This is a genomic window from Nostoc sp., from assembly GCF_036919575.1.
In the GTDB taxonomy this organism is placed as follows: Bacteria; Cyanobacteriota; Cyanobacteriia; order Cyanobacteriales; family Nostocaceae; genus Nostoc.
Window position 1 is genome coordinate 1 of record NZ_JBALBY010000129.1, and the last position, 46747, is coordinate 46747.

Here is a 46747-nt window from a genome sequence, read left to right on the forward strand (position 1 = left end):
TGTGCTTGTGCGTAAAGCTTGCTCTCATTTCTCTTTAACCCACGTTCGCCCTTGGCGTTCCGCAGGAAAGGTGGGTTTCGTCTGTGTAGCCGCGATTTCCAATCGCCGGGAATTAAACTTGTGCTTGTGCGTAAAGCTTGCTCTCATTTCTCTTTAACCCACGTTCGCCCTTGGCGTTCCGCAGGAAAGGTGGGTTTCGTCTGTGTAGCCGCGAATTCTATTCGCCCGGTATTCGCCCGGTATTCTATTATTTCTATTCTTCTGAATTTCTCTTTGAAAATTTCATACTTGCCCAAGTTACCTCTTCATCACTTTCACCTTCATCTACCTCATTGATTGCTGCAACATCGCCCAAAGTCATCTGCTTGACTTTTGCAACATCACCTTGACTAACCGCTTCGCTTAATTCGCGTTTTAAACGAGCATTTTTAATCGCATCTTCTGGGGAACGGGAACTCGTATTAAAACATTTTTCTAGGGTTTCGTATATCCCCACGCGACGAGTCTTTTTGCGATACTGGCGTTCTGTGTCTAACAATTTCGCCATGAGTTCCAAGTGCATCGCGTCACCTTCACAGATTTCTTCTAATACTATCCATTCATCACGACCTAGTAGGCTATAGTCAGCACCAGGACGCGGGTCTTGAAATTCTTCGCCAGTCACTTCTTGATAAATCCGGGGTAAGCTATCATCAAATTCGTGTTTGTCTTCTAGCCAAATGCGGCGAATTTCGCTCATTTCTTCGAGAGTAATTAGGGTGATATCGCGCATATTTTCTGGCGCTGTCCGACGGGTTTTTGTTTGCGCTTCTAATAATCGTCTGAGCCAATGTTCCCGCCAATATTTAGTATAAGGGCCATGAATTGGTTCAATAGAGGCTTCACCATCTACATGACGCTCAAAAAGTTGGACTTCTCCCCAGATGCGACGGAAGTCTCTTTTATCGCGGTCATCTCTATTATCTAATTCATTGCGGATATCTAATAGAGGCTGCATCCATTCTTTCTCTTCATCATTTTGAATCATTGCCTCCATCGATTTATCCTTACTAACGATTGTGCAAACCCAGCAGCCAAATCGGGAATCACCACAGCTAGGAGTAGAAGTATCAACAACTAATGGACATTCATTATCGGCTGTTGCACCTCGATACATAGTGAACAAGTCTTTGTTGCTATATTTCCAAGGGTTTTGCCACTGATTTAGGTAAATCCAAACTTCATCAGTACGCCAATCTTCGATGGGGCTATAAATTAAAGAATTAGGCAAGCTTGCACTATGGTAAAGCAGAGACGTAGGTGAACTTGAATCAGAAATGAGACGATCTTTTAGGCTACCTGCTTGATGTTTTTCCATTGAGATAGCACGTTTGATACTTTCAGCCTTGCGCGTACCTAAAATAAGAATAACTTCCCCATTTACTCTAACCACATCACGGATAAAGCGGTTAGAAGGATGGATTTTCAGACGGTCTGTACACCAACGAAATTTTCCTCGCGGCGTTGGATAACCTTTACCAATCAAGCTTACCCAGAATGTCTCTTTAATTTCTGGTTGTAATAAATGGGGTTCAATGGGCATTTTCTGTTCTTTAGCAGTAACCCTCATCCTTTCTAAGGATTTGCGTACCCAAACAGCGACGACAGGATTTTCTACCAGTGTGTCAGTTGTAATAACATGAATAGTCTTTTTTCGCTTTTCAAGTGGTAGTGCTGCGATCGCATTCCAGATAAGCTGTAAAGTAGCTGTACTATCTTTTCCGCCCGAATAGCCCACTACCCAAGGAATCTCATCTAAACAATACAATTCTTGAATTTCAGTGGTGAGAACTTGGATATAGTCCACTAACTCTGCTACAGTACGTGTTTGCTGAACTGTCTTTTCTGGTTGTTGTGCTGTAGTCATTTCTCCTTCTCTCTGGAAACATTGGCGTAATATTGGGGCGAATAGGGCGAATAGAATAGAGCCTCCGGCACGCTGACGCGTAGCTTGCTTCTCCGTAGGAGTACGCGGCTATACAGGCAAAACCCACGGAGGTGGGTTGAATAAAAGTTTTTAAAAACTTTACTAGTAATATCCAATTTTTTGGATAATTAAACGACATAATCCTATTCTGTTTTTAAAATTTAACATGAAAGATAGTACATCTGACCCAACTGCTGACATCGCTAGAGAGTACCTGGAACGGGAAAACAAGGAAAAACAGGTACTAGCTTTACTCCTAGAGAACTTTTTAGGGAGAAAAGATCAGATTCTCGTTCAAAAAACCGAAATGGGTGGTACTGAGGCTTATGTTAGCTCTGTTACCTTGGAATGGTTTGCAGGTCGGGTTCACTTCGCATCTGGCTTACCTCTGTTTCAGAAAAAGTATAATCATGAGACTGATAATGTCGAGATTGACGCGGATAGCATTGATGAAATTCAGCAGCGCCCCCTTGATTGGTCACGTCAAGCACCGCTAGTCCAGTATTTAGCGGCTCGACAAAATCACAAATTTCCGCCAGTGCTGGTAGTAATTAATCAACCGTGGGTGGATAATCCCAAAGCTGCTGAGTGGGATAGTGAAGGACGCGCCACAAAATCTACTACTGATTTCATCCCCCTAGATAAAGACGCTAAAGTAGGTCTGTTAAATATTTCTGAGGATGATGTAACTATTTATGCACTAGATGGTCAACACCGATTAATGGGTGTACAGGGGTTGATGGAGTTAATTAAAACTCGCAAACTCCAGCGCTATAAAAAAGATAAAGGTGCTGATGACAGTTTTATTACAGTCAATGATTTGATAGAAAAGTATCAAGTAGACCTTGCTTATTTGCAAAATTTACCCAAGGAAAAAATTGGTATTGAGTTCATCTGTGCGGTAGCGGCTGGGGAAACTCGCACCGAAGCAAGGCGGAGGGTGAGATCGATTTTTGTTCATGTCAATCTGATGGCTGCGCCCTTGACTAAAGGGCAGTTAACACAGTTGAATGAAGATGATGGTTTTGCGATCGTTGCGAGAAAAATTGCAGTTACACATCCACTATTAGAACAACGACAAGATCGCAATCCTCGTGTTAATTGGAATAGTGCAACAGTGGCTTCCAATTCTACAGTTTTGACCACTTTGCAAGCTCTACAAGATATGTCTGAGCGATATTTGGGTCAAAAGTTCCCCCACTGGAAACCCTTGGAGAAAGGTCTAATTCCCATGCGTCCAGAGGATGAAGAACTTGAGCAGGGAATTGAGGAATTTAGAAACCTATTTGATTCTTTGGCTAGTCTTTCCAGTTATAAGATTTTAGAACATGAGGATACACCAGCTTTACGGCGCTTCAGCTTTGAGAAAGATGGAGGTGAAGGAAATATGCTTTTCCGTCCGGTTGCTCAAGTTGCATTAGCGCAAGCTATCGGAATTTTGGTTTTTAAAAAAGGTTTTTCCCTGGCAGATATTTTTAAGAAACTGCGGAAGTTTGACCAGCAAGGCGGCTTTAGTGGTATGGAATATCCCCAATCTCTCTGGTATGGGGTTTTGTATGACCCAAATAAAAAGCGAGTGCAGGTTGCTGGACGAGATTTAGCGGCGAAGTTATTGGTTTATATTCTGGGTGGAATTCAGGAACAGATGGAACGTGCTGAACTTCGTAAGTCTTTGGCAGATGCTAGGACTGTGGAAGATAAAACTATAAGTTTTGATGGCAAGTTTGTTGAACCGAAAGCGGTAGGACTTCCACCTGTCCTGTAATTATGCTTGAAATATATTTTGACGATGCCATTGCAGCGCTTCCAGTTCTGGAAAGTGTTGCTCTATATTTGGTAGAAGTATTGTTTCACCATGAAAATCTTTCATAGGTTTAGCATGGGGAGATGCTTCTTCCAAATCATTGCTAACTATAATTTTGTATTGCTCATCTACAGCAAACCAACCCCTATCAAATGCCCAATGATGATTTTTGCACAGTGCTATTCCATTATGAATTCTACTGTCATAGAATTGTGAAAATGGCTTGATGTGTGCGCCATCCACAATATTTTGATTTACTTTTTTAGTTACTTTTAGTCCACAAAATGCACATCTGTAAGCATAAATATGTATAATTGCTGTCCTAAAGAAAGCATTTCTAATAACTGCTCGTTTCAAGCTCCACCTTGGATTATTATCTAAATTTCCCGTTTCAATTAATTTTTCTATTTCTCCTGAGCCATCTTGAAAAGTTTGATTTATTTGTAAAATAGCTTCTATCTCATTTTCATTATCAGAAAAGAAAGCTGCCACGAGCGCGTCAATTAGTTCTTTTCTATAAAATTCATCTTGCAAAAAGTTAAATAATTCACTGTCTAGATATGCGTATTCAACAGCCTCCTTTAGTTTGTTAATTGTTTTTGGTTGTAACCCATTAAATTCAGGCTTAAATTTTAAGTACCAAAAACCCTCATTTTGCAGATGGAAGAAAGGATAGTGTAAACCACCTTTGTAAGACGGAGAACCGATTACATTCCAATACCTCTCAAATGTTTGAATTAATTCGTCTGAAACTGGAATCTCATTCGTAGTAATGACACCTCGTGCAATCAAATCAATTACAGATAAAAGTAATATTGGTTTATATTGAGCATTACCACGCTTCCGGCTACTACTCACATTTAATTCAGCAAACCGTTGACAATAATATGTTATATTTTTCATATTTAATAACTTAATTAAGTAAGCCAAAAAATCAATTTAAGAATTTACTGAGGTCAAATTCTTCTTCTAGCTGTTCTTTTGTTCCTCTTTCAGAAATCAGAACTAATAGAAGTCGCTCTGAGTAGTCAACAGAACCCCGTAACTCATTTTGTAAAATTTCTAGTCCTCCATTAGCATATTCTTCAAATATTTGAGTACGTTTATCTTCATCTTGTTCTTCTCTAGATGAGAGTATATTGATATCTTTAGTTTCATTGATTCCTAATAATTTAATGATGAGGTCATATCCCAATGAAGCAAAATTTTCTTGTGGAATTGGAGATGGTTCTCTTTTTGTGGTTTCCCCTAAAGTAACGCGCTTTTTATATTTAACGCCCAATGCTGCTGCAAACACCATAACTTCTACATAAGTCTGAAAAGGCCCAGTTGTGTCTTTTGATGCTACTAGAGATTTCACCAACTCAGCCTTATCTTTAGCAACCCTGATTCTATTTGCAGCCATTGTTTTAATATTTAACCCAAGTTGCTATTTTAACCGAAAGCCAAAAGAGAACGCACTTGCTAGCGCATTATTTTATACTAGTATAGATGCGATCGCTTAAACAAACAAATTATCCACTAACATAGTCCATCCTGGCACTGCGGGTTCAGCATAAGCATAACTATTTTACCAAAATTAGCGTAGCTTGCCGCCGTAGGCATCGCACCGATATTCCCCACTCCGCTAACTTTCATCTATATAAATCTCACTACGATGTCCTACTTTAATTACAGTTACTATCAAAACATCATCATCTACTTCATAAACAACTCGATAATCTCCTACTCGAACACGATATGAATTATCATCATCTTGTAATTTTTTTACCCCGTTTGGACGCGGTTCTATTGCCAAGTCGTTGATTTTAGTTTGTATGCGCTGTTGTACGTCTATAGGTAGTTTCCTAAACTGCTTTTTCGCACCCCTTGAAAATTTAACTTCGTAACTCACGCAACATCCTTGTTTATTTCGTTTCTTATTTCGTTTTGAATTTCATCCCAAGACACAGTGCCATTAATGCGTATATCTTCCCTAGCTTCTTTAATGGCTTTTAAGTCTTCTTCATCGTCTACATCATCGATTCTTTTTAAGAGTGCGTAAATTTCATCTAAAGTACTGTCATAAGCTTGATGTAGGAGTACGTTGATATCTTTAATTAACTGTTCTCTTTCGTGTGCTGTCATTTTTAATCATCCGAATGTGGTTTTACTTTTTCTGTCACCATCTGTAGTTTCCCCTAAACTCAAGTTGGAAACTGAACATCCTCATACACCAAAGAAATAGGAAATTGAAAATCAACGCTAGTTAAATGAACTTCATCCCCTTCTTCATAAGGATGTAACTCCCAGAGTCCTCTATCATTTAACCGGAAGCAATCTAAACCAATTTTTTCAGCATCGATGAGGACATATTCTTGCAAAGTCTGAATGCGACGATACCGCGTAAATTTTGTACCTCTATCGTAAGCTTCCGTACTTGGGGACAGAACTTCAACAATTAAACAAGGATATTGGAGAAATTGAATAGCTTGTTTATCTCGTTCATCGCAACTCACCACAACATCGGGATAATGAAAAGGCCCCTTTTCAGATATACCTACTTTCCCATCCGCCATATTCACACGACACCCACTTCCTCGCAGGTGACTTTTTAATGCTGGAGCTAAGTTTAAAGCAATATCATTATGGGGAAGAGTACCCCCAGTCATGGCGAAAACTTCACCATCAATATATTCATATTTAATTTCTTGGTGTTCTTCCCATTCCAGGTATTCTTGGGGAGACATATAATTTCCATCTGGACTCGCAATCATATACTTTCTCCTTTAGAGGATATTTTAAAAGTGGTATGTTGTGATTTTAATCGAATTATTACCCCCCTTAATCCCCCCGATATATTGGGGGTAAACAAGAAAATCCGGTTCCCTCCCCTTTATAAGGGGAGGGTTAGGGTGGGGTAAAAAAATATTTGATACATCAATCATGATTTTTAAAACATCCTCTTAAACATTACGTTCAACCGCGATAATTTCAGTATATTCATACTCATTCGGGCTTTGTTTCACCAAAGGATATCTTTCACCAGCTAACTCAATATAATCTTGTTCGCAATCCGGCTTAGATGAATAATAGGTAAGCACATATTCTCTACCAATTCTGTCTGTCATTTCTGCTTCTACTTCACCCCGCCACTGAGTCTTAGTAACTAAAACTATCAACTGATTCGCTAATTGGGGAATTGTCTTAGCAATGTGTCGCCGCGAACTTTCATCCAAACTACCAAACGGCGAATCCATCACAATTGGGAAAGTGCTACTATCAGGAATCATCATCATTTTTCGCTTCTCACTCCATTCCCTTACTTTGTCAATAATGCTGGCAATAAAAGATAAACTGAGAATTTGATTTTCCCCGGTGGACGCTGCAACTGGTGCTTCTATACCCGTGGTATTTTCTACTAATGTCAGTTCATATTTATCGCTAATTTTAGGAATGTATGGAGTTACAGAAATCTCCATGAATATCTCTTGCACTCGCTTTTCTAGTTGCAGGCGAAATTGTTGTTCTTGACGATTTTTAACTTCCGTTAACCGTTCGATTGCATCTTGAGTAGCGTTAATTCGTCGCTGTGCTAAAGTTTGCTTATCTTCATTCAGCTTTTGTTTGGCGATTTGTTTATTTAATCCTTCAATTTCAGTTGTCAGTTGAGTAATTTGCTGCTGATTTGCACCTTGCTCTCGATTCAATTCATCAATTTTACTTTCAATTTCATCTAAGCGTTTTTGCAAACTGCTAATTTCTTCATTAGCATCTTTTCGCAACCGTTCTTGAATATTGTCTAAATCGCCTTCAATTTGAGATATGCTTTGCCTTAACTGATTAATCCTAGTTTGTTCTCTATCAACTTCTTCCCAAAATCCTATGGCTTGCTTATCAATTTCATCTACTTGAGCTATCATCCTAATTGCAGTTTCTTCTACCGCCGAGGAACCTGCTTTATTTAACCAGGTACTTACATGAGTATGAGAATGATTACCCTCGTGTAATTCTGCACCACAAATACAGCGTTGAGAATTGAGTAAATCATTCACAAATTCCCGCGAAATTCCTGATGTTAACTCGCCGCGCTGCTTCAAATCATTGATAATTCCGCGAAACTGTACTGTAGTTTCTGACAATAAAACGGTATAACCTCGCGCGGAAATAACTTTTTTCAGCGCTTCCTTGGTTTTTTTATATTCTTCTTGATTCGCCGCTTTCTGCGATTCTAAATCCTGCCATCTTTCTTGCAATTCCTTAGCAGCACTCAGTTCTCGCAACCGATTACTTGTCTCTTTTTTAAAAGTTTTTTGATATTCTAACTCTTCTTTAATTTCCGTTTGCCGTTTGGTAATGCGTTCACGTTCTTTTTCTATCTTCTCTTGCTGTCGTAACAGTTGTTTAGTTTCCGAATCACCAATAGCTTTTAACTCATTTTCTAGAGTTTTTTTAGCATCTCCCAAATGTCTGATAGAACGGTTGATTACTTCCACACCCAAGAAGATTTTTGTAGCTTCGGCAATTTCAGCTTTTTTGTCAGAACGGACTATTTCTTCAATTCGTTCGCCGTCAAAGAAAAAATATTGATGTAAAGTAGCGGGTAAAATTTGATTAATTATATCCTCTGGTTGCTGAATTGGTATATTCCATTTACCATCGTCCGCACCAACCCACATGGTTAATTGAGTTTTGCCAGCGTCAAAATCACTTTCGTTTTTATAACCCCGACAGGCGCGTTTAACTCGATAGCGTTTACCTTCATGTTCCCAGCCAATCTCTACCCAACATTCTACAGCTTGACCTTTTTGAGTTTCTGCGATCGCACGCTTATTAACTAACTGCTCTATCGATGCAAATGCTGCACTAAATTTATCATACAATACCCACGTAAAGGCATTTAGTAAACTGGTTTTTCCAGAGCCATTATTGCCATGAATAATCGTCGTGTTGTGAACATCTCCACCAGCCAGGAGCATCTCTGGTGTCGTACCATAAAAGGAGCGAAAGTTGCAGAGCTTGATTGAAGTTAGCTTCATCGCACCTCTTCCTTAATAATGTCCAAAATATTATCATTTATATGGCTGTTAATCTTCTTATCTAGCCTGCCTTTTTCCAGCTTCCATACCCGCTCAATAATTTGCCGTACTTCCGGCGGTGCGCTGCTTATTGGCTCTTGGACATCATCGATATTCGCCTCTTGTGACATATTGAGTTTTCAAATCTACTTTTTCTACATTTTAACTTTCTCTAGTGGTGCGATCGCCTCAGTAAAGCCACTGTTTGCGTTATCTTTAAATTTGCGAAAACTATTTTTGCAAATTTGTAATTTTCTTTGAGAAAACACTTTATTATTTAATCGTTTTCTGTTATTATTAATAAAGCATATTGATAATAATGGGATGTAAGTGAAATTTTTAACGCAGCTTACATCCCATTATCATCAAACTCATAATCTTATTATTTCATACTTAATGCTTCTTTTTTCAAAACTGGAAAAATTTTACAAAAAAATACAACTATAGGAGAATACGCTTGCATTAAGGCTAAAACTGTTTGTGAAAATTAATTTTTTTAACGAACCGCAGAGGCGCAGAAAACACAGAGAGAAGGAAGAAATGCTTAACTGAACTGTATTGAACTATAGGACTCGTATTTGATTTAAAAAAAAATCAGTACACCCCAAAAAGGCTTCTTCCCCACTCCCCACTCCCTATCTACGCAAATAATTTCAGAAATCAAAGCAGACTGCTATATTCTCTGGTTTATCATCAAATATCTAATAACCCATATCGCTTTTGTAAATCCAGTAATTTCATTCTGGCAACGCCTGCATTATCAGCCAAATCAGCAAACTCCACAAAACGGCGCAATTCCTTTTTCAACAAATTACGCTCAACTTCTATAGTTTCTCTATCTAAATCTGGTGGTAAAACAATCATGTCAAATATTGTTGCGCGTTCCTTAGCTGGATGAGGACGCAAAACTCGCCCTCGTCGCTGAATAAACTGGCGGGGATTACCAGAACTTGATAAAATTACCGCAGTTTGAATTGCCGGAATATCAACACCTTCATCTAAACAACGAATTGCCACCAAACCTTGCAACTCACCACTTTCAAATTGACGGCGTAATATTTCCCGTTCTTGTAAAGATGTTTGGGCTGTATAGGTACTTACCTTATACCCTAAATCCACCCCCAAAATTTTAGCAACAGCTTTAAGTTGGCGTAGAGATGAACGTTGTCCGGCATCTTGGGAACCATCGCTGCAATAAAAAAGAGTGTGAGTAGTTTCGCGGCGAGTTGCCATTAAATCCCGTAAAGCATTTAATTTATTTTCTGCCGCACCAATTAACCTTGCTCTTTGCATCAACAACGGCTTTAAATCTTCATTGTCTTCAAAGTTTCCCGCTTGTCCATTTTCTCGATCTCTATATAGTAGCGATCGCCCAATTCTTTTTGTTAACTTTAAATAAGCAATACTTTCAGCTTCAGTTAACTCAACCAACACCGGATAATACAGATAATGTACCAAAGCACCTTGAGCGATCGCATCCCTCAAAGTAAACTCTGGCTGAAGAACTGGCCCAAAATAATCAAATAGAGATTGCGTACCAAAATCATCAAAATACCTCTCCGGTGTGGCAGATAAAGCCAGTCTCAACCCAACGCTACGCGGTAAACTTTCTTCTAACTTAGGTGCGCCTAAATTATGCGCCTCATCCCCAATAATTAAAGTTTTGGCGGGAAAATATTTGAGTTGAGATCCAAACCCATCTCCAATTAAAGTGGAGTTCGTAGTAATCACCGTCACAAACCGTTGAGAACCAGAACGCAGATTATAAATTTGCGTAGAAAGTTGACTTTGCCAAGTGCGTAAATTCTCAAAAGCTAAAATGGGTTGCAAATTAAATTTTTCACATTCTCGCGCCCATTGGGTGACAAGATGACGGTAGGGACACACCACCAACAGAACTTGTAAATTAATCTGCTGATATAATTCACAAGCGATCGCTAGTGCAGTAATCGTTTTACCACTACCAGTAGCCATTTTCAGCGTCCCTCTGCCATTGTTGGTAAACCAGCTAGCGATCGCTTCTCGCTGATATTGCCGCAATTGCAGAGACGGAGGCATTCTTGGGCATCCTGGTAATGGTTGCAGAGTGTAATAACTGCCCTGACTTTCCCTTGCAATTGGTAATTTCAACCGGAAAGTGGGCAGTTGCTGCACTGAATTTTGCGTCAGGTACATATTTATTAGTCATTAGTCATTGGTCATTAGTCATTAGTCATTAGTCATTAGTCATTGGACGTTGGGCATTAATTTTATTTCTCCCTCATCTCCCTCATCTCCCTCATCTCCCCCATCTCCCCCACTCCCCACTCCCCACTCCCCACTCCCCATTACTCAGTTGTAACCCCGCCAAACACCAATGAGTGAACCCTGCACCTGCACTTGCATAGCACTGACTTCAATGGGATTGTACTTAGGATTTGCTGGTTTAAGGGTAACGCGATCGCCTTGACGATAAAAACGTTTTAATGTGGTACCAAATCCATCTACTCTAGCGGCGACGATAGTGCCATTTTTTAAATGATTTGGTTCTGCTACTGGACGCAGGAATACTACATCGCCATCAGCAATTAAATCTTCAATCATGCTATCGCCAGCTACCCGCAAAGCATAGGTTTGGGGAGGTAACTCAAAATTAGAAAAGTCTAAATGATCTACAGCATCAGTAAACGGTTCTATTAAACCACCAGCAGCGATCGTCCCCAAAATTGGCACACCTTGCTTCACACCACGCAAAATCCGAATCGTTCGCGCTTGGCCTTCAGTCCATTCTATATATCCTTTAGTCCGTAAATGTTCCAAGCGACTTTGAATTGGGGCTGGTGACTTCAAATTCATCGCTTGCATCATTTGCCGAATTGAAGGCGAATGCTGGTGCGATCGAATGTATTCTGTCACCCATTCGTAAAGTTCTTGTTGAGCTTCCGTTAGACGTTCCATAAATTTGCGGGAAGTAATTATTAATGTCTCTAGAACATTAGTACTACAAAAAACTCCCCATAACAAGAGAAAAGTAAAAATATAAAAGGCAAAAGCAAAAATATTCTCTTTTCTTTTACCTATTTATTCTTGATTTTTTACAAATTAAGTAGTCAAGAGCCAGCCGCACACTCGCTATTCTGACTCCTGTACAGACGCGATTAATCGCGTCTCTCCTAACTCCTGTACAGACGCGATTAATCGCGTCTCTTTCATTTTGCCCCTAAGATACTTGCAAGCAAAGCCTTTTGAGCGTGTAATCGATTTTCTGCCTGTTCCCAAACTCGTGATTGAGAACCTTCAATAACTGCCTCGGTAATTTCTTCACCACGATGGGCTGGTAAACAGTGTAAAACAATTGCCTTTGGATCAGCAAGGCTCAATAGCTGTTCTGAAATTTGGTAAGGCTGGAAAATTGGCATCCGGTTATCTACTTCTGCTTCTTGCCCCATACTCGCCCAAACATCAGTATAAAGTACAACCGCTCCCTTGGCGGCTAATTCTGGATCATGAGTGAGGAGGACTTCAGTTTTGTTGTTAGCGATCGCTCTTGCTTGTTCTACAATCCTAGAATCTGGCTGATATCCGCTAGGGGTGGCAATTCTCACATTCATTCCCACCAAAGCACAGCCCAACATCAGAGAATTAGCCACATTATTCCCATCACCCACGTAGGTTAAAGTTAACCCAGCAAGAGTACCAAAGCCTTCTTGAATCGTCAATAAATCAGCTAAAACCTGACAGGGATGTTCTGCATCAGTCAGCGCATTAATTACCGGAATCTTGGCATAATGAGCAAAAGTTTCCAACTCCTGCTGTGCAAAAGTGCGAATTGCCAAAACATCCAGATATCGATCTAACACCCGCGCCGTATCCTGCAAAGGTTCCCCGCGACTAACTTGAGTGACATTGGGGTTGAGATCGATTACCTGTCCACCCAGTTGGTACATCGCCACAGTAAAACTTACCCGCGTGCGAGTTGAAGCTTTGGAGAACAACAACCCCAAAACTTTATTACACTGCAACTTCAACTGTTGTGATTTAAGTTGAGTTGCCAATTGCAGGAGTTCTTGAAGTTCTGTTGGACTGATGTCCGCCAAACTTAATAAATCTCGTCCGATCAACACTGCCATGCTTGTGATGTGTAAACAACAATTATATATTTCTGTTGCTTTACCAGCCGTGTCAAAAAGATATAGTTTGAGAACTGTACCCGATATTTTTGCGTCCAGCCCAGGTGTGAAGTGCGATCGCTTCTAATACCACTTTACCTTGATATAGAGCGTACAGCTAGCTGTACGCCTCTACATCTATACGCCACTTACTTTTCAGCCAAAATCGCGTAAATTTCCCGTTTAACTTGCTCTAAAAGCTCACGCACCCGATTTATTCGCTCCATATTGCCACTGCGAGCAACCTGCACCACTACAGCAGCTAATTCTGTTGCGGCATTTCGCAACTGAATAAACTCTTGGGGCTTACCTGCCACGAAACTTTTAAAGGTATCCCAAGGAGAGTCTGAAGTTTCCTGTTGGGCACGTTCTGCCAATAATTGTCTACCCTCATCTGTAATCGTGTAAATCCGCTTGCCACCTTCCTGGGCGCTTTTGAGATAACCACCTTCCTCCAGTAATTGCAGTGTGGGATACACTGAGCCAGGACTGAGGCGACGGAAACCACCGTAACGAGTTTCCATCTCTTTAATCAGATCATAACCATGACTAGGATGCTCGGATAACAATTCCAGCAGGATGAACTTGATGTCACCTCTACGAGTCCGATGTTCATCTCCCCAACCACGACCAAACATTTCATTACCAAAGCGTTTGTCATGATGTCTACCATGATGCTCGCCATGCCCAAACCAAGACCTGACAAACAATGAATCGTCTTCATTAACTCCTGCCCATGCAGGTGCGCTAAAGCGTGACCGAAAGTGTCTAAACATAAATCAATCTCAAATCAACTTTCTCTAATATACGATATATCGGAATATATCACGATATATCGTGATAGAATTTTGATGAAGATTTTTGACTTTTCACAAAATCTCTATTACGCAGAAGTTACGCAAAGTAAGTTTCAGACTAAGTGTTACCGCTATTAAGGGGAAGCGAACGCTTCAATTATCCCAGCCCAGAGTAGCAGCTAGAAAAATACTTATATTAAACAATACCTTTGCCAAAATAAGAGCCTACAAGAATTTTGGCTTGCACTGGCAAAATTACCCCTACATAAGCGTTTCGCTTCAAAGGGAGTTTGTCATGTCAAACCCTTATTCTGGGGTCAATACGTTAAAAAAAACCTTGTGGTCAACACTTAGGAACGTGGATTAATTGAAGAAGAATGCAGAATGCAGAATTCAGAATTCACCAATCTTTCAGTCGGGGATTGGGACCCGCCACTGAATTGTTGCACCACAAAATCTACGATTTTGTGGGGGTCTTAAACCCAGTTATTCATCCGCCAGTCATACAGAATACCTAACATGAATTCTGACGACTGACTCCTGAATTCTGTTCGATAAAATGCAAACAAAACTTCATCCTGTATCTAGCTTCCCTCTCCAATATATCGGAGAGGGATTGAGGGTGAGGTAAGTCAGGGACATAAATTGTATATTATTTAATTCTTATTCCTTAAAGGAATTTTTAGAACTTATTGTTTTTGCCAAGCCTCGGAAAAAGCGAGTTAATAGTTCAACCACCATTAACTCACCCTCGGAAATTGGCGAAGGTATTGTTTTATAAGAATAATTCAGAACTCAGGAGCGGAGCCGGAGACGCTCCTCGGCTTGGCGTCAGAATAAAGTCATGAATTCTGTACGAGTGGGTGATGAATATTGGTTAAAACCTCGCCCCTGCTGGGCGAAAAAAATTAAAATGTTCTCGCCTTAAAACTCTATCCCTTTATGGGTAGAGTATTCACCAATTCTGAATTATGAATTCTGTATTCTGACTCCTGTTTTATTTACATATTCGGTACTTATCCTGATACGTGCAAGATATTAGTTAGATAAAATAGGGTGGATCCACTTTTGGAAGAAACATAATTATTTAGTGCCAGTAACCCCACTATGGAACAGAAGAGTATAGTTTTGGTGCCTACGGATGGATTGTGCAATCGAATGCGATCAATTGCATCTGCTGTTAGTCTTAGTAAACATTTAAGCCGAGAATTACAGGTCATTTGGCTTATCAACCGTTCAGTAGGTTGCCCTTTTAACCAGTTATTTAAACCACTATCATCCATACGAGTCATTCAGTCCAGGAAACTAACGAATCATTTTTACCAGGATAGGGGTTATGTGTTAGCCATGAGCAAAAACAAATGTATCAGGCTGATGCTACTGATCTCATCAGAACTCTATAAAAACCTTATGCATTATGATGTATTTGACAGCATAGAGATGGCTGATATCAGCCCTGCCGATCTAACATCGAAGGTTGCTAAAAGTCGAAGACCTTTTCTAATAACAAATGAAGCTTTTTACAGTAAAATTAAGCCAAATCATTATGATTTTTTTCAACCAATAGATGAGTTAGAACGTCAGATTGAAGAAAGAACTTCTGGCTTTAATGAATATACTATTGGCATTCATATCAGAAGAGGCGATCATAATAAATCCATCTTAAAAAGCCCTTTGTCTCTATTTGAAACTGTTGTTTCAAATGAAATCGATATTAATTCTAAAGTGAATTTCTATGTTGCGTCAGATTCTGTAAGAGATAAGCAGTATTTAAGCGACAGGTTTGGTTCTCATATAATCGCTGACTTCAGAGAAACAAGTAGACATAACATTCAAGGCTTGCAAGCTGCGCTGATTGACTTATACTCTCTTTCCAGGTGCTGCAAAATATATGGTTCATATTGGAGTTCTTTCTCTAGAGTTGCTGCTGATATTTCTGGAATTGATTTGATTACATTAACCCAGTTGTGAGTGTCTCTATAAGTAAGATGGCTTAAAAAACCAAACTATGTAACAATACCTCTGCCAATTTACGAGGGTTCAACGCCGGTGGAAACGGGATGAAAAATTGCATATTATTAACTTTTATACCCTAAATTTTTATTGGTAAAGTATGTGTTAAATCAGTAGAATTACTTAGTATTAGCAGCTTTAGCATTTTAAAATCTAAGCTTCAACCATTCTCAAAAAAAAATTTCCGAAAATCAATTATTCAGTAAAAATACGTATGCATATTTAAGTCTTCTCAATGAATAGTAGAATTAGCCCATAGAGGAGAAGACTGTGACGCTTTTAAACCAAGCTCAAGTAGAGCAGCTAAAGGAAATAACTACACATTTGCGACAAGTAAGACAAGAAAAATCCATCCGCATAGAAGAAATAGCCTCTCAAACACTGATTCGAGCAGGTGTTTTGCAAGCTTTAGAAGAAGAACGATTTGAAGAATTGCCTGAGCCTATTTTTGTTCAAGGATTCATCCGTCGCTATGGAGATGCTTTAGGACTGGATGGAAATGCTTTATCACATACTCTTATAAGCAATGTAGTCCGCCAAAACGACAATAATTATCATCACAATTCAGACAACAAGTTAAAGACATATATACCTCTTATTGTAATCTACATTCTATTATTAGTAGCTGCATCTGCTGGTCTTTTTTATACACTTAATCCACGACGAATCACATCTGAATCCCTGACTCCAGAAGTCAATATTCAACAGTCAATGGTTCCTAATCACTGAACAGTAATTAGGCTGATAGATGACCAAAAAAGCCGGTGAGCATGGGGACAAGGGAGATGAGGGAGATGAGGGAGATGAGGGAGATGAGGGAGATGAGGGAGATGAGGGGGAGTGAGAATTTTAGATTTTAGACTTCGGCGTGAGCGCTACTTCGACCGTTCGACGTAGACTCAGGGCAGGCAAGCTCAGTACAAGTCAGTCGAACGCTTTTGGATTAAAGAATTGAAATTTAATCCAAAATTGTCAATCCCTTCGGCTTGGTGCAGTCACTCATGGGGGAAACCCCCAAGACCGCGCTGCTTCACCAAAATCCAAAATTGAATTGCCCAATGCCCATTGTCAAGATATTTGCGGTTTACGCAGATGCCAAGTAGTAGATTGCTCATAAGCGTAAGCTACCTGAAACAGTTGGTCTTCTCGCAACACATTGCCAATTAGTTGTAATCCTATCGGTAGCCCCTGATCATCAAAACCACATGGCAAACTTAAACTAGGTAAACCAGCAAGATTCACAGGAATAGTCATCAAGTCAGTTAAATACATACTCAAGGGGTCAGTAGTTTTTTCCCCTGCTTTGAATGCTGTAGTCGGAGATGTGGGACAAACTAAGATATCAACCACGCCAAAAGCCTTTTCAAAGTCTTGTTTAATCAGGGTGCGGACTTTTTGGGCTTTCAGATAGTAGGCGTCATAATAGCCAGCCGAAAGTGCGTAAGTGCCGATCATAATCCGGCGTTTGACTTCTGTACCAAAACCGGTGGCACGGGTACGAGTGTACATCGATAGCAGATTATCCGCATCAGGAGCGCGATACCCATATTTAACACCATCGTAACGAGCCAGGTTTGCTGACGCTTCTGATGGGGCGATGATGTAGTAGGTGGGTAAACCATAGCGAAAGCGGGGACAGGAAACTATATGAATCTCTGCTCCCAAACTTTGTAGTTGATCTACTGCTTTGGTAACAGCGTGCTCCACTACAGAGTCTAAACCTTCACCAAAAGTTTCTTTAATGATCCCAATTCTTAGCTGACCTCTGGGTTTGAAGTCTGGTTTTAAGCTGGCGGCATAGTTGGGAATGGCAACTTTCAGGCTGGTAGAGTCTTTGGGATCGTGACCAGCGATCGCACTTAATAATATTGCCGCATCTTCTACTGTGTTTGCAAATGGCCCAATTTGATCCAAAGACGAAGCGTAAGCCACCAAACCATAACGGGAAACCAAACCATAAGTCGGTTTCATCCCTACCACACCGCAAAAAGATGCAGGTTGCCGAATCGAACCTCCAGTATCAGAACCGAGAGCAACCACACATTCTTCGGCCGACACCGCCGCCGCCGAACCTCCCGAAGAACCACCTGGAACTCGTGACAAATCCCAAGGATTAGCCGTGACTTGGTAGGCAGAGTTTTCAGTGGAACTACCCATTGCAAACTCATCCAAGTTGGTTTTACCTACCATTACCGCCCCAACATCTGCCAGCTTTTGCGTCGCCGTTGATTCATAAGGCGGCACGAAATTTTCCAAAATTCGGGAGGCGCAGGTGGTAGGAATTCCCTTAGTACATAAATTGTCCTTAATCCCCACAGGAATCCCGGCTAGCAGCCCAATTTCTTCTCCCGCAGCAATTTTGGCATCCACAGCACCCGCCTGCTCTAATGCCCGTTCTGCCGTCACACATAAAAAGCTGTGCAATTTCGGCTCTAACGCTTGAATGCGCTCTAAAGCTTCTTGGGTAATTTCAACGGCAGAACGTTCTTTTTTTACCAGTTGTTGGTGCAACTCGCGGATGGATGCCATGATTGCTCTCTTTGTGACTCAAGTGATTGATTTTAGTACATATTGACCCAGATTGGGTATGGGGCATTGGGCAATTCAATTTTGGATTTTGGATTTTAGATTTTGGATTAAATTTCAATCTAAAATCCAAAATCTAAAATTCTCACTCCCCCTCATCCCCCTCATCTCCCTCATCCCCCTCATCTCCCCTCCTCCCCCACTCCCCACTCCCCACTCCCCACTCCCCACTCCCTAAATAATATTAGGAATTTAACATCATCCGTAAATAGAAGGACTACAATCAAAACGGACAAATGTTTCATGCTCCAACAAAAGAGGATTACAAAGCTGTGTCCGACTTAAATCGCGGAATTATGAAATTTGAGGGTGCAGATTCTCCAAAAGTAGTCACTATCTCTACCGTGCTGCTTCTGGGATCGATCGCTGCTCTGATCATCTGGGCGCTGCAAGCTGCCTATGCGCTAAACTAAAACCATTAGTAGCCGAGAAGGACACTGGCAAAAACGGTTTCCGTCCTAGCCAAGTGTCCATTCAGCAACTAGTAATTGAACAAGAATACAGAATCCAGAATCCAGAATTCAGAATGCTTTTCCTTGGGGATTCAAACTACCACCTAATTGTAGACCTCTAAATCTATGGTTTGGATTGTTTTTAAAGCCCTGTGTTCATCTTCTAGCCATACTCCAGTCCATTCTGAATTCTGATTCCTGAATTCTTTTTGATAAAAACGCCCTATTAACCATCAAAAATTTCAGAAAAACTTAATTATTTGAGATTTGAGGTTTTAGATGGAAAATTTAAATCTAAAATCCAAAATCCAAAATGTTTGAACCTTGGGGTGTCTTAGTTATTTTAATTGTCTGCCCCCTCTTGGGCGGATTACCCCTGATTGCCTGGATTACTTACGCGCTTACGGGCAAGCAATTATCACAAGTTGGTACAGGAAACATTAGTGTATCAGCTGCCTTTTATCACGGTGGTAGATTTGTCGGAATTCTGGCAGTCTTGTCAGAAGCTTTTAAAGGAGTTGCAGCAGTTTTCCTCACCCGCGCTTTCTTCCCAGATGGATCGTCTTGGGAATTGATTGCGCTCATCGCCCTGGTAATCGGTAGATATTGGATAGGCAGAGGGGCAGGTACGACAAATGTCGTCTGGGGATTTGTCGTACATGATCCACTGGTGGCAATATTTGTATTTTTCTTTGCAGGTATTAGCTTTTCAATTCTGCACTCCAAACAGGTAGTCAAATTTGGGGTTTTGCTTCTCTTTCCTCTGTTTGTGACACTTCTGCACATTAGCGATATCCCCAGAATGCTGGCTGCTGTTGCCTTAGCTGGTTTAATGGGCTGGATTTATACAAAAACTCCTGATGATATGAATCTGCCAACCCAAGAGGCACAAACAGAATCGCAAGCGATGTTGGAATTTTTACGCGGCGATCGCACGATGGTTTCTCTAGATGAAGATTTGGATGCTACCATTGTCGGCGAAAAGGCGGCGACATTATCTCAAATTAAGCGCTGGGGCTATCCAGTCCCGAAGGGGTGGGTACTTGCCCCAATCGACGATCCCGAACTATTGACAGAATTTCTTCAGCCATCAGAATTATCTCCCTTGGTGGTGCGTTCTTCTGCCATTGGAGAAGACTCAGAACACTCTTCGGCGGCTGGGCAGTATGAAACAGTTTTAAATGTTACCAGTCCACACGCATTGCAGTTAGCGATCGCTCAAGTTCAAGCTTCCTACAATCATCCATCTGCCGTGCAATATCGGCGCGATCGCGGCTTAAATGACTCAGCAATGGCTGTGTTAATTCAACAACAAGTCCAGAGTATCTATTCTGGTGTCGCTTTCAGCCGCGATCCCATTACTCAGCAAGGTGATGCAATCATCATTGAAGCCCTTCCCGGCAGCCCGACGCAAGTCGTTTCGGGAAAAGTCACACCAGAACAATATCGCGCTTTTGTCCTGGAAACAGAAAATTCTTCCTCTGTGCAATTAGAGGGTGAAGGACGAGTACCACAAGCATTAATCAAGCAAGTCGCATACTTAGCTCACCGACTCGAAAAACGTTATTATGGCACTCCTCAAGATATCGAATGGAGTTATGACGGTCAAACACTCTGGGTATTGCAAGCTCGACCGATTACCACTCTGCTACCGATGTGGACACGCAAAATCGCCGCCGAAGTGATTCCGGGAGTAATTCACCCCTTAACATGGTCAATTAATCGTCCCTTAACTTGTGGAGCATGGGGAGAACTTTTTACTTTAGTTTTGGGCGATCGCACTTTGGGGTTAGATTTCGCCGAAACAGCAACTCTGCATTATTCCAGAGCTTATTTTAACGCATCCCTCTTAGGAGATATTTTTCTTCGCATGGGACTGCCGTCGTCAAGTTTGGAATTTTTAACCAGAGGAGCTAAATTAAGTCAGCCGTCTTGGGAGTCAACTTGGGAAAATTTGCCAGGACTAGGGAAGTTGCTGAGGCGGGAATTAAGTTTAGAAAAAGACTTCAAGCGGGATTATCACCAACGCTTCATTCCTGGGTTATCGCAGTTGGCGCAGTCAAATATAGATCGTTTGGAACCATCGAAGCTGTTAGCAAGAATTGACTTTATTTTGGAGTTGCTGCGTCAGGGGACGTATTACAGCATTTTAACTCCCTTGAGCGTTGCCCTCCGCCAGGGGATTTTTCGGGTGAAGGATGACCAAATTGATCACAGCGTTACCCCAGAGATCGCGGCATTGCGATCGCTGAGTGCAATAGCTACAGATGCCAAGGAGGTATTGCTGGAGTTTGAGCCACAGCAGGTATTTGAGCAATTAAAGCAAACCCCAGAGGGAGAGAAGATCCTCCAAGAATTTAACGAATTGCTTCAGGATTATGGCTATTTAAGTGAAGTAGGAACTGATATTTCCGTTCCCACTTGGCGGGAGAATCCCCAGATGATTAAGCAGATGTTTGTGCAGTTAATGCAGGGTAACGAACCACAATCAGGCGCTAAAGACGCGATTAATAGCATCTTTGCTGGTAACTCCAAACGCTCTTTTGTGCAACGGCGTGTGGATATCAAAGGACGAGTTACCGAAGTTTATTCCCGACTTTTGGCTGAATTGCGGTGGAGTTTTGTCGCTTTAGAGAAGATCTGGTTAAAGTCCGGCTTACTTAAGCAAACAGGAGATATCTTTTTTCTCGACTTTGATCAAGTGAGGCGTCTAGTTGGGGGTGGAGATTCCAGCTTAATTCAGCAGTTGGATGAGTTAGTGGAATTGAGGCGATCGCAATTCCGGCAAGATAGCGAGATCATTCAAGTACCCTTTTTAGTTTACGGCAATACACCCCCTCACCCCTTAGCTCCCTCTGTGATCTACTCTGACCAAATCTTACAAGGCATTGGAGCTAGTCAGGGGCAAGCCGAAGGCAGGGTGAAAGTGTTGCGAAATTTACAAGACGTGCCAGAGATTGACCGAGATACGATTTTGGTAGTACCTTACACAGATTCCGGCTGGGCACCATTGTTACTAAGGGCTGGAGGATTAATTGCCGAAGTTGGTGGACGGCTTTCTCACGGTGCGATCGTGGCTCGTGAATATGGGATTCCCGCCGTCATGGATGTTCGAGGTGCTACATGGCTCCTGCAAGATGGTCAACGAGTTAGGATTGATGGGTCTAGGGGTATTGTGGAATTATCTAACGATTTAAGACCATCTTAAAGAAGTCGGAAGTCGGAAGTCGGAAGTCGGAAGTCGGAAGTCGGAAGTACAGTTTTGTAACGGGGATTTAGCGAGAAACGCGGTCTTGGGCTTTGCCCAAGTGGAGCGATTTCTCAAGACAGCGCTGCATTGCGGTCTTGGGGTCTTCCCTCTTGAGCAACTTTGTAAGACAGAACAAGACTTACATACTTGCGGCTTCTTAGTTGCCGGGGACTTAAACCCACCGAATGAAAGTTAAAATCTGCTAAAGTTTCAGTTACCCTAAAACTCATAACTCAGCACTTAGGACTGATGCAGAACAGGCAAGAAAAAATTTCGCAAGTGGTGGTGACTGCTGGGCAGATGCGCGATATTGAAGAACGGATCTTTGCGGCGGGAATGCCTGTAGTTGCTCTGATGGAAAAGGTAGCGGGATTAATTGCGCGTCGCATTCAAGAGATCCCCCCAACCCCCCTTAAAAAGTGGGGCTATATTCCTTCAAACACCCCCTTTTTAAGGGGGTCGCCACAGGCGGGGGGATCTCGTGTTGGAATTCTTGTCGGTCCCGGTCATAATGGTGGAGATGCTTTAGTAGTAGCCCGTGAATTACACTTTCGCGGGTATGAGATTTGGATTTATTCTCCTTTCTCTAAGCTCAAAGAATTAACTTCGCAACACTTGCAATATGCTCAGAATTTGGGGATTCCAATTTATCAAACAATTGAGCAACTGCCAAATTCTGATTTGTTGATTGATGGGTTATTTGGGTATGGTTTAGAAAGAAACCTCACCGATCCGATCGCCTCTGCAATTAATCAGCTAAATGAATTGTCTGTGCCGATTTATAGCATCGATTTACCTTCAGGTTTACACACCGACACTGGCGTTGTATTAGGAACTGCCATTCGCGCCACTCACACATTTTGCTTAGGTTTATGGAAACTAGCTTTCTTGCAAGATCAGGCGCTGGAATATCTCGGCAAAGCTGAGTTAATCGATTTTGATATTCCTTTAGCTGATGTAGAAGCTGTTCTCAAAGATACACCCAGAATTAAACGTATTACACCAGCAACGGCACTTGCTACTTTACCTCTACCTCGTCCACCTGTTACCCACAAATATAAGGAAGGACATTTACTGTTGATTTGCGGTTCGCGGCGCTATGCAGGTGGAGCAATTTTAACTGGTTTGGGTGCGAGGGCAAGTGGTGTGGGAATGCTTTCGATCGCAGTACCCGAATCTCTAAAACCCCTTTTGGTATCGCATTTGCCAGAAGGATTAATTGTCGGTTGTCCAGAGACGGAAACCGGAGCGATCGCCCACCTACAACTACCAGAAAAAACCGATCTGAGTTCCTTTAATGCGATCGCTTGTGGTCCCGGTTTAACCCAAGATGCTACGCCTATTGTCCAAGAAGTGATCAACAGCGAACGCCCTTTAATTCTCGATGCCGATGGTTTAAATATCCTCGCACAAATGGGAGCGATCGCCACATTAAAAAAACGTCAAGGAGTAACCGTACTCACACCCCACACGGGCGAATTTGAGCGATTGTTTCCTGATGTCGCCGATGCCAAACATGACAGGGTAAAAGCAGTACGGGAAGCGGCGGCGCAAAGTGGGGCGGTAGTGTTGTTGAAAGGGGCAAGAACTGCGATCGCAAACCCTGAAGGTGTCGTTTGGATTGTTCCTGAAAGTACACCCGCCTTAGCGCGTGGCGGTAGCGGCGACGTATTAACTGGGCTACTGGGTGGATTGTTGGCGCAAGCAGCAACTAAACAGATCCCCATAGAAGATATTGTGGGAACTGCCGCTTGGTGGCATTCGCAAGCCGGTATAATAGCCGCCCAAGAGCGTACCGAATTGGGTGTAGATGCGTTTACATTGACACAATACTTGATCAAAGCTCTAAGTAATTAAACTGCTTTAAATTTAGTTAATTCCCTCCTTTGTGGACGGGAATCACAGCAATGGCTGAAACGCCTAATCTAACGTGTGGTTTGACTGTGGGTTACTGTGGACTTTTTTAAAAGTCTGTGTGTGGTTGAGAGATTTTAACGATGACTGAAAGCCTTACAGCGTCTAGTGCGGGTGACAAATGTGGACGTTTTTCATTCAAACGGTGAAAATACTGATGACTTTAAATACTCATAAAAGCTAGTTTCAGATAGCTTTACAGAGTTTAAGGATGCAACCATGACAGATAAAGTAAATTTTGACGACGAAGACGATTCGGGCAGGGGAGGGTATGCACCAAAGAAAGAAAATCAACAGTCTGCCAAACAAAAGGTTGATAACGCTGTTAAAGAAGCGGGTTTAGACGAAAGGCAACGTCGTAAACTACATGATCAGCTTGGTCAAGACTATATGGACTACCACGAAATTCTCGAAATTGCAAGACAAATTAAAAGACAAGACGAAGAAGATTAACCATAGTGTAAATTCCCATCAGTTCATAATACAATCCATGCCTCTAGCGCCTCCCATAGGGTCTAGGGGCTTTTCATCCGGTATAGTCAGACGTGGATATGTCGATGATCCCGCACATTGGCGGTATTCTAGTTGCCGCAATTACATGGGAGAACTAGGTTTATTAGAGGTAGAGTTGATTGATTTGTGAGGGAAGGCGGAGCCTTGAGGATGGCATTCCCAGTCGGAGACTGGGAACGAGGAACGAGGAGTTTGTATCAGCCATTTTCTAAATACCAACGCTGTAGCGCCAGCCGTTGAATTTCGCGCCAGGGAATATGATGTTTTCGGGCTAAGTCTGCACAATCTTCATATTCTGGCTGCACATTAGCAATAACTTTTTCTGGTAATTGTCCCTTCCATGCTACCTTGACACGCACTTTGCCATATTCCGTTTCCACTTGTTGAATTTCCCGTTGTAAAATGACGCGTTGCTGAGTTGTTCGCCGAATGCCCAAAGTAGTGGTTTCGCGGAATAAAACTGCTTCACAACTCAGTAAATTTTCTGGATGACAAATCACAGTTAGCAAAATCCCTGGACGGGACTTTTTCATCCCGATCGCCTGGGTAAAAACATCCACCGCACCAGCCGCAAATAACGCCTCAAAGACATAGCCGATCGCTTGCGGATTTAAATCATCAATTTGGGTTTCTAGTACCGATATCGTTTCTAAATTTGAGCTAGTATCCTCAGAATCGCTGAAATTAGACTGTAAACTTGCGCTTTCGCCCAGCCAGAGGCGTAAAATATTGGGAATGGGTAAATTTATGGTTCCTGCTCCCAGTCCTATCTGCTTGATAGCGATCGCCGGTGGTGAACCAAAATCTCTTGCTAAAGTAGTGGCGATCGCAGCTCCTGTTGGTGTCACTAATTCTCTGTCAATGCCATTGCTATAAACTGGACAATTCCGCATTTCCCACAGCTTTAATACGGCTGGTACTGGTACTGCCATCTGACCATGTGCAGCCCGAACAGTGCCGCCACCAGTCGGGAACGCCGAGCAGTAAAGTAGGGGCAATCCTTCCTGATTGCTCTCAATCCCCAACCAATCCAACCCCAAGCAAGTACCCACAATATCGACGATCGCATCTACAGCACCCACCTCATGAAAATGAACTTTTTCAGGGTCAATGCCATGCACCGCCCCTTCAGCGACTGCTAGCTGTCGGAATACCGCCAAACTCCAAGCTTCTGCCCGTGATGGCAACCCCGCTTTGAGAATCATCCGCTCTATTTCTGGCAAGTGGCGTGTGCGATCGTGACTGTGTTCGCGATCGTGGTCGTGGTGATGATGATGATGATGATCGTGTACTAAATCCACATGAACTTTAGTCGCCTGCTGACCATTCCGTTGGACAAGTTCTGCCCTTAACTGATATTCGTGTTGAATACCCAACCCATTGAGTTTTTCAATTAAATACTCCACAGGAACACCCAAACTTACCAAAGCACCCAGGCACATATCACCAGAAATCCCCGTCGGACATTGAAAATAAGCTATTTTATTCATAATAAATTTGTCATTAGTTATTAATCATTAGGCATGGGGCATTGGTTATTCTCCCTTATCTCCCTCATCTCCCTCATCTCCCTCATCTCCCCCATTCTCCCACTCCCCACTCCCCACTCCCCACTCCCCACTCCCAGTTATGGCAAAAATTTTCCCAGTTCATCCGGATAATCCTCAAATTCGCCGAATAGAGGAAATAAAGTCGGCGCTCTTTGGTGGCGCAGTCATGCTTTACCCTACTGATACAGTCTATGCGATCGGTTGTGATTTGAATGCTAAGTCGGCGGTAGAACGAGTGCGGCAAATTAAACAGCTAGCAAATGATAAACCACTGACATTTTTATGTCCCTCGCTTTCAAATGTGGCAACTTATGCCTTCGTAAGTAACACAGGCTATCGAATTATGAAACGCCTGATTCCAGGGCCGTACACGTTTTTGCTCCCAGCGACTAAGTTAGTACCGCGATTGGTGCAAAGTCCCAAGCGGAAAACTACTGGAATTAGAGTCCCAAACCATACTGTGTGTTTGGAGTTGCTGGCAGCGTTGGGCAATCCGATTATTTCAACTTCAGCACATCTGCCACCAGATGAAGCAGATAATGGCATGATTCGGATAGAGAAAGAAACTGTTCAGTCGCGGGTAGAGCTATTTGATCGTTTGGATAAGTTGGTAGACATCATTATAGACACTGGCCAGGAACCTACATATGAAGTGTCTACCATCTTGGATTTGACGGAAGACGAACCAGTAATGATACGGAGGGGTTTAGGTTGGGAAGCAGCAGCAGCATGGGTATAAGAATTCCACTTCACAGGCGCACCTCTTTGTTTCGGAAATTGTGATCAAAACGACTCCAGTTTTGAAATTGTCATATTTAGAGGCGATGTCTACGACGGGCTGTTCGGTGACGCAGTGGATATAACAGGATGGTGGAAACAGTTGACACAGCAAGGTATTTGACAATTTTGAGAAAATGGCGAGTACTCGTGTGTCAGCGTCAATGTAGTGGCTTGTGAAAAAAACCGACACATTGGCATAACTATAACTCTTTCGTATTTCCTACAGTTTTATATATGAGCTTTAGATGTGAGCATTACATACGGCAAGTTTTGATGGATGAATGCCCAAAGATTCACAAGCCAAGTACGGTCTTGATTGCTGTGTCTGCGTTCTAATTACGGTGCAATACTACTACCTGGAAAAGTCATGAAAGCTAACGTCGTCAATCTACCAAACTCTAGACCCATTTTTGAGAACCACCTTTCGACTGAAGATTTTTCAGACAACAGCAGCAATACCTTGATTGAATTGCTGTGTGAGGAAATGCAAGGGCAAGTGAAAGCAGCGCCCAAGTGTGTAGAAGCTTTAGCAAAGCGCATAGCCGTAGAAGTAGAACGCATTTGCGACAAAAGCTCCCGTATTCAAACATCTGGGGAAATCAAATCCTGGCAGATGACTTTGGGAAGGCATCGGATGCAAAAGTGCTTACGTTACTACCAACTAGGTTCCAAACAAGGGCGGGTGGAATTACATAGCAATTTGGGTGCTATGGTTTACCGCCATATAACTATGTCCGGCTCGGAGTTGGGTTTTGAGGCTCGTTACAGCCTGATTGAAGATTTTTTACAAGCATTTTATATCGAAGCTATCAAAGCTTTCCGTAGAGAAAACGAATTACCTAACGATCACACGCCGCGTACTCAGCTGCAATTAGCTGAATATATGTCCTTTACGGAGCAGTACGCCAAACGCCGGATTAATTTACCTGGTGGTGCAAATCAGCAATTGATTATCTTGCGGGCCCAAGGTTTTGCTCGTCGTCAGCCCCAAGAAACTACCGTGGATATTGAAATGGCGGTAGAGTCTGCCAAGGGTGAAGAAGCAGAATCTTACCAGCGTAACTCGGCGGTGCAACAACTGCGATCGCAAATGATCGCCCAAACTAATTTCGATCCATCAGAAGAGTCAGAACGCGATCGCGTCATCACTGAATTGATGAAATACCTAGAGTCTCAAGGTCAATCTGATTGTATGAACTACCTCAGCTTGAAACTCCAAGACCTCTCAGCCCCAGAAATTGACCAAATTCTCGGTTTAACCAGCCGTCAGCGCGATTATCTCCAACAACGCTTTAAATACCATGTAGAAAAGTTTGCCAAACAACACCACTGGCAATTGGTACATCAATGGTTAGGCGCAGGTTTAGAGCAAAAATTGGGTTTATCTTCCCAGCAGTGGGAAATCTTTGTGAATCAACTCACACAAGAGCAACAGCAACTATTACAGTTAAAAACTGCACGGGAAAACGACCAAGCGATCGCTAAAACCATCAAATGCACCCCCAAACAGCTACAAAAGCGCTGGACTCAACTTTTAGAAATAGCATGGGCTATCCGCAACGGTCATACTGAAGCCCAGACAGGCTAAAGCTAAGTACATAATTTCACAAGTTCCTAGCCAAAAAAATTGCCTTGATTAAACCTTTGCGTTCCTCTGCGCTAACCTTTGCGATCCTTTGCGTTTAAATTTCAACCCTGAATTCGCCACGAATTTATGCAAAGTTGTGCTAAGGCGAAATCACTAAAATTTATCCAACCTTAATCAGGGGCAAAGAGAAAAGGAAAATTCTATTCCTTTCATACTTCCCTGAATTAGTAACTCGTTTTTTATCCAAATTATTAATACATTTGTATTTATTTAGTACAAAAATACCAATATTTTCGGATTTTTTTACCTATTAATCCAGCCTTGTTTAGTCAAAATCAAAAATTCATATTAAGCAACTGACCCTTTTTTACTGCTTCTGTGAAATCCTATAATAAGGAGGACTTTTGGCAGAGGGATTGAAGATGGCTCTGACTCAAGGCGGACGGGCAAATAAGTCTGGGAATATTTTAGAAGGAAATGTAGAAGCAATCTTGAATGGATATAATTATTTCCAAGTAGGGAACTATGTCCCAAAAGAATTTATCCTAAATGCTGCTTTATTACCAAAACGTTATGGAAAAGAAATTTATATTGGAACTGGAATTTATCATACCGATCTGAAAGTTGATTTTTATGTTGTTGGCTCACCTGCAATGCCATCTGGTTTAATTTTCGAGTGCAAATGGCAAGAAAGCCCCGGTTCGGTTGATGAAAAGTTCCCTTACTTGAACATGAACATTCAGCACTATTACCCTGCACCAACTATCGTCATATTAGGCGGTGAAGGTATGCGAGAAGGTGCAAGCAAATGGCTAAAAGCAAGAGTTAATGATAACCATAATTTATTAGCAGTTTATAGCTTAGACAGATTCATTGCTTGGGCAAATAAAAATCTTTAAAAGACGTAATTAATAGTTCGGAAATCATGCCTCTGTTTTTTATATTTGAGTTAATTGAACGCGCTGCTTTGATTTTATAGGTTTCAAAATTGATATCTTGATAAATTTTTCTAATAAATTCGCTATCAGAATTACATACCATAACTCTGACACCACGACTCGCCAACTCTGCACAAGTATCTCTTAAAAGTTCTTGGTCTTTTTTACTAAAACAATTTTGACTATAAGCAGTGAAATAGCTAGTTTCACTGATAGGATGGTAGGGCGGATCAAAAAATACAAAGTCATCACTGCTAGTCGCATGATTTAGGACTTCTGTAAAATCTGCTTGTTGAATTTCTGCGTGAGAAAGTGCTACCGAGGCTACTCGCAGTAAGTTTTCATGACAAATATTAGGATTTTCATATCTGCCTAAAGGCACATTGAATTTACCCTGTGAGTTGACTCGATAAAGACCATTAAAACAAGTCTTATTAAGATAAATTAGACGAGCGGCTTTTTCTAAATCAGTACCCGCAGAGTTATTTCGCACACTATAGTAATAATCTTTATCATGTCGGATTTTATGCTCTTTCAATATAGAAATTAACTCCTCAACATGATCTCTAACACAACAATAAGTGTTAATTAATTCCGCGTTAATATCAGTTAAAATGGCTGCACTTGGTTGGAGATAGAAAAAAACAGCACCACCACCTAAGAAGGGTTCATAGTAATTTTTATAACTCTTGGGAAAATAAGGAATATATTGCTGTATCAGCCTACTTTTACCCCCTGCCCACTTCAAAAATGGACGCGGGCTAGTTTCCTTGGGGATTTGAATTACCATTTACCTACGATTTAACTGAAAATAATCGTGACTAAATAAAGCCAATATAACCGACGGGCAATATTTTATATTAGCTGGCTAATTTTCCAGCCGCATAGATTACAATTGAGTAGATTAAGCATATCAAAACAAACGTAAGTATATAACAAGGCAGTTTACATTCAGATGTTTGACGGATTTTGGGATAACGTCTTTCGCTACCCCCGGTACTTAATTAGTATCGTCTTAGGACTGTTTCTGAACACCTTTGCGCCATTAGTGCCACTGTTGAAGCGCCCAGTCACCTTGATCGCCATCTTGGGTTTATTTGTGAGCAGCCTATTCTTCCTGACTCTTACCCTACGGGCAATGTTGGGCTTGAGTACAATCTAGACTAGCGCTATATCGGGGCTATGCCCCACAGACAGTTCCTCTTGGCGTTGCTCATGCTAAGTACTGTCTACCCAATTTGCATCTATTTTTGTCGTACAACCTCTGTGATGAGGCGAAATTTTTATGGCTACAAATCGTCGGGTTTCCCGCGTTGCTGAACTGATCAAACGGGAAGTTAGCCAAATGCTGCTGAACGGCATTAAGGATGACCGTGTGGGTACTGGAATGGTAAGTGTGACTGATGTTGATGTTTCCGGCGATCTCCAACACGCCAAAATCTACGTCAGTATCTATGGTACTGATGAAGCTAAGGTAGAAACAATGGCAGGCTTAAAGTCGGCCACGGGTTTCGTCCGCAGCGAACTTGGGGCGCGGGTACGGCTACGTCGTACACCAGAGGTGATATTTGTCGAAGATCGCTCCATAGAACGCGGTAATAAAGTATTGGCACTACTAAACCAACTTAACGATGAGCGTCCCCCAGAAAATCTGGTATCAGTAGAAGACAGCACAGATCACGATAATGAATCATCTAGTGAATAAGTGACTAAAACAACAATGTAACTTCAGAACAATTAATCTCAGCAAATCCGCCAAACAGCTTACAGACGTGACGCGATCGCGTCTGTTTTAATGTAACCATAACCTAATTCAGGGATTCAGTAGTTGCATATAAGTAAGTCGTTGGAAATAAACCAAATTATGTTAGGAAACGTAAATAGGCTTAAAACCTTGACCAATGACGAATGACAAAGGACAGCCCCAGCCAGTTAGCTTTAATTGCGCCGACTTACTTATACGCTTTCTATTTGTCTTGGCTTTCGTCTCTACTCTAGTATTCTCCCTTTCCCTCAGCCGCATATTTTTTTATTTGGAAGTCCTTTACTCCTCCCTCTTACAGATGCTTATCTCAGGAAAACTGTTTAATATGAGTGCTGAAATTAACCTAAGTAATTGCGGATTTCCTCAAAAAAATCTTCACAGATGCTAGTGTAAAAGCTTTCCTCGTATATTTTAGTAGTTATGTTTTGCAACAGTTTATACCTCAGTGTCTGACAAATATTCTTGTGTTGTTTACCCTTAGATAAATACCAGGAGTTGAAGATCCGGTTTTAAGGTGATTATTTGATATGTAAGCGATGCCTGCGGTTTTTGCTAGCCTACATGATATAAACTCTTTCCAACCGCAAAATATTGCCTAAAGACAGTAATGGCAAGACTTTCAGACTTGTGGCATCAAATTCATACAGCTACATGAGCAGGTTAAGTTAACTACTCGGAATTTTTTTTTGTAAAGCGGATTTTCGATAAATGTCAGAATTTGTTGACTTTCTTCACATTTCTTGAGACAATTTCAGGATAGGTAGCGTCAGAATAAAAATAGTTCCGTATAGCAAACTACAAAATCTTAGCCACAAGTCTAATTTCTGTCATGTTTGTTCCTAATTATTAAGGGGAACACTATCTAAAGTGTTAATTTGTGAGTAAAAAACCATGAGTGTGAATACGGTGCCTTCTATCAATTACTACTCTCTAGATGTGATTCAAGACGAAGCACGCCGACTGGTGCAAAAGGGAATGATTAGCAGACAACAGCCAATATATACCCTCTGCCAATACATTCCAGCGAGAGAGTGGGTTTGCGTTGAATGTGAATTAGAGAAATGTGACTTTTTGTTACGCGATCGCATTGGCGACCTAATTGGTCGTGAACAATGGGACAACGACTAATCAATCTTTGATTTCGGATTTGGGATTGGGAGTTTATTTTTGATGCGTGGATGTCACAATCAACGATTCAATGCCCAATCTGGGGGATAATCTCTGGTTTTTGATGAGCATTGCCCCATACAGAATCTTGCGTTTTTCATTACCACAGAAGCATTGAAGTCTGAATTTATCGACCAGAAATATTGGCGCCAGTCGTCAGAATTCATGTTAGGTATTCTGACCGAAAAAGGGGACTTCGGCGTGAGCGCTCAGTCGAACGCTGAATAACCTCTTTTTAGACCCCCACCAAATTAAAAATTTGGTGGTGCAACAATCCAGTGGCGCGTCTCTCTTACAAAGTTGCTCCTCTTGGGGAGACCCCAAGACCGCACTTTGCGCTGAATCCCCCACTGAAAGATTGCTGAATTCTGAATTCTGCATTCTTCTTCAAACAACTTTTCAAGTTAAAGAAGGCATCAGAAGAATCTGTTCTGTATATCTGGTGCTACAGCTTGAGTCTAGTATGTAGATTCTCAAACCGGGGTGGTTCCTAATGTTGAACTGCTCCGGTAATTTTTATAGAAATATTATCCTACTTGCTCTAAATACTGATTAATGTCTTCAATTATCCGGGTAAGTTCAGCTTCCGTAGTCAAGCGGATGTTGAGGTTGCGGACAGTCAGCAAAACTTTGGCTGCGAAGGGCGTTGGCCAGATATTAGGATTACAGAAAATTTCTAAAAATACTTCACCTGTATAACGATATTCCAGGGGAGGCTGGGGAGTGATTTTGCCGCCGCCAGGAGTGGGTTTAGCGGCGACAGCTTTCAGGCGTTCCATCAGTTTATCGGTCGCTGCCTTTAATTCTCGTGCTGCTTGGGGTGAAAAACTGAAAGAGACAGAACCTTCAATTAGGTTCAATGTTAGAGGAGTTGAAGACATAGCTTTTTTATTAAAACTTCTTGATAACTAGTAATATTACCGGAAGAAGGGTACTCGGACGTGGAAACTGTCAGATTTCGCTCCTCAAATCTTGACCATTTTCGGAATGAAGCGCGGGCTTCCTTATCCTTATCATCTAGTAAATAAAACTCATTAAGCTCGTCAGTTTTCGGAGTAAGTACAGACCACTGATGTTAGTAATAGCATCTTTTAATACAATCTAATCTGACCTAAGTGGATGTATGAATCACAAAATTAATTAAAATATTCCGGGAATTAATGCTAAAAATATGCTGTTATCTCTAAAGCCATTACTAATGCCTATCCAGCTTTTAGCTGCTGTTAGTTAAAAAGAATCTCAACAACTTGGTATAAAACATAGAGACTATAGAGAGACTTAATTCTTACTGCGTAAGACTTTGATACACTTTATTTGTGTTTATTTGTATTTTGAGTTCTACATTAGAAGTCATAGAACTTGATGTGATAAATTATCCATGACTTACGATAACCGCGCCGAAGTGCGAAAGGTTTTAATTATTACTCTACTGCTCAATCTGTTTGTACTGGGATTGAAAGCACTTGTGGGCTACTGGACAGGTTCTTTGAGTTTGCTAGCTGATGCCTTGCATAGTGTGACAGATAGCGCCAACAATGTTTTAGGATTAATTGCGAGTAAATTTTCTTCTCCACAACCCGATCGCGAGCATCCCTACGGACACCACAAATTTGAAGCAGTAGGAGCTTTAGGAATTGCCTCATTTTTAGGAATAGCCTGTTTTGAAATTCTGCAAGGAGCAATCGAGCGAATTCTCAAAGGTGGTGGTGAACCTGTGAGAATATCGCCACCTCAGTTGTGGTTATTACTAATTGTGCTGGGTGTGAATATTTTTGTGGCGTTTTACGAACGTGCTGTGGGTAGGCGGGTAGGTAGTTCAATTCTCATCGCTGACGCTACACATACCATGAGCGATATTTGGGTGACAATCTCTGTAATTGCCGGTTTGATCGGAGTTTGGCTAGGTTATCAATGGATGGATATAGTGTTAGCTTTTCCTGTCGCCTTGTTGGTATTTTGGAGTGGTTGGTCAGTTTTAAAAGAGAATTTGCCTTCGCTGGTGGATCAAATGGCGATCGCACCAGAAGCAATACATGCGATCGCTACTTCTGTTCCAGGTGTAATTAACTGTCATGCGATCGCCTCTCGCGGCGTTCTTGGTCGTCAAGTGTTCATTGAAATGCATTTAATAGTAGATGCACCAGACGTAGAAACCGCCCACCAGATCACCGAAGAAGTAGAAAGCCGATTAGAAGAACGGTTCCGTCCAGTGAGGATTTTAATTCACGTCGAGCCACCAGAATATAAGTCTGAGCAAATTAGCTTTGAAACTGGAGCAAAGTAGTCTCAGTAATTCCAAATCACGCCATATTCAAATTTTGTTAACTCTTATAACAAGCAATCAAATTAGCGACGATCGCAACTAGTTCTCCTGGATCAACTGGTTTAGCCACATGAGTCTGAAAGCCCGCTTCCAAGGCACGGCTACGATACTCGCTATCGCCATAGGCAGTTAAAGCGATGGCGGGAAGTTTTCCCCAAATATCAGGCTTCAGCGCCCGGATCTTGCGGATGAGGGTGTAGCCATCTTCACCAGGCATCGCAATATCAGAAATCAAGACATCTGGTTGCAACTCAGGTAGTACTTTCAATGCTACCGCCGCCGATGCAACTGCCATGACGGTGGCTCCATCAGCTTCCAACACGGTAGTAATGTAAAAGCGGCTATCGTCATCATCATCAACTACGAGGATGTTTAAGCCAGCAAGGGGAAGAGCAGGTTCCATAACACCTCCATTAACGTTGATCAAATGAAAGTTATTTCTAATGAGCTGCTTGTTTTTCTCTGTCACCATACCATTGGTAATTTTACTGCGATCGCGCCTATTTTCCTAGAGAATAAATCAATTCGTCTAGCCATAATCCATTTTGCAGCTAGTTGTTCGCTGATATTGATAAACTATGGTGAAGATGCTTGAAAATATAGATATTGCTTTAAATGTGAGAGCGAACCATGACTGAAGCCAGGGCTACCCGTACAACCCGTCGGGGACGAATATTCCCTGAAATTCACTGGACAGAGGAACAAAAAGCGCAACACGAAGCCGAACGCGAAGCTTTTTACCAACGTTGTAAACCAGTATTTGATAAAGTTAAATCGGAATTAATTGAAACTCATTACAACTGGTATGTTACTGTTGAACCCGATAGTGGAGAGTATTTCGTCAATCAGGATTGAGAAGTGGTTTGGCAACAGTGTCGTGAAAAACATCCTGATAAAATACACCATACTTTCCGAATTAATGAGTCTGGGGCTTGCGGCACGATATGATCGAAGGTTTTTTTGATGATCAGGATGCGCTACTTTTCGAGATTAATTTAATAACATCCGATGGATTAGAATTAGCAGTTGATGCAATGTTGGATACGGGCTTTTCATACTGGTTAGCAATTAATGACCAAGATTTAGACGCACTTGGTTGGACTTATTTTGACCAACAAACTATGCGTACTGCACGGGGAGATGTAAGATTTGATATAGGACTCGTATTTGATTTTTGAAAAAATCAGTACACCCCGAAAACGCTTCTTCCCCACTCCCTACTCCCTACTCCCTACTCCCTGTCTACGCAAATAATTTCAAAAATCAAAGCAGACTGCTATATCTACGCAGGTAAGGTAGGAATTGATGGTAGTGAATTCAACATTCCCGTTCACGTTGGTAAAGATTTAACTGAAGTTTTACTCGGTCGTCAATGGCTAACTACTCGACGGTTGGTTGTTGATATGCCATCAGGTGAATTAATTTTGGGATAAAAAAGTATAGTTTAAGTTTGAAAAGAGAAAAAGCGCAGAGAGAATAGATGAACTCTCTGCGCTTGTTTGCGTTTACATTATTCCCATTCAATGGTTCCAGGCGGCTTAGAGGTGATGTCATAAACCACCCGATTCACCCCTTTCACCTCATTCACAATCCGAGTGGAAATCACTTCCAAGACATCGTAAGGGACTCTGGCCCAATCAGCAGTCATGCCATCTTCACTAGTCACAATCCGTAAAACAATGGGGTAAGCGTAAGTACGTTGATCCCCCATAACGCCAACAGTCCGAATTGGCAGCAATACAGCAAATGCTTGCCAGAAATCATGATACAGACCGCGTTGGTTAATTTCTTGCCGTACAATCAAATCGGCATCGCGCAAAATGTTTAACCGCTCAGATGTGACTTCTCCCAGAATACGAATTGCCAAACCAGGCCCAGGAAAAGGTTGTCGTTGGACAATTTCTTCTGGTAAACCAATAGAACGCCCAACTTTGCGGACTTCATCTTTAAACAATTTCCGCAGTGGTTCCACCAATTTAAATCTTAGGTCTTTGGGCAAACCACCAACATTGTGATGACTCTTAATTTTCACCGCTACCCGTTCACCAGTTTGGGGATCAACATTGGTGTCAGCAGATTCGATCACATCTGGATAAAGAGTCCCTTGAGCCAGATAGTCAAAGTGACCGAGGCGCTTGGATGTTTCCTCAAATACACTGATAAATTCGTGTCCGATGCGGCGGCGTTTTTCTTCGGGATCTGTGATATCAGCAACTCTAGCTAAAAAGCGATCGCGGGCATTAACATATTCTACAGGAATGTGAAACTGCTCTTGGAACAGCTTTACCAATCGCTCTGGCTCATACTTTCGCATAAAGCCTTGATCGATAAACACGCAAGTCAGTTGGTCGCCAATCGCCTTATATAGCAAGAAGGCCAGGGTAGAAGAATCCACTCCACCAGACAGCGCCAACAGCACCCGCTTTTCACCGACTCTGGCGCGAATTTCTCGAATTGCGTCTTCGACAAAAGCTGCTGTTGTCCAAGTGGGTTCGCAATCGCAGATGTGATAGACAAAATTACGGATTAATGCTATGCCGCCAACAGAATGCACCACCTCTGGATGGAACTGAACGCCGTAAAGTTTCTTTTCGTGGTTGGCGATCGCCGCACAGGGAGTATTTTCTGTATGTGCGAGCAATTCAAACCCTGATGGCATTTGGGTAACTGAGTCTCCATGACTCATCCACATGGTAGTGCCATCTTCAACGTTGGTCAGCAAATCTGTGGGATCATCAATATATAATGATGCTTTGCCGTATTCACCTCGCTCGGCCTTTGCCACTTCGCCACCGAGTTGGTTCACCATCAGCTGCATCCCATAGCAAACACCCAAGATGGGTATTCCCAAATTCCAGATTTCTGAGTCACAATGGGGAGCGTGATCACCATAAACCGAACTCGGTCCACCAGAGAGGATGATTCCCTTAGGATTGAGTTGGCGCAAATGTTCAGAAGTAGTGCGATAGGACAAAACTTCTGAGTATACTTGAGTCTCGCGGATGCGACGGGCAATCAGCTCAGAATATTGAGAGCCAAAGTCCAGAATTACAATCAATTGCCGATCAAGCCGCCCAAAATTTTCCAATGTTTGGGGAGCTTGTTGTGTTGGTAGAGTCACCGCTGTATTCATGACGGGAGAGTTATCTCTGTTAAGGATAGATAGATGCTTTGTGGTCTATGGTGATGCTATTATTCAGCCTGGATAGGCTGATAATGGTATAGAGAGCCTTGACAAACGCGACTTTATGTGCGTTTGTCTATTCCCTGAGTCTGAGATGGTATTAAAACGATAAACTTATCCGGGAGTGGTTACTTAAAAGACTATTTATTTGGATTGTTTACGATTATTCATAATAAATTAACATAATTTTCCGATCAACAGACCAGCAGTTTTACTCTTCACGATAATTTTGCGATCGCGATCAAACAGAATAGAGCCACAGGTTGTCACTGCTGTACCGTGTTCGCTATGGCTTTGGATGTATTCTTGGGAACGGATATCGATGGTTTCGGCGATCGCAGTGTAAACTTGATTTACCCAATCACTACCAGTCGCAGTATCTAGCGATCGTAAATATGTCAGTGCAGCTTCCGCAGTCGCACTATTAAACACAGTTTGGATATCTGGTGATTTTAAACCTGCGATCGCACAGTGCGCGGCTAAAATTTCCCGGCGTCCGTCAGCCAAGTAGTGATGAGTATGAAAAATCCCACCCGCCAGTTTCATCAGCTTACCGTGATAGCCAAATAATAAGATTTCTTTCACACCCAGCACATCAGCTTCTACTAACATTGGGCCGAGCCAGTTAGCAGTTTTAACCAATTGTTCAGGATTAATCCCTAGTTTACGCGCCAAATCTAGTCCATTTTCCCCAATACAGAATACCAAACTCTCAAAATGACTGGCTTTATTTTGTAATTCAGTCCGAAAAACTGCAAGCTGATCTGGTGTACTTAAGGGTTGAGAAATACCAGTTGTACCTAAAAGGGAAAGTCCTTCAACCACACCAAAGGCAGAATTTGAAGTGCGAACAGCAAGCGATCGCCCTTGGGGTAGAATAATCGTCACCGTGATTTTTTCCCCCGGTGCTAGGATTCGTTGCAAATTCTCTTGCAAAAGCCTTTGAGCATAAGCATAAATAGCCGGCTTGTCATCAGCATTTACCTGTCTACCAATCCCTTCCCCACCTTTAATAATTACAGCATCATCACCCTGTTCTCGCCATTCCACCAATGCCCAGACCGGTGTATCTTTAGTTAGGTCAAGATTATCACCGGGATCGCTGCGGGTGATTGCTAAAGCTGAATTCTCAGATAGTCCTGCTACCTGTTCAATTGGAATTTCTGCGATTTGAGCGGGTTCAATCAAATCTACAGACGCGAATTTTAGGGGTTGGCGATCGCGTAACCAATGTAAAGCTGCAAGAGCAGCAGCGATCGCAAATACCGGGAGTGTGTATCCAGAACGGGACATTTTGTAAATTTAAAAGTCAAATAATTCTTCAAAAATAAAGACAGTTTCAGACGGCAATTTAGACCCCAACTGTAGCTTACTTCCTTCAGGGTAACGGTAAAGTTGAGCCGATGTAGATACCCTGATATTCTCACCAAATAATCTCTCAGCGTTCAGATCGAACGCCGTGTTAGCCGTCGTCACCAAGCATTTTTATGATGTGTTTGGCAAGCTGTTCTTTAATTTCTCGATGCCTTGGAACAGGTTGAGATACCTTCGTTATGGGGTTCTGATACCAGTCATGTTTACCACCATGACGAATAAATACACAACCCATTTCTTCCAGGCGTTTGATCAAGTCCCGTCGTTTCACGATACTTCAAGTTCAGCCACTCTTCGGACATTGGGGATTGTCCCACTCGTTAATTCTTTGTAAATATCAGTTAAGTTCTCCTTCAATTCGTTTTCGGTTTCTGCCTGAGTCCAGTAGTCTGGATACTCCTGGAGATAGCCAAGCCACATCTGGTCATCTTGCCAGTAAACATATTTCTTGGTTGTCATAGGGTGAATGACTTATGAACTTCTCCAACTATGTCAACCATCTTATCAAACAGGGCGATCGCGACTGAACTAAAATTCTGAACTCCCATCTTATATGGAAACTTTCCAGATAACTACCCCATACACACTCGCCTTTATAACTTAACCAAGTATATTGGTACGTTCTAATGCAGCGACTTGTTAGAGGCTAGCGATCGGCACATTAGAACGACGTTCATTCCCCTGGAAATATAGTTATCAAATCGCTCACGCAATACGTCTGGAACTCCGACTGGTGCAACTTCTTGAAACCCTGCTTGTTGATAGAACGATCGCAGATGCTGCCACGGAATACAGTAACAGACTTGATCGACAAGTTGCTCAGTACATACCTGAAGTAGCTGTGTACCAATGCCTTGCTGCTGAAACTTAGCTAGAACCTGCATCCCTCGAAGCACAAAGAACCCAGCATGTGGACACAAACGCACTGCACCAACAATTTTTTCCTCTAATTGAGCAATGAGTATCAAATCTTCCTCGCTCAGACCACCTCCATAACCACACTGACTATAAAAAACTTTAATTGCTTCAGTATTGTGCGGCTTTGCTTGGATAATTTTTACCATATTGCTCCCACTTCTATGTTTTGGGCGTGAGGATCATCTAGAAGCAGTTTCACAGGGATACCACAAATAACTTCTTCTCACGATCGGCAGCAAAAGCTAGACACGCTTTGATGTCTTCGGAAGTTAATTCAGAAAAATCCTCTAGGATTTCTGCTTCAGTCATTCCACCAGCAAGATACTCCAAAATATCATAAACAGTGATTCGCATTCCCCGGATACAGGGTTTACCACTGCGTTTTCCAGGTTCAATCGTAATAATGTCATGGTAATTCATAAAAAAGTAGATAACCTTTCTTTGGCTCTCACAAATCACTCTTGGTCGGTCGGCTCCAACGCAGTGTTAAAATCTACCAACGCTAAAGTTAAGGTTTGGCGATCGCGTAACCAATGTAAAGCTGCAATCGCAGCAGCGATCGCAAATACCTGCGATGCAGCACTCAAAATTGAGTTGAAAACAGGAAAAGGGTTTAGTCGCTACGGTGCAACAATTGAGTGGCTGAAACAGGAACAAGGACTTGATATCGAGTATGGAACGGTTTAGGCATGGGTTCGATATGGAAAACTCTAGGATGAGATTACAAATGATTGTCGCTGCCAACAATCATTTTCCTATCTTTCTTGAGTACTAAACCCATAGCCGCAGCTAGTAATAGTCCGCAAACATAGTTGGGTTCGGGTACTGATTTGGTAGGGCTAGTAAAGCCATACTTGTGCAAAATTTGCTGTCCTTTCTCTGACAAAATATAATCTGCTAGTTTCTGTGCATTCGGATCAGCATTTTTGATCACTGTTAAATCAAATGGCGCTGCAACAGACAAATAATCTGGTAGCCCAACTACTTGCAGACTCGGATCAATTTTTTGCGATGCGATCGCGCCAGTATAGTAAGTTAAGAAAACATCTGCTTGCTGAGTGTTGTCTAGAAAATACACTAAGCTGTCCTGTCCTGATGGAACTATTGGGGAATTCGTTCCACCTGTTAATCGCAAGGCTTTACTATTGAGGGTATCAAAACTACCAGGGATTTTTGAATTAGCTTGAGTAAATATCTGTTGAGTATAGTCTCCAAGAGGATCTGATATAGGTGTTGAAGTTCCCAACTTGATGTTGGGATTTAGGAAGTAATCTAATACCTGATTTGGTGTAATTTGTGCCTGGGAATACTTTGAGGAAAACACCGCTACAACCTGGTTTTGAGTAAATTCCACTGGCTGACTGCTCAACCCCTTAATGTAGAGTTTTTGGGGATTTCCAATATCTGCACTAGCAAAGACATCCGCAGTAGGCTGTCCAAGTTGGAGTTCTGTTTCTATTGCTTGCTCTCTAATCCCTGATGGGCCAAATACTGTATTCGTTCCTATTCCTGTTTCTTGGGTAAAGTCCTGGCTTACTTCCGTTAGTGCATTTCTTAAACTACCTGCTCCATACAAGTTGAGATTAGCGGCAAAAGCTTGATTTGATATCAAAACACTAAAGGTACAAGCTGCCAAAGAACCTGTCAAAAAATATTTTTTCATCTGTTCGCTAAAATCTCCAAGTTTTTGGGTATTTTCTCCTCAATGTTAAGATTACCAACTTAGTTGGAAAAATGTCAATTACTTTATATAGACAAATGTTGGCTTTGTGAGAATACGGTTTGGTTAAGAAAGTTATCAGTTGAGGCAGGGCTATTTCATTCTCATCTAGTCCGCCTCAGAATGAATTCTGAGTCTAATAGCACTCATTCGTCTAAAGACGACTAAGAAAAGGCTATAGTCGGTTTCAACTGACTTTAGCTATGAGCGCTGAACTTCAGTTCTGGGCGGTTTCTGTCTAGAACGAAATAGCCCTGTCAGTTGAGGCAAGCAGTTCTTGAGCAGGGGGAGAAAGAATTATTGCTCAATAACTCTTTTTCATCCCCTGCCTCAACAGCTTTTTCAAACCGTATTGGGTCTTGTTAATTATTCAAGACATGGTGGGCGAAAAGCTTGTTTTTCGTCAGCCACACTGAATAGATTTACAAATGTCTCCAGAAGTTATTGCTGATAGTCTTAAGACTGACAACCTTCGCTTCTATATCAGAAATATTTTGGTTTCAAAGGAGAAGCAGGAGCGGATAATATCAGGATATTTCTCACATTACTAACGTAACGACCTCCAGCTTTGTCACCTGGAACTACTAAACGAGCAAATCCTTCATTTATTAAAGGCACAACTGTACCATTACTACCTTTTTTTGCATATGCAACTAGCACTGTTTTGCCTTCAAAGTTAGGTTGAATTTCACCAATAGCTACGACTGCACCATAGCAATCTGTGGCTTCAACTAGAATATATTGCCTCAGAAAAGAGTTTTTAGGATTTAAACCAGAATTCCCAGGTTTTAGACCACCTCCGGCTTTTGGATTATTAATCAATTCCCATAGAGGGACTCCATAGTATGTTTCTGTTTGCAGACCTGAGCCAGTTTGAAAACTCACAGTGATTTCAGTAACTAATGCTGGATTTTGCTTTTTTAAAGTATCTCGCAAATTTCTCAGCTTTTGCAAGTTATATGTGGTTGGATTATTGAGTTCTCCACCCAAGCTAAAACTTGACGAAAAACCTCCAAGACACTTATTTTTCTCCCAGACAGATGGTATTTTTTCTTCTCTTTCCAAGGGAAGGTTACTTCTGGAGTCAGCTAAAGTAGGCTGCCATAAAACCAGTATCGATAGTATTAAAGACGCAATGGGTATCGTGCGGGTAAAACGCATCAAACATTTCTCCGTTTACTATTGAATATTGAAAAAATTAGATAGTTTTGCTGAAAGCTGTTTGCTCACCAAAAATTAGCATCGTTATCGCCAAAACTGAGCAAGTTGACAATAAATTTTGTTAGATAAAAATCAAAACGGTTCTATCGTTAAACTTTCAACTCCTTACCAGACGATACAAAATAGCTAGTTTTCAATATGTGTTATTAAAAACTAATGAATCCTTAGGCCAAAGTTAGCCCCAAACCTCTTGTTAGATTTGCGTTTTTCAAAATGGATAAGTGTATCTGTGTAATCTACTGAAGATAATACCAACTTATTGAGTAATTTACCAAATAATATGGTAATCAAACGCTAACAAAATTAATTTTTATTTCTTTTTAAAATAGTGAAGCTTAATATTTTATATTTTCAGAGGTAATATCACCAGCCGCCGCTAGTTTTGGCGATCGCCTCTATTCTCTCTCTGGAAACAAGAGCGATCGCACAGTTGATTGGCAGTTTATTAGGGACTGACAAATAAAAAAATACTCAACTACTTCTTGTGGGGTCGGCGACACGAGAGCCTTTTGCTACGGGCGCTCATGTTGCCCACCCCACAAGTAGTAGTAATTTATTTGTTGTCAGTCCCTTAACGAATGGCACTAAGAAAAGCTGAAATTTCCTTGCTGGCGGGGTGTTGGGTGTAGTTTTAATAGACATTGATTGAAGAAGAATTCAGCTATTCTGAATTCAGGAGTCAGAATCAATTCATTTGGGGATTCAGACCCCAAATGAATTGAAGACCACAAAACAAGAAAATTTGGTGGAGGTGCAAAAATGGCGGTTATTCATCCACTTTTTCGGTGAGAATACCCTTCTTGTATTCTGACTACTGACTCCTGAATTCTGTTTCGATAATAGTTACGTTAAAGACAACAACATCGTCTTAATTCCCTACACCCAAAAGCCTTATAAATAATAGGTTTGCCGTTATTTTAGTGCCATTCGGTCAATAAACCATGTCTGCGTTAGCGCACCGTTACAATACTCTGTTTTCGTTTATATAGTAGTAAGCCAACCCCAACAGCCGCTAACACTCCAGGCATTGAACCCGATTCAGGAACTGCTACAACTTTACCTGAACCACTGATGGTGTTGGTAAAAAGACCAAAATCAGTTACGCGACGACCAGTTGTAACTAAAAAGTAATTTCGTTGAGCAATCAGTTGTCGGTCGAAGGCAGGGCTACCATTATCAGGAGCGATCGCTGCTACTAAAACGTTAGTCAATTGGTTAGTGGGGTTGAAACTATCCTGGTATAAAACTAAAAAATTATCCCAGGCTCCATCAACAGGTGATATAGCTCCAGGTACAGTACTGCCAAAGGTATACAAACCCGATTCTTCAACCACAAACTGAAAAACGCTATAGGGTACAGTCATACCCATCGTTCCAGCGTTTTCACCACTGATTCTATCGGGAGGATCGCCTGGTGCTGTACGCCGCCAAGTCGGCTGATTTGTGGTATCACCTTGATAGGTTAAGACCGCAGCTTGAGCGGGAGTAGCAGTAGATAATGCAGCTAATCCTAACCCCAGAGCAATAATTAGTTGCTTTGTGACAGACGTTGTTTTTAACATCAAATTTTATCCTGTGTATGAATTGGCGTGGAGGGAAAGTTCTTTAATAAAGTTCAGACTGCAACAGTTGAACTTCTCCAACTGTTGCAAGTTAAGTATTTAAGCATTCAAAATCTGATGCAATCTACTGGAATATTTGGTTGTTTCTACGCAATTTCCATACCATCAGACAAGATGTACCAACTAACAATAAACCTGAGATTGATGGTTCTGGGACTTTAGTAACTACTAACGAAAGATTATCTGCGTAGGCGTCATTTACCCGCCCTCTTGCATAATTGGCGTTCAGCAATACATTGATTTGGCGTGTACCCACAGGTACAGAACCATCAGTTGACTGCAAAAATAAGCCTGTGGTGTTATTTCTTTGCGTAGCAGTTGGCGAAGCAATACTAGCTATACCTAAAGACTGGTTAGCTTGATCAAGAAAAGTAATGTTTAGTGATGCGCTATCTTCATCTGTGCTATATCCTCCCAACCAGCCACTTAAGTTAAACGTACCTTGACCTGCATCAATAGTTGAGGCTAAATCAGATATATCGATTAATTGCGAAGCACTGGAAGAGGCTCTATCAGCGCCACCAAAGAATAAATTGAGTCCGCGATCGCTTGGTCCAGGAACATCAATACTAGGAACAGTAACGTTCACTACATTACCTAAGGGGTTGGTAAAGCTAAAACCTGTTGCCCCGTACTTTAATACACTGAAACTACCTGTCGGAGTCCAGCCAGGGATAGTAGGTATATCAGCCCCAACAGCATTACCAATTGGATCTCCTTGCCCTTGTTCTGCATCACCATTTACTATCAAATTAGTGCCAAAAGTGGCAGCATAGATGGGGTTAGAAAGCAACAGACTAGATGCAATTCCTGCTATCAAGGTTGTACTAATCTTGGCCATTGCTTGAGAAAAGAAAGGAAAGATAGTTAGTTTATTCATAGTTTGTTTTCTCCTGAGATTTACTAACAGATTGTTTCAATACGCATTTGTATTTTCGATTGAACCTATCATACCAACTTGGTTGGGGAAAATCCATTCAACTACGTAATTAAACACTGACTTTATCAAAACTTTAAGTAAAAAGTTTTTTTATCTCGATGAGATTACGTATATGGTAAAACTTCAGGAGTAACTACGACTGTGGGGCTTTTGCGATGCCTACGGCGAGCGTACCCCTACGGGGAAGCAAGCTATGCTGAGCGTGTCCCCGTGCTAATGTTCCTGTACCCTGTGCCGAGATCAACAATTTTCTGTCCAGGTAAACCAATACTGTATTCAAACAGTCTGTCAAATAATCAACTAGGAAAGCCAGGGCGGTGTTTTGCTCCCATCAGTAGCAGTTGCACCAAAGTCAACTTTCATAAGTAAGTTTGTTGCAAAAGTTTTTAGGTAGTATGAATGCGTTTGCACTGTGCCTTCTTTCACTATGAAAGAAAGCAAATGTGCAGGTATAGCAAGCTTATGAATCTTGTCCCTCGACAATTTCTTTTTGGATAAAACTAATTTGTGCAGCTAATTCTTGCCGAGTAGAAGCTTTGAGTAGATATCGGAAAAAAAACCAAGTTATGTAACCAATTCCAGTCAACTCAAAAACTAGATTTAACTGTGGAATTTCATTTAGTACATCTAATACAGCTAGAACTAGCTTAACTGCAATAGTCGCTGCAATAATTGTAGCAAAACAAATAATTGGCAGTTGGTATTCAGTGGAAAATCTACCTAAGTATTTAGGCAATTGCTCCAAAAAGGCAAAAAAATTACTGCCAATTTGCTGCCCTTGAGGTAATGGTTGATTAGCAGGTAGTAGCAATGGTTGAGTATCAAATTTTGAACTTTCAAGTACTGCAATAGGTTCGGTTGAGGTAATATCAACAGATTTCAATTGTTGTACTTCGCTCTCCCGATGTAATGGTTTATCAGCAGGTAGTAGCAATGGTTGAGTATCAAATTTTGAACTTTCAAGTACTGCAATAGGTTCGGTGGATGTAATATCAACAGATTTCAATTGTTGTACTTCGCTCTCTATAAGTTTCCTTTTTTCTTCAGTGATAACAGTTTTCATTTGCTCAGTACGGATATCAGATTGAGCCAATTTCATCAGAGGGGAATAAATGGCATTGTACATATCCCGCGCCATATTCACCGCACCTTCAAAG

General features: G+C 41.6%; 45 protein-coding genes and 2 pseudogenes. 18 read left to right on the top strand and 29 right to left on the bottom strand.

The window, feature by feature from the left end; all coding sequences use genetic code 11:
- Window positions 1–253: 253 nt before the first annotated feature.
- Window positions 254–1906, bottom strand: a complete 1653-nt coding sequence (dndC, locus tag V7K27_RS34585) for a DNA phosphorothioation system sulfurtransferase DndC (RefSeq protein ID WP_334953322.1) — start codon at window positions 1904–1906, stop codon at window positions 254–256.
- A gap of 226 nt (window positions 1907–2132) precedes the next feature.
- On the opposite strand from dndC, the gene V7K27_RS34590 reads away from it, so the two are divergent.
- The gene (locus V7K27_RS34590; RefSeq protein WP_334953324.1) at window positions 2133–3731 is read left to right on the top strand and encodes a DGQHR domain-containing protein; all 1599 of its coding nucleotides are present in this window, start codon (window positions 2133–2135) and stop codon (window positions 3729–3731) included.
- Here V7K27_RS34590 and V7K27_RS34595 read toward each other — a convergent pair whose 3' ends face one another.
- From V7K27_RS34595 to V7K27_RS34650, 12 genes are all read right to left on the bottom strand, one after another.
- Entirely contained in the window at window positions 3732–4673 is a 942-nt protein-coding gene (locus V7K27_RS34595) for an HNH endonuclease (RefSeq protein ID WP_334953325.1), read from the bottom strand.
- A gap of 31 nt (window positions 4674–4704) precedes the next feature.
- Complete coding sequence (locus tag V7K27_RS34600) at window positions 4705–5175, bottom strand: DNA phosphorothioation-associated protein 4 (RefSeq protein ID WP_099103018.1); 471 nt, start codon at window positions 5173–5175, stop codon at window positions 4705–4707.
- A gap of 222 nt (window positions 5176–5397) precedes the next feature.
- The gene (locus V7K27_RS34605) at window positions 5398–5664 is read right to left on the bottom strand and encodes a type II toxin-antitoxin system RelE family toxin (protein WP_334953326.1); all 267 of its coding nucleotides are present in this window, start codon (window positions 5662–5664) and stop codon (window positions 5398–5400) included.
- The gene (locus tag V7K27_RS34610; protein WP_334953327.1) at window positions 5661–5897 is read right to left on the bottom strand and encodes a hypothetical protein; all 237 of its coding nucleotides are present in this window, start codon (window positions 5895–5897) and stop codon (window positions 5661–5663) included. Before V7K27_RS34610 ends, V7K27_RS34605 begins: the two co-directional genes overlap by 4 nt.
- Window positions 5898–5956: 59 nt before the next feature.
- Entirely contained in the window at window positions 5957–6526 is a 570-nt protein-coding gene (locus V7K27_RS34615; RefSeq protein ID WP_334953329.1) for a Uma2 family endonuclease, read from the bottom strand.
- A gap of 189 nt (window positions 6527–6715) precedes the next feature.
- The gene (locus tag V7K27_RS34620; RefSeq protein WP_334953330.1) at window positions 6716–8788 is read right to left on the bottom strand and encodes an AAA family ATPase; all 2073 of its coding nucleotides are present in this window, start codon (window positions 8786–8788) and stop codon (window positions 6716–6718) included.
- Window positions 8785–8958: a hypothetical protein gene (locus V7K27_RS34625; protein ID WP_334953332.1), complete on the bottom strand. Its 174-nt coding sequence runs from the start codon at window positions 8956–8958 to the stop codon at window positions 8785–8787. The genes V7K27_RS34620 and V7K27_RS34625 overlap by 4 nt, the downstream gene beginning before the upstream one ends.
- Window positions 8959–9520: 562 nt before the next feature.
- Window positions 9521–10885 carry a DNA phosphorothioation system restriction enzyme gene (locus tag V7K27_RS34630; RefSeq protein ID WP_334953333.1) on the bottom strand — a complete coding sequence of 455 codons (1365 nt, stop codon included), beginning with the start codon at window positions 10883–10885 and terminating at the stop codon, window positions 9521–9523.
- A complete protein-coding gene (locus tag V7K27_RS34635; protein ID WP_334953335.1) occupies window positions 10836–11015 on the bottom strand; it encodes a hypothetical protein in 180 nt (59 codons plus the stop codon). The genes V7K27_RS34630 and V7K27_RS34635 overlap by 50 nt, the downstream gene beginning before the upstream one ends.
- A gap of 143 nt (window positions 11016–11158) precedes the next feature.
- On the bottom strand, window positions 11159–11764 hold the full coding sequence (gene lexA, locus V7K27_RS34640) for a transcriptional repressor LexA (protein WP_334953336.1): 606 nt from the start codon (window positions 11762–11764) through the stop codon (window positions 11159–11161).
- Window positions 11765–12015: 251 nt separating this feature from the next.
- Window positions 12016–12936 (bottom strand): ornithine carbamoyltransferase, encoded by a 921-nt coding sequence (gene argF, locus V7K27_RS34645; protein ID WP_334953338.1) that lies wholly within the window; start codon window positions 12934–12936, stop codon window positions 12016–12018.
- A 188-nt stretch (window positions 12937–13124) separates the two neighbouring features.
- On the bottom strand, window positions 13125–13751 hold the full coding sequence (locus V7K27_RS34650; protein ID WP_334953340.1) for a PadR family transcriptional regulator: 627 nt from the start codon (window positions 13749–13751) through the stop codon (window positions 13125–13127).
- Window positions 13752–15119: 1368 nt separating this feature from the next.
- On the opposite strand from V7K27_RS34650, the gene V7K27_RS34655 reads away from it, so the two are divergent.
- Both V7K27_RS34655 and V7K27_RS34660 read left to right on the top strand, forming a co-directional pair.
- On the top strand, window positions 15120–15743 hold the full coding sequence (locus tag V7K27_RS34655) for a hypothetical protein (RefSeq protein WP_334953342.1): 624 nt from the start codon (window positions 15120–15122) through the stop codon (window positions 15741–15743).
- A 312-nt stretch (window positions 15744–16055) separates the two neighbouring features.
- Window positions 16056–16469 (top strand): annotated as a pseudogene (locus V7K27_RS34660) (helix-turn-helix domain-containing protein); the annotation flags it as partial.
- Between the two features lie 384 nt (window positions 16470–16853).
- Here the strand turns inward: V7K27_RS34660 and gatA are convergent.
- Window positions 16854–18314, bottom strand: coding sequence for an Asp-tRNA(Asn)/Glu-tRNA(Gln) amidotransferase subunit GatA (gene gatA, locus V7K27_RS34665; protein WP_334953344.1), 1461 nt, complete (start codon window positions 18312–18314; stop codon window positions 16854–16856).
- Window positions 18315–18372: 58 nt separating this feature from the next.
- Here gatA and V7K27_RS34670 point away from each other — a divergent pair, with 58 nt between their 5' ends.
- The 5 genes from V7K27_RS34670 to V7K27_RS34690 all read left to right on the top strand — a co-directional run bounded on the left by V7K27_RS34670 (window position 18373) and on the right by V7K27_RS34690 (window position 24440).
- Window positions 18373–18549, top strand: coding sequence for a hypothetical protein (locus tag V7K27_RS34670; protein WP_334953346.1), 177 nt, complete (start codon window positions 18373–18375; stop codon window positions 18547–18549).
- A gap of 58 nt (window positions 18550–18607) precedes the next feature.
- The gene (locus V7K27_RS34675; protein WP_292827636.1) at window positions 18608–18784 is read left to right on the top strand and encodes a hypothetical protein; all 177 of its coding nucleotides are present in this window, start codon (window positions 18608–18610) and stop codon (window positions 18782–18784) included.
- Between the two features lie 352 nt (window positions 18785–19136).
- Window positions 19137–22031, top strand: a complete 2895-nt coding sequence (locus tag V7K27_RS34680; protein WP_334953348.1) for a glycerol-3-phosphate acyltransferase — start codon at window positions 19137–19139, stop codon at window positions 22029–22031.
- A gap of 291 nt (window positions 22032–22322) precedes the next feature.
- Entirely contained in the window at window positions 22323–23930 is a 1608-nt protein-coding gene (locus tag V7K27_RS34685) for an NAD(P)H-hydrate dehydratase (protein WP_334953350.1), read from the top strand.
- A gap of 276 nt (window positions 23931–24206) precedes the next feature.
- Window positions 24207–24440 carry a hypothetical protein gene (locus V7K27_RS34690; RefSeq protein WP_334953352.1) on the top strand — a complete coding sequence of 78 codons (234 nt, stop codon included), beginning with the start codon at window positions 24207–24209 and terminating at the stop codon, window positions 24438–24440.
- Between the two features lie 257 nt (window positions 24441–24697).
- On the opposite strand, the gene larC is transcribed toward V7K27_RS34690, so the two are convergent.
- Window positions 24698–25990: a nickel pincer cofactor biosynthesis protein LarC gene (larC, locus tag V7K27_RS34695; RefSeq protein ID WP_334953354.1), complete on the bottom strand. Its 1293-nt coding sequence runs from the start codon at window positions 25988–25990 to the stop codon at window positions 24698–24700.
- 139 nt (window positions 25991–26129) lie between these two features.
- Between larC and V7K27_RS34700 the strand changes: the two genes are divergently transcribed.
- The 3 genes from V7K27_RS34700 (at window position 26130) to V7K27_RS34710 (ending at window position 29317) form a co-directional block, all read left to right on the top strand.
- Entirely contained in the window at window positions 26130–26789 is a 660-nt protein-coding gene (locus tag V7K27_RS34700; RefSeq protein ID WP_334953356.1) for an L-threonylcarbamoyladenylate synthase, read from the top strand.
- Between the two features lie 408 nt (window positions 26790–27197).
- Window positions 27198–28418, top strand: coding sequence for a HetZ-related protein (locus V7K27_RS34705; protein ID WP_334953358.1), 1221 nt, complete (start codon window positions 27198–27200; stop codon window positions 28416–28418).
- Window positions 28419–28840: 422 nt separating this feature from the next.
- Window positions 28841–29317 carry a PD-(D/E)XK nuclease superfamily protein gene (locus V7K27_RS34710; RefSeq protein WP_334953387.1) on the top strand — a complete coding sequence of 159 codons (477 nt, stop codon included), beginning with the start codon at window positions 28841–28843 and terminating at the stop codon, window positions 29315–29317.
- On the opposite strand, the gene V7K27_RS34715 is transcribed toward V7K27_RS34710, so the two are convergent.
- Entirely contained in the window at window positions 29289–30146 is an 858-nt protein-coding gene (locus V7K27_RS34715) for a DNA adenine methylase (protein ID WP_334953359.1), read from the bottom strand. The genes V7K27_RS34710 and V7K27_RS34715 overlap by 29 nt on opposite strands.
- A 165-nt stretch (window positions 30147–30311) precedes the next feature.
- Here V7K27_RS34715 and V7K27_RS34720 point away from each other — a divergent pair, with 165 nt between their 5' ends.
- The 3 genes from V7K27_RS34720 to V7K27_RS34730 all read left to right on the top strand — a co-directional run bounded on the left by V7K27_RS34720 (window position 30312) and on the right by V7K27_RS34730 (window position 32249).
- The gene (locus V7K27_RS34720) at window positions 30312–30518 is read left to right on the top strand and encodes a DUF751 family protein (protein WP_334953360.1); all 207 of its coding nucleotides are present in this window, start codon (window positions 30312–30314) and stop codon (window positions 30516–30518) included.
- A 123-nt stretch (window positions 30519–30641) separates the two neighbouring features.
- The gene (gene rbfA, locus V7K27_RS34725) at window positions 30642–31061 is read left to right on the top strand and encodes a 30S ribosome-binding factor RbfA (protein ID WP_334953361.1); all 420 of its coding nucleotides are present in this window, start codon (window positions 30642–30644) and stop codon (window positions 31059–31061) included.
- A gap of 951 nt (window positions 31062–32012) precedes the next feature.
- Window positions 32013–32249, top strand: coding sequence for a DUF4327 family protein (locus V7K27_RS34730; RefSeq protein ID WP_069073690.1), 237 nt, complete (start codon window positions 32013–32015; stop codon window positions 32247–32249).
- A gap of 566 nt (window positions 32250–32815) precedes the next feature.
- Here V7K27_RS34730 and V7K27_RS34735 read toward each other — a convergent pair.
- Entirely contained in the window at window positions 32816–33169 is a 354-nt protein-coding gene (locus V7K27_RS34735) for a hypothetical protein (RefSeq protein ID WP_334953363.1), read from the bottom strand.
- Between the two features lie 497 nt (window positions 33170–33666).
- On the opposite strand from V7K27_RS34735, the gene V7K27_RS34740 reads away from it, so the two are divergent.
- The gene (locus tag V7K27_RS34740) at window positions 33667–34572 is read left to right on the top strand and encodes a cation diffusion facilitator family transporter (RefSeq protein ID WP_334953365.1); all 906 of its coding nucleotides are present in this window, start codon (window positions 33667–33669) and stop codon (window positions 34570–34572) included.
- Window positions 34573–34609: 37 nt separating this feature from the next.
- Here V7K27_RS34740 and V7K27_RS34745 read toward each other — a convergent pair whose 3' ends face one another.
- Complete coding sequence (locus V7K27_RS34745; RefSeq protein ID WP_334953367.1) at window positions 34610–35014, bottom strand: response regulator; 405 nt, start codon at window positions 35012–35014, stop codon at window positions 34610–34612.
- A 227-nt stretch (window positions 35015–35241) separates the two neighbouring features.
- On the opposite strand from V7K27_RS34745, the pseudogene V7K27_RS34750 reads away from it, so the two are divergent.
- Together V7K27_RS34750 and V7K27_RS34755 are read left to right on the top strand one after the other, a co-directional pair.
- Window positions 35242–35559 (top strand): annotated as a pseudogene (locus V7K27_RS34750) (hypothetical protein).
- Window positions 35544–35789 carry a hypothetical protein gene (locus V7K27_RS34755; protein WP_334953369.1) on the top strand — a complete coding sequence of 82 codons (246 nt, stop codon included), beginning with the start codon at window positions 35544–35546 and terminating at the stop codon, window positions 35787–35789. The pseudogene V7K27_RS34750 and the gene V7K27_RS34755 overlap by 16 nt, the downstream one beginning before the upstream one ends.
- 332 nt (window positions 35790–36121) lie before the next feature.
- Here V7K27_RS34755 and guaA read toward each other — a convergent pair whose 3' ends face one another.
- The 6 genes from guaA to V7K27_RS34785 all read right to left on the bottom strand — a co-directional run bounded on the left by guaA (window position 36122) and on the right by V7K27_RS34785 (window position 40507).
- Complete coding sequence (gene guaA / locus V7K27_RS34760) at window positions 36122–37744, bottom strand: glutamine-hydrolyzing GMP synthase (RefSeq protein ID WP_334953371.1); 1623 nt, start codon at window positions 37742–37744, stop codon at window positions 36122–36124.
- Between the two features lie 228 nt (window positions 37745–37972).
- The gene (gene cbiD / locus V7K27_RS34765; protein ID WP_334953373.1) at window positions 37973–39088 is read right to left on the bottom strand and encodes a cobalt-precorrin-5B (C(1))-methyltransferase CbiD; all 1116 of its coding nucleotides are present in this window, start codon (window positions 39086–39088) and stop codon (window positions 37973–37975) included.
- A 169-nt stretch (window positions 39089–39257) separates the two neighbouring features.
- Window positions 39258–39440 (bottom strand): type II toxin-antitoxin system HicA family toxin, encoded by a 183-nt coding sequence (locus V7K27_RS34770; RefSeq protein ID WP_334953374.1) that lies wholly within the window; start codon window positions 39438–39440, stop codon window positions 39258–39260.
- The gene (locus V7K27_RS34775; RefSeq protein ID WP_334953375.1) at window positions 39437–39628 is read right to left on the bottom strand and encodes a hypothetical protein; all 192 of its coding nucleotides are present in this window, start codon (window positions 39626–39628) and stop codon (window positions 39437–39439) included. The genes V7K27_RS34770 and V7K27_RS34775 overlap by 4 nt, the downstream gene beginning before the upstream one ends.
- A gap of 164 nt (window positions 39629–39792) precedes the next feature.
- Window positions 39793–40233 carry a GNAT family N-acetyltransferase gene (locus tag V7K27_RS34780; protein WP_334953377.1) on the bottom strand — a complete coding sequence of 147 codons (441 nt, stop codon included), beginning with the start codon at window positions 40231–40233 and terminating at the stop codon, window positions 39793–39795.
- A 49-nt stretch (window positions 40234–40282) separates the two neighbouring features.
- Entirely contained in the window at window positions 40283–40507 is a 225-nt protein-coding gene (locus V7K27_RS34785) for a DUF433 domain-containing protein (protein ID WP_292867582.1), read from the bottom strand.
- Between V7K27_RS34785 and V7K27_RS34790 the strand changes: the two genes are divergently transcribed.
- The gene (locus V7K27_RS34790) at window positions 40496–40774 is read left to right on the top strand and encodes a hypothetical protein (protein WP_334953379.1); all 279 of its coding nucleotides are present in this window, start codon (window positions 40496–40498) and stop codon (window positions 40772–40774) included. The two genes, V7K27_RS34785 and V7K27_RS34790, sit on opposite strands and share 12 nt — an antisense overlap.
- 34 nt (window positions 40775–40808) lie before the next feature.
- Here the strand turns inward: V7K27_RS34790 and V7K27_RS34795 are convergent, their stop codons facing one another.
- From V7K27_RS34795 to V7K27_RS34815, 5 genes are all read right to left on the bottom strand, one after another.
- A complete protein-coding gene (locus V7K27_RS34795) occupies window positions 40809–41750 on the bottom strand; it encodes an extracellular solute-binding protein (protein ID WP_334953380.1) in 942 nt (313 codons plus the stop codon).
- A gap of 540 nt (window positions 41751–42290) precedes the next feature.
- Window positions 42291–42968 carry a hypothetical protein gene (locus tag V7K27_RS34800; RefSeq protein WP_334953382.1) on the bottom strand — a complete coding sequence of 226 codons (678 nt, stop codon included), beginning with the start codon at window positions 42966–42968 and terminating at the stop codon, window positions 42291–42293.
- 1010 nt (window positions 42969–43978) lie between these two features.
- On the bottom strand, window positions 43979–44590 hold the full coding sequence (locus tag V7K27_RS34805; protein ID WP_334953383.1) for a PEP-CTERM sorting domain-containing protein: 612 nt from the start codon (window positions 44588–44590) through the stop codon (window positions 43979–43981).
- A 124-nt stretch (window positions 44591–44714) separates the two neighbouring features.
- On the bottom strand, window positions 44715–45530 hold the full coding sequence (locus V7K27_RS34810; protein WP_334953384.1) for a PEP-CTERM sorting domain-containing protein: 816 nt from the start codon (window positions 45528–45530) through the stop codon (window positions 44715–44717).
- A 520-nt stretch (window positions 45531–46050) separates the two neighbouring features.
- A partial coding sequence (locus V7K27_RS34815; protein ID WP_334953385.1) for a CAAD domain-containing protein occupies window positions 46051–46747 on the bottom strand: 697 nt, incomplete at its 5' end.

What these genes read in the sequence shown, in the direction of transcription:
- dndC (WP_334953322.1), bottom strand. Translation starts at nt 1,906, where the DNA reads ATGACTACAGCACAACAACCAGAAAAGACAGTTCAGCAAACACGTACT.
- V7K27_RS34590 (WP_334953324.1), top strand. Translation starts at nt 2,133, where the DNA reads ATGAAAGATAGTACATCTGACCCAACTGCTGACATCGCTAGAGAGTAC.
- V7K27_RS34595 (WP_334953325.1), bottom strand. Translation starts at nt 4,673, where the DNA reads ATGAAAAATATAACATATTATTGTCAACGGTTTGCTGAATTAAATGTG.
- V7K27_RS34600 (WP_099103018.1), bottom strand. Translation starts at nt 5,175, where the DNA reads ATGGCTGCAAATAGAATCAGGGTTGCTAAAGATAAGGCTGAGTTGGTG.
- V7K27_RS34610 (WP_334953327.1), bottom strand. Translation starts at nt 5,897, where the DNA reads ATGACAGCACACGAAAGAGAACAGTTAATTAAAGATATCAACGTACTC.
- V7K27_RS34615 (WP_334953329.1), bottom strand. Translation starts at nt 6,526, where the DNA reads ATGATTGCGAGTCCAGATGGAAATTATATGTCTCCCCAAGAATACCTG.
- V7K27_RS34620 (WP_334953330.1), bottom strand. Translation starts at nt 8,788, where the DNA reads ATGAAGCTAACTTCAATCAAGCTCTGCAACTTTCGCTCCTTTTATGGT.
- V7K27_RS34625 (WP_334953332.1), bottom strand. Translation starts at nt 8,958, where the DNA reads ATGTCACAAGAGGCGAATATCGATGATGTCCAAGAGCCAATAAGCAGC.
- V7K27_RS34630 (WP_334953333.1), bottom strand. Translation starts at nt 10,885, where the DNA reads ATGCCTCCGTCTCTGCAATTGCGGCAATATCAGCGAGAAGCGATCGCT.
- V7K27_RS34635 (WP_334953335.1), bottom strand. Translation starts at nt 11,015, where the DNA reads ATGACTAATAAATATGTACCTGACGCAAAATTCAGTGCAGCAACTGCC.
- lexA (WP_334953336.1), bottom strand. Translation starts at nt 11,764, where the DNA reads ATGGAACGTCTAACGGAAGCTCAACAAGAACTTTACGAATGGGTGACA.
- argF (WP_334953338.1), bottom strand. Translation starts at nt 12,936, where the DNA reads ATGGCAGTGTTGATCGGACGAGATTTATTAAGTTTGGCGGACATCAGT.
- V7K27_RS34650 (WP_334953340.1), bottom strand. Translation starts at nt 13,751, where the DNA reads ATGTTTAGACACTTTCGGTCACGCTTTAGCGCACCTGCATGGGCAGGA.
- V7K27_RS34655 (WP_334953342.1), top strand. Translation starts at nt 15,120, where the DNA reads ATGAGCAAAAACAAATGTATCAGGCTGATGCTACTGATCTCATCAGAA.
- gatA (WP_334953344.1), bottom strand. Translation starts at nt 18,314, where the DNA reads ATGGCATCCATCCGCGAGTTGCACCAACAACTGGTAAAAAAAGAACGT.
- V7K27_RS34670 (WP_334953346.1), top strand. Translation starts at nt 18,373, where the DNA reads ATGGGGCATTGGGCAATTCAATTTTGGATTTTGGATTTTAGATTTTGG.
- V7K27_RS34675 (WP_292827636.1), top strand. Translation starts at nt 18,608, where the DNA reads ATGTTTCATGCTCCAACAAAAGAGGATTACAAAGCTGTGTCCGACTTA.
- V7K27_RS34680 (WP_334953348.1), top strand. Translation starts at nt 19,137, where the DNA reads ATGTTTGAACCTTGGGGTGTCTTAGTTATTTTAATTGTCTGCCCCCTC.
- V7K27_RS34685 (WP_334953350.1), top strand. Translation starts at nt 22,323, where the DNA reads ATGCAGAACAGGCAAGAAAAAATTTCGCAAGTGGTGGTGACTGCTGGG.
- V7K27_RS34690 (WP_334953352.1), top strand. Translation starts at nt 24,207, where the DNA reads ATGACAGATAAAGTAAATTTTGACGACGAAGACGATTCGGGCAGGGGA.
- larC (WP_334953354.1), bottom strand. Translation starts at nt 25,990, where the DNA reads ATGAATAAAATAGCTTATTTTCAATGTCCGACGGGGATTTCTGGTGAT.
- V7K27_RS34700 (WP_334953356.1), top strand. Translation starts at nt 26,130, where the DNA reads ATGGCAAAAATTTTCCCAGTTCATCCGGATAATCCTCAAATTCGCCGA.
- V7K27_RS34705 (WP_334953358.1), top strand. Translation starts at nt 27,198, where the DNA reads ATGAAAGCTAACGTCGTCAATCTACCAAACTCTAGACCCATTTTTGAG.
- V7K27_RS34710 (WP_334953387.1), top strand. Translation starts at nt 28,841, where the DNA reads ATGGCTCTGACTCAAGGCGGACGGGCAAATAAGTCTGGGAATATTTTA.
- V7K27_RS34715 (WP_334953359.1), bottom strand. Translation starts at nt 30,146, where the DNA reads ATGGTAATTCAAATCCCCAAGGAAACTAGCCCGCGTCCATTTTTGAAG.
- V7K27_RS34720 (WP_334953360.1), top strand. Translation starts at nt 30,312, where the DNA reads ATGTTTGACGGATTTTGGGATAACGTCTTTCGCTACCCCCGGTACTTA.
- rbfA (WP_334953361.1), top strand. Translation starts at nt 30,642, where the DNA reads ATGGCTACAAATCGTCGGGTTTCCCGCGTTGCTGAACTGATCAAACGG.
- V7K27_RS34730 (WP_069073690.1), top strand. Translation starts at nt 32,013, where the DNA reads ATGAGTGTGAATACGGTGCCTTCTATCAATTACTACTCTCTAGATGTG.
- V7K27_RS34735 (WP_334953363.1), bottom strand. Translation starts at nt 33,169, where the DNA reads ATGTCTTCAACTCCTCTAACATTGAACCTAATTGAAGGTTCTGTCTCT.
- V7K27_RS34740 (WP_334953365.1), top strand. Translation starts at nt 33,667, where the DNA reads ATGACTTACGATAACCGCGCCGAAGTGCGAAAGGTTTTAATTATTACT.
- V7K27_RS34745 (WP_334953367.1), bottom strand. Translation starts at nt 35,014, where the DNA reads ATGGAACCTGCTCTTCCCCTTGCTGGCTTAAACATCCTCGTAGTTGAT.
- guaA (WP_334953371.1), bottom strand. Translation starts at nt 37,744, where the DNA reads ATGAATACAGCGGTGACTCTACCAACACAACAAGCTCCCCAAACATTG.
- cbiD (WP_334953373.1), bottom strand. Translation starts at nt 39,088, where the DNA reads ATGTCCCGTTCTGGATACACACTCCCGGTATTTGCGATCGCTGCTGCT.
- V7K27_RS34775 (WP_334953375.1), bottom strand. Translation starts at nt 39,628, where the DNA reads ATGACAACCAAGAAATATGTTTACTGGCAAGATGACCAGATGTGGCTT.
- V7K27_RS34780 (WP_334953377.1), bottom strand. Translation starts at nt 40,233, where the DNA reads ATGGTAAAAATTATCCAAGCAAAGCCGCACAATACTGAAGCAATTAAA.
- V7K27_RS34790 (WP_334953379.1), top strand. Translation starts at nt 40,496, where the DNA reads ATGGTAATTCATAAAAAAGTAGATAACCTTTCTTTGGCTCTCACAAAT.
- V7K27_RS34785 (WP_292867582.1), bottom strand. Translation starts at nt 40,507, where the DNA reads ATGAATTACCATGACATTATTACGATTGAACCTGGAAAACGCAGTGGT.
- V7K27_RS34795 (WP_334953380.1), bottom strand. Translation starts at nt 41,750, where the DNA reads ATGAAAAAATATTTTTTGACAGGTTCTTTGGCAGCTTGTACCTTTAGT.
- V7K27_RS34800 (WP_334953382.1), bottom strand. Translation starts at nt 42,968, where the DNA reads ATGCGTTTTACCCGCACGATACCCATTGCGTCTTTAATACTATCGATA.
- V7K27_RS34805 (WP_334953383.1), bottom strand. Translation starts at nt 44,590, where the DNA reads ATGTTAAAAACAACGTCTGTCACAAAGCAACTAATTATTGCTCTGGGG.
- V7K27_RS34810 (WP_334953384.1), bottom strand. Translation starts at nt 45,530, where the DNA reads ATGAATAAACTAACTATCTTTCCTTTCTTTTCTCAAGCAATGGCCAAG.